The 45,118-nt window shown below is 71.5% G+C and carries 38 protein-coding genes; 25 read left to right on the top strand and 13 right to left on the bottom strand.

The annotated features are described in order from the left end of the window. A partial coding sequence (locus tag ACXJKF_RS19200; protein WP_456789326.1) for a LacI family DNA-binding transcriptional regulator occupies nt 1-936 on the top strand: 936 nt, incomplete at its 5' end. Between the two features lie 1,075 nt (nt 937-2,011). Here the strand turns inward: ACXJKF_RS19200 and ACXJKF_RS19195 are convergent. From ACXJKF_RS19195 to ACXJKF_RS19185, 3 genes are all read right to left on the bottom strand, one after another. Continuing rightward, the gene (locus ACXJKF_RS19195; RefSeq protein ID WP_456789325.1) at nt 2,012-3,322 is read right to left on the bottom strand and encodes a wax ester/triacylglycerol synthase domain-containing protein; all 1,311 of its coding nucleotides are present in this window, start codon (nt 3,320-3,322) and stop codon (nt 2,012-2,014) included. Nucleotides 3,323-4,022: 700 nt separating this feature from the next. Then, nucleotides 4,023-5,747, bottom strand: a complete 1,725-nt coding sequence (locus ACXJKF_RS19190; protein WP_456789324.1) for a SulP family inorganic anion transporter — start codon at nt 5,745-5,747, stop codon at nt 4,023-4,025. Between the two features lie 118 nt (nt 5,748-5,865). Then, entirely contained in the window at nt 5,866-6,933 is a 1,068-nt protein-coding gene (locus ACXJKF_RS19185; RefSeq protein WP_456789323.1) for an alpha/beta hydrolase, read from the bottom strand. Nucleotides 6,934-7,265: 332 nt separating this feature from the next. Between ACXJKF_RS19185 and ACXJKF_RS19180 the strand changes: the two genes are divergently transcribed. From ACXJKF_RS19180 to ACXJKF_RS19160, 5 genes are all read left to right on the top strand, one after another. Further along, nucleotides 7,266-7,631: a hypothetical protein gene (locus ACXJKF_RS19180; protein WP_456789322.1), complete on the top strand. Its 366-nt coding sequence runs from the start codon at nt 7,266-7,268 to the stop codon at nt 7,629-7,631. A 568-nt stretch (nt 7,632-8,199) separates the two neighbouring features. Then, nucleotides 8,200-8,664, top strand: coding sequence for a hypothetical protein (locus ACXJKF_RS19175; RefSeq protein WP_456789321.1), 465 nt, complete (start codon nt 8,200-8,202; stop codon nt 8,662-8,664). Then, nucleotides 8,654-9,382, top strand: a complete 729-nt coding sequence (locus ACXJKF_RS19170) for a VIT1/CCC1 transporter family protein (protein WP_456789320.1) — start codon at nt 8,654-8,656, stop codon at nt 9,380-9,382. The genes ACXJKF_RS19175 and ACXJKF_RS19170 overlap by 11 nt, the downstream gene beginning before the upstream one ends. A 217-nt stretch (nt 9,383-9,599) precedes the next feature. Beyond that, on the top strand, nt 9,600-10,436 hold the full coding sequence (locus ACXJKF_RS19165; RefSeq protein ID WP_456789319.1) for a universal stress protein: 837 nt from the start codon (nt 9,600-9,602) through the stop codon (nt 10,434-10,436). 179 nt (nt 10,437-10,615) lie between these two features. Then, the gene (locus tag ACXJKF_RS19160; protein WP_456789318.1) at nt 10,616-10,939 is read left to right on the top strand and encodes a cation-translocating P-type ATPase C-terminal domain-containing protein; all 324 of its coding nucleotides are present in this window, start codon (nt 10,616-10,618) and stop codon (nt 10,937-10,939) included. Nucleotides 10,940-11,123: 184 nt separating this feature from the next. Here ACXJKF_RS19160 and ACXJKF_RS19155 read toward each other — a convergent pair whose 3' ends face one another. Next, a complete protein-coding gene (locus ACXJKF_RS19155) occupies nt 11,124-12,071 on the bottom strand; it encodes a universal stress protein (RefSeq protein WP_456789317.1) in 948 nt (315 codons plus the stop codon). Between the two features lie 122 nt (nt 12,072-12,193). Between ACXJKF_RS19155 and ACXJKF_RS19150 the strand changes: the two genes are divergently transcribed. Further along, nucleotides 12,194-12,475, top strand: a complete 282-nt coding sequence (locus tag ACXJKF_RS19150) for a DUF2188 domain-containing protein (protein WP_456789316.1) — start codon at nt 12,194-12,196, stop codon at nt 12,473-12,475. Between the two features lie 123 nt (nt 12,476-12,598). Next, complete coding sequence (locus tag ACXJKF_RS19145) at nt 12,599-13,459, top strand: universal stress protein (protein ID WP_456789315.1); 861 nt, start codon at nt 12,599-12,601, stop codon at nt 13,457-13,459. Between the two features lie 919 nt (nt 13,460-14,378). On the opposite strand, the gene ACXJKF_RS19140 is transcribed toward ACXJKF_RS19145, so the two are convergent. Together ACXJKF_RS19140 and ACXJKF_RS19135 are read right to left on the bottom strand one after the other, a co-directional pair. Then, the gene (locus ACXJKF_RS19140; RefSeq protein ID WP_456789314.1) at nt 14,379-14,675 is read right to left on the bottom strand and encodes a DUF1918 domain-containing protein; all 297 of its coding nucleotides are present in this window, start codon (nt 14,673-14,675) and stop codon (nt 14,379-14,381) included. Next, the gene (locus ACXJKF_RS19135) at nt 14,660-16,099 is read right to left on the bottom strand and encodes an MBL fold metallo-hydrolase (protein WP_456789313.1); all 1,440 of its coding nucleotides are present in this window, start codon (nt 16,097-16,099) and stop codon (nt 14,660-14,662) included. The genes ACXJKF_RS19140 and ACXJKF_RS19135 overlap by 16 nt, the downstream gene beginning before the upstream one ends. Before the next feature lie 190 nt (nt 16,100-16,289). On the opposite strand from ACXJKF_RS19135, the gene ACXJKF_RS19130 reads away from it, so the two are divergent. The 6 genes from ACXJKF_RS19130 (at nt 16,290) to ACXJKF_RS19105 (ending at nt 20,424) form a co-directional block, all read left to right on the top strand. Beyond that, nucleotides 16,290-17,234 (top strand): CPBP family intramembrane glutamic endopeptidase, encoded by a 945-nt coding sequence (locus ACXJKF_RS19130; RefSeq protein WP_456789312.1) that lies wholly within the window; start codon nt 16,290-16,292, stop codon nt 17,232-17,234. Nucleotides 17,235-17,362: 128 nt separating this feature from the next. After that, on the top strand, nt 17,363-17,644 hold the full coding sequence (locus tag ACXJKF_RS19125) for a dsRBD fold-containing protein (protein WP_456789311.1): 282 nt from the start codon (nt 17,363-17,365) through the stop codon (nt 17,642-17,644). Nucleotides 17,645-17,649: 5 nt separating this feature from the next. Next, entirely contained in the window at nt 17,650-18,885 is a 1,236-nt protein-coding gene (gene sqr / locus ACXJKF_RS19120; protein WP_456789310.1) for a type III sulfide quinone reductase, selenoprotein subtype, read from the top strand. 12 nt (nt 18,886-18,897) lie between these two features. Then, a complete protein-coding gene (locus ACXJKF_RS19115) occupies nt 18,898-19,212 on the top strand; it encodes a TusE/DsrC/DsvC family sulfur relay protein (protein ID WP_456789309.1) in 315 nt (104 codons plus the stop codon). A 1-nt stretch (nt 19,213) separates the two neighbouring features. Then, on the top strand, nt 19,214-19,729 hold the full coding sequence (locus ACXJKF_RS19110) for a DsrE/DsrF/DrsH-like family protein (protein WP_456789308.1): 516 nt from the start codon (nt 19,214-19,216) through the stop codon (nt 19,727-19,729). A 26-nt stretch (nt 19,730-19,755) separates the two neighbouring features. Then, nucleotides 19,756-20,424 carry a response regulator gene (locus ACXJKF_RS19105; RefSeq protein ID WP_456789307.1) on the top strand — a complete coding sequence of 223 codons (669 nt, stop codon included), beginning with the start codon at nt 19,756-19,758 and terminating at the stop codon, nt 20,422-20,424. Here ACXJKF_RS19105 and ACXJKF_RS19100 read toward each other — a convergent pair. Continuing rightward, a complete protein-coding gene (locus ACXJKF_RS19100; RefSeq protein WP_456789306.1) occupies nt 20,416-20,970 on the bottom strand; it encodes a flavodoxin family protein in 555 nt (184 codons plus the stop codon). The two genes, ACXJKF_RS19105 and ACXJKF_RS19100, sit on opposite strands and share 9 nt — an antisense overlap. 104 nt (nt 20,971-21,074) lie before the next feature. On the opposite strand from ACXJKF_RS19100, the gene ACXJKF_RS19095 reads away from it, so the two are divergent. Beyond that, on the top strand, nt 21,075-22,622 hold the full coding sequence (locus ACXJKF_RS19095) for a GAF domain-containing sensor histidine kinase (RefSeq protein WP_456789305.1): 1,548 nt from the start codon (nt 21,075-21,077) through the stop codon (nt 22,620-22,622). A 69-nt stretch (nt 22,623-22,691) separates the two neighbouring features. On the opposite strand, the gene ACXJKF_RS19090 is transcribed toward ACXJKF_RS19095, so the two are convergent. Further along, the gene (locus tag ACXJKF_RS19090; protein WP_456789304.1) at nt 22,692-23,228 is read right to left on the bottom strand and encodes a DoxX family protein; all 537 of its coding nucleotides are present in this window, start codon (nt 23,226-23,228) and stop codon (nt 22,692-22,694) included. Nucleotides 23,229-23,515: 287 nt separating this feature from the next. On the opposite strand from ACXJKF_RS19090, the gene ACXJKF_RS19085 reads away from it, so the two are divergent. After that, on the top strand, nt 23,516-24,391 hold the full coding sequence (locus ACXJKF_RS19085) for a universal stress protein (protein ID WP_456789303.1): 876 nt from the start codon (nt 23,516-23,518) through the stop codon (nt 24,389-24,391). A 148-nt stretch (nt 24,392-24,539) separates the two neighbouring features. Here ACXJKF_RS19085 and ACXJKF_RS19080 read toward each other — a convergent pair whose 3' ends face one another. Continuing rightward, on the bottom strand, nt 24,540-25,595 hold the full coding sequence (locus ACXJKF_RS19080; protein ID WP_456789302.1) for a zinc-dependent alcohol dehydrogenase family protein: 1,056 nt from the start codon (nt 25,593-25,595) through the stop codon (nt 24,540-24,542). A 250-nt stretch (nt 25,596-25,845) separates the two neighbouring features. Here ACXJKF_RS19080 and ACXJKF_RS19075 point away from each other — a divergent pair, with 250 nt between their 5' ends. Both ACXJKF_RS19075 and ACXJKF_RS19070 read left to right on the top strand, forming a co-directional pair. Continuing rightward, nucleotides 25,846-26,136 (top strand): dsRBD fold-containing protein, encoded by a 291-nt coding sequence (locus ACXJKF_RS19075; protein WP_456789301.1) that lies wholly within the window; start codon nt 25,846-25,848, stop codon nt 26,134-26,136. A 110-nt stretch (nt 26,137-26,246) separates the two neighbouring features. After that, nucleotides 26,247-26,945 carry a hypothetical protein gene (locus tag ACXJKF_RS19070; protein ID WP_456789300.1) on the top strand — a complete coding sequence of 233 codons (699 nt, stop codon included), beginning with the start codon at nt 26,247-26,249 and terminating at the stop codon, nt 26,943-26,945. On the opposite strand, the gene ACXJKF_RS19065 is transcribed toward ACXJKF_RS19070, so the two are convergent. The 3 genes from ACXJKF_RS19065 to ACXJKF_RS19055 all read right to left on the bottom strand — a co-directional run bounded on the left by ACXJKF_RS19065 (nt 26,888) and on the right by ACXJKF_RS19055 (nt 31,183). After that, nucleotides 26,888-28,195 (bottom strand): nucleotide disphospho-sugar-binding domain-containing protein, encoded by a 1,308-nt coding sequence (locus tag ACXJKF_RS19065; RefSeq protein ID WP_456789299.1) that lies wholly within the window; start codon nt 28,193-28,195, stop codon nt 26,888-26,890. The genes ACXJKF_RS19070 and ACXJKF_RS19065 overlap by 58 nt on opposite strands. Beyond that, nucleotides 28,192-30,351 carry a glycosyltransferase gene (locus ACXJKF_RS19060; protein WP_456789298.1) on the bottom strand — a complete coding sequence of 720 codons (2,160 nt, stop codon included), beginning with the start codon at nt 30,349-30,351 and terminating at the stop codon, nt 28,192-28,194. The genes ACXJKF_RS19065 and ACXJKF_RS19060 overlap by 4 nt, the downstream gene beginning before the upstream one ends. Nucleotides 30,352-30,685: 334 nt before the next feature. Continuing rightward, nucleotides 30,686-31,183, bottom strand: coding sequence for a hypothetical protein (locus ACXJKF_RS19055; RefSeq protein ID WP_456789297.1), 498 nt, complete (start codon nt 31,181-31,183; stop codon nt 30,686-30,688). A 270-nt stretch (nt 31,184-31,453) separates the two neighbouring features. On the opposite strand from ACXJKF_RS19055, the gene ACXJKF_RS19050 reads away from it, so the two are divergent. Next, the gene (locus tag ACXJKF_RS19050; protein WP_456789296.1) at nt 31,454-32,236 is read left to right on the top strand and encodes a DUF899 family protein; all 783 of its coding nucleotides are present in this window, start codon (nt 31,454-31,456) and stop codon (nt 32,234-32,236) included. Between the two features lie 243 nt (nt 32,237-32,479). Further along, on the top strand, nt 32,480-33,856 hold the full coding sequence (locus ACXJKF_RS19045) for a S1 family peptidase (protein WP_456789295.1): 1,377 nt from the start codon (nt 32,480-32,482) through the stop codon (nt 33,854-33,856). A 173-nt stretch (nt 33,857-34,029) separates the two neighbouring features. Here the strand turns inward: ACXJKF_RS19045 and ppk2 are convergent, their stop codons facing one another. Next, the gene (gene ppk2 / locus ACXJKF_RS19040) at nt 34,030-34,959 is read right to left on the bottom strand and encodes a polyphosphate kinase 2 (protein ID WP_456789294.1); all 930 of its coding nucleotides are present in this window, start codon (nt 34,957-34,959) and stop codon (nt 34,030-34,032) included. Between the two features lie 174 nt (nt 34,960-35,133). Between ppk2 and ACXJKF_RS19035 the strand changes: the two genes are divergently transcribed. The 5 genes from ACXJKF_RS19035 to ACXJKF_RS19015 form a co-directional block, all read left to right on the top strand. Then, the gene (locus tag ACXJKF_RS19035) at nt 35,134-36,093 is read left to right on the top strand and encodes a GGDEF domain-containing protein (protein ID WP_456789293.1); all 960 of its coding nucleotides are present in this window, start codon (nt 35,134-35,136) and stop codon (nt 36,091-36,093) included. Between the two features lie 128 nt (nt 36,094-36,221). Beyond that, entirely contained in the window at nt 36,222-36,923 is a 702-nt protein-coding gene (locus ACXJKF_RS19030) for a VOC family protein (RefSeq protein ID WP_456789292.1), read from the top strand. A 72-nt stretch (nt 36,924-36,995) separates the two neighbouring features. Beyond that, a complete protein-coding gene (locus ACXJKF_RS19025) occupies nt 36,996-40,136 on the top strand; it encodes a hypothetical protein (protein ID WP_456789291.1) in 3,141 nt (1,046 codons plus the stop codon). Then, entirely contained in the window at nt 40,136-43,657 is a 3,522-nt protein-coding gene (locus ACXJKF_RS19020; protein WP_456789290.1) for a DUF6603 domain-containing protein, read from the top strand. The genes ACXJKF_RS19025 and ACXJKF_RS19020 overlap by 1 nt, the downstream gene beginning before the upstream one ends. Next, nucleotides 43,654-45,118: hypothetical protein (locus ACXJKF_RS19015; RefSeq protein WP_456789289.1), on the top strand; the 1,465-nt coding region annotated here is incomplete at its 3' end. The genes ACXJKF_RS19020 and ACXJKF_RS19015, both read left to right, overlap by 4 nt.

The following is a 45,118-nucleotide window of genomic DNA, read 5'->3' as shown; positions in this document are numbered from 1 at the left end:
CGCGTCGTCCGAGCGATGGAGATGTTGAGCTACGTCCCCAACGGTCTGGCCAGATCACTCGCGGCCGGGTCGAGCTCGACGATCGGGCTGGTGGTCACCGACCTCAGCAACTCCCTCTTCATCGACATCGCGCGCGGCGCCGAGCGTGCCGCGGAGCTCGCCGGAGTCGACCTCATGCTCGCCAACAGCGACGGCCGGCTGGATCGGGAGGAGCGCTACCTCGGGCTCTTCGCCGAGTCGAGGTTCGCCGGGATCCTCATGACCTTGAACGACGAGCACCACTTCGCGTCGATCGCCTCACGGGCGACAGGGCGCACACCCCTGGTGATGCTCAACTTCAATGCTCCTGAGTCCCGGTTCTGCAGCGCCTCGGTGGACAACGAGCTCGGCGGATACCTGGCAGCCCAGCACCTGCTCGAGCTCGGGCGCCGCCGGCTGGTGTTCGTCGGCGGGCCTGACGAGCTCAAGCCTGTGCATGACCGGGGGCGCGGCTATCGCCGGGCCTTGCGTGAGCACGGACTCGGGAGCGTCAGGGAGATCATGCCCGAACGCATCAACCGTGCCGACGGGTGGGAGATCGGGCTGGTGGTGGCCGATCTCGTCGMCCGCGGCGAGGTCGACGGGATCTTCGCCTCCTCCGACCTCCTGGCAGCCGGGATCGTCCAGGCTCTCGCCGGAACCGTCRGGATCTCGATCCCGGAGGACGTCGCCATCGTCGGCTTCGACAACAACCAGGCGGCCTGGGACAGCCCGATCCCGATCACGACCGTGAGCCAGCCAGGCGAGACGGTCGGGCGGATCGGTGCGGAGCTGGTGCAGGCCGAGGCGGCCGCGCGCTCCGGTCCGCACACGCATCGTTCCGTGGTCCTGGCGCCTGAGCTCGTCGTGCGCCGTTCGACCTCGGCGGCACCGGCGCTCCACCCTGCGGCGATGTGACGGAGCGCCATCCGCCGCGGTGAGTCCACGCATCGGCGACCTGGCCTTCCGCGTCGTGCGAAGCGCGGTGTGACCGGCGCCAATCGCCCCAACGGTGGGTGGTCCCCCGCCCTCCGCCGCGCCCTCTGAATAGCTCGGGTGGTCGGGTCAGCATCGCGTGTTGGGGCTGCCTTCGCACACCTGCCCGTGACGGCGAACCTCGGGAGGACGCATGACGGACCACATCGAACTTGATGCTGCGGCAACAGCCAGCCCAGAGCAGGTCGCCGCTCTGCTAGGCACCTCAGGTTGGTGTGTCCGCGAGCAGGTGCGACTTGGTCGCTTCGAACACCTGCGCGTCGGCGGTCGACGCGTCCGGTTCACCGCGCGGCGGGTCGAGCGGCTGGTGGAGCTCGCGACGGTGACGTCAGAATCCCCTTCACCCCGAATCGCGATCGAAGACGACGTCACCGCGGTGCTCGGTGCGTCACGTCGATCGCGATCAGCGGCAGTCCGATCCCCAGACGGCTGGCGCCGAGTGGGCCAGAGTCATCTGTCCCCCGAGGGGACAACGACAACCAATCGAGAGCAACGAAGAGCAACACGGACGGACGAAGCCGCAGGTCACGGCCGCGGCGCGGTCGCCCTCGTGTCCGATTCGGCCGTCTGGTGGGGTTCGAATCCCACTCGGGGCACCAGACAGACACCTTCTGACCTGCAGGTCCATCGGTGCGCAGGTCTACTCGGCGGTCTGTGCGCACGTGTGCTCACGGAGCGCTCCGAGGGCGCAGCGGACCGCTCGGCTCCCGCTCGGCCGACATGGCCGGTCTGGGCACGGCGCGGGTCGAGCGTGCGGGATGCACGGTTCACCGCGATGTCCGCTCCGGCCGCAGGATCACGCCGACGATCGCGTGCACGGCAGCATTGACGACGAATCCGACGACCGCTCCGAGCTGCTGCTCGACGACCTCGAGAATGAGCCCTGCCCGCCCCGTCCGTGGATGCGTACCTGGAACATGCTGGCCACCAGCCCATCGCCTTCCTCCACGAAACGCCTGATCCCCCAGCCGGAGGGCCGAACGTCCCGTCTCGCGGGTCACGGACCCGCCAGGCCGGCCATCGCCGTCAGCTCGGCCCCCACGCGCGACGCGAGCTCGTCGGTCTCGGGTGCGACGTCGGGATCGGTGATCACGGAGACGACGAGCCGTCCGGCGGCCGAGAGTGCGGCGAAGGCGACGCCGACGTTGCCGGCTGTCGCCGCGATCGGCACGAGCTCGAGCACGGGTGTGCCCGCGATGGCGAGCGGCCCCGCTGGACCGCGCACGTTCGAGACGAAGGTGTTGAGCAGGCGCTGCCGATCGGTGACCCAGCGGAAGGCTCCCGCGCGCCCAGCGATCCGGAAGGCGGGGACCATCAGGGAGCTGGACGACCCCCGCGCCGCGACCTTGCGGGCCCGGGTGGACCGGGCCACTGCCGCCACCCGGTCGCGCGTCGCACCGGTGAGGGGAACCGGGATGAGCATGGCTCCGACGCTGTTGCCGGGCTCGTCGACGCGAGCTGCGGGGTGGCCCGACACCGGGACGGAGGCGACGAGGCGATCCGGGTGCTCGCCCCGCGCGGCCAGCACCTGCGCCATCGCACTCGTCGTCGCCACGAGCAGGAGGTCGTTGAACGAGCAACCATGACGATGCGCGGCCGCCAGCAGCGGCGCCAGGGCGACGTCGACGGCGGCGACGCGGCGCCGCGGACCGGTCGGCCTGTTCAGCGAGGTCCGCGGCGCGCCTGTGCCGAACCACGGTCCCGGGCCCAGCTCGAGTCCGCCCTGCCACAGCCGTGCGAGCGTCCGAGGCAACCCGGCGATCCGGCGCCGGAGCGCGGCTCCGTTCTCGAGGAGCAGGTCCGGCGCGCGCGGCGGCAGCAGCGCGTCGGCGGGCAGCAGGTCGGCGGGCCCAGCTCCGTCGAGCAGCCGCTGCAGCACCCACAGGCCGGCGACGCCGTCGGTTACCGCGTGATGTGCGACCAGCACCAGCGCGGCGGGTCGGCCGTCGGGTGTGCTGACCACATGCACCCGCCACAGCGGCCGGGTGCGTGGCAGCGGCTCCGTCAGGGCTGTCGCGGCCACGTCGAGCACCGCGGCGGTGTCGCCCGCTGCGCACACCTGGTGACGGAGATGGGCCTGCGGGTCGAACGTCTCGTCATCCACCCAGTACGGACGGCCCAGCACGACGGGCGGCGTCACCAGTCGTTGTCGCAGCCGCGGCACACGGCCGAGGCGGTCGACGAGGGCGAGCACGAGCTCGTCGCTCGTCGCGCCCGCTCCGAGGAGCAGGACGACGCCGACGTTCAGCGGCACGGGGCCGACGTCGGAGACGAGCTCGGCCAGGTCGCCATGGTCGATCCGGTCCACCGACCGGCGCCCCCGAGCTCGGTGCGACAGGCCCCCAGCAGGCGAGGTGGTACGTGTTCCGACCATGGCCCGGCCTCCCGTCCAGAGCCCCTGGTCCGAGGCAAGCAGCTCGTGCCGGACGGTTCCAGGGCCGAAGGACCCGAGATTGGTCCCGGAGCGGCCCGGCATGGGAATCCTGCTCKAGCGGTTCGTGGTTGCCAGCACGGACCTGACGGGCGCGCGGTACGGGGCCATCCACATCGTCGACGAGACCGGCACGTCGACGACGTTCGTGCAGAGCAGGGTCGACGCCGGCACCGCCGCCCCAGCGGGGGCACCGACCGGGCTCTCGCCCGCTTCGGCTCGGGGATGTTCGCGCCGATGGGCGCCGCCGGCCAGGCGTCGGCGTCCTGGTCCTCCTCCGCCGGGTCGGAGCCGAACCGTTCACGTACGCCGACCTCGCACTCTCGCGGACGTTCGCGTCCCAGGCCGCGCTGGCGTTCGCGCCGGCCGAGTCACGGCAGGTCCAGGGGTTGGCCGTGCTGGACGACGAGCGCACCCGCATCGCCCGGGACCTCCACGACCTGGCCATCCGGCAGCTGCTCACGCGCGCAGCTCCTTGGGCTTCACCCCGCACCTACCTGTCCGCACGGCTGGACGGCCTGCGGAAGATCCGTGAGCTGTCAGCACGAGGCGAGCGCCTCAGCGCGCATCGGAGCCGTCAGCCCTCGGCGGGCAAGCCCGCCGACCCCTCCGAACCGCTTCGCTCGGCCCGGTAGGCCCGCACGGCACTGTGCACGGTGGGGTAGAAGTGGTCGGGTCCGAACCGGCTGCCGACACCGAAGCGCACGAGGCGGTCCTTGACCGGGCCCTTCATCTCCGCGAACACCAGGTCGACCCCGAGGGCGGCGAGGTGGTCGTCCAGCTTGACGAGCGCGTCGAGAGCGGTCGTGTCGAGGCCCGTGATCGGTTCTGACGCGATGATCACTCGATGCACCGGTGCGGGAGCGTCCTCGACGAGGCCCCGGACCCACGTGTCGAACACGTCGCCGTTGGCGAAGAAGAGGGGTGCGTCGAACCGCGCGATCACCAGGCCCGGGACCCGCTCTCCCTCGGGGTGCCGGCTGAGGTCGTGGAACCCGGGAATGCCGTCCACGCTGACCAGCTCGGCACGGTACGGCTCCCACGCCCGGCGCACGAACACCGCGAGCGACAACGCGACGGCGACGGCGATGCCTTGCAGCACGCCGACGAACGCCACACCGAGGAACGCCGCGACCAACAGAGCCGCGTCGCTCCGGCTCATCCGCACGAGGCGGACGAGCGTGCGCACGTCGACGAAGGAGGACGCGGCCGCGATGACGACCGCGGCCAGGGTCGCCGACGGCAGGTACTCGGGCAGGCCGGGTGCGACCAGCATGAAGACGACGAGCAGCACCGCGGCAACGACGCCCGTCAGCTGCGTGTGCGCGCCCGCCTGGACCGCGACCGGCGTGCGCGATGCACTTCCCGAGACGGGAAAGCCACCGAGCAGCCCGGTCGCGAGGTTCGAGACACCCAGCGCCCCCATCTCCTGGCTGCCGTCGACGGCCTTCTCCMGGCTGCCGCTGAGCGCGCGCGAGAGCACCGTCGTGTCGGCGAACGTGATGAGCGCGATGCCCGCCGCCGGGCCTACGAGCGCGAGCACGTCTCCGGGTTCCAGGCCCGCGAGGGCCGGCGCGGGCAGGCCGGACGGCAGGGCGCCGACCACGGGGATCTGGTCGGCGAGCCCGAGCGCAGCGGTCAAGACGCTCGCCCCGACGACCGCGAGCACGATGCCCTTCGCGGTGCCGCCCAGCGCACGCGCCGCGACGATGACCGCGAGGGATCCGACGCCGATCGCGGCCGCCGCGCCGTTGACCTGACCGTCGGCGACCGCGGTGACCGTCCGACCGAGGTGCTCCCAGAACGAGCCGGGAGGAACCGCGATGCCGAGGAGCTTGGGCAGCTGGCCGGCGATGACGACCAGCGCGATCCCGTTCATGTACCCGACGCGGATCGGCATCGACAGCAGTCCGGTCAGGAACCCCAGCCGCAGCACCCGTCCGCCGACCAGCATGAGACCCATCAGCACCGCCAGCATGCCGGCCAGCGCGACGGCACGGTCAGCGTCGCCCAGCGCGAGCGGCAGCACCGCGGCGCCGATCATCGGCGCGAGCGACGAGTCCGGCCCGAGCACGAGCACCCGCGACGGACCGACGAGCGCGTAGACGAGAAGGGGGACGATCGTCGCGTACAGGCCCGTGACCGGCGGCAGCCCTGCGGCCGAGGCATACGCCATCCCCGCGGGTATCGCGACCGCGACAAGGGTGGCTCCGGCGACCAGGTCCCGCCGCAGCCACACGCGCTCGTAGCTCCGGGCCGCACCGACGCCGGGGAGCAGCCCTACGACCCACCCGCGGTCCATCTCTCGAGCCTAGGACCGGCTGTGATGGAGAACTCGGGCCGGACGTCCCTGAGACCCGGAGCTTCGAGCGTCCACCAGCCAGGAGTTGTCACCCGTCAACCGTCGGTCCGAGCACTCGTCACCGGGATGCGTCGGCGTCGACCAACGCCGTGTCCAGGAAGCCGACGACCAGCAACTCCCAAGCCTCCGGAGCGGTCCCCAGGGCACCCATGTGATCCGCTCCGGGGACCACCCAGACCTGGACGGAGTCGGGTGCCGCCGCCCGTAGGGMGGCGGCCGCATGCTGCTCGTCGGGTACCTGACCAGCTGCGACCAGCAAGACCGGCCTCGGGGCGATACCGCGCACCGCCTCCTCGAGCGGCGGGGGCCGGGGCGGCTCCGACAGTACGTCCGCGAGCGACGTCTGGGCCGCATGGACTGCTCTGGTCAGGGTGCCGCGCCAGCCGTACGCGCTCGACAGCCAGCACAGGTCGTCCGCGCTTCGCCCGGTGACACCCTCCGCCACGACCGCGCGGATGTCGTTCGTCCGGGCCGCCGCGCCGATGGCCTMCTCGCCACCCATCGACAGACCCACCACGGCGATACGGGCCGGATCCACATCCGGCCGGGAGGCGAGGTAGGCAGCGGCACGTGGCACGTCGACGTCGCCGTACCAGCCCCAGCGCATCGCCCGTCCCGAGCTGGCACCGTGTCCGCGGGCGTCGAGCGCCAGGACGCCGTACCCGTGATGCGCCATGACCTTGGTGTGCTGGAGGACACTCGCCCGGCTGGACCCCGACCCGTGCAGGACGATCACCGCTGCGCCGTTGATGGAGGGCGTGTACCAACCCGCGAGTAGGTTGCCGCCGTTCGTTGCGATCGCCACGTCTTCGTACGCCAACCCGACGTCGGACGGCGTCATCGTGCCGGGCGGCGGAGTCGGCGCGGTCGTCACCATGACGGGGACGGCGATGATGTAGACGCCCAGTGCGACCACGATCACCGTCAGGGGCACGGCCACGAACCGCCACCAGCGGGGTACCGCCCGGGTCAGCTGAGCAGAGCCCATGATCACGAGCACCACGCCGAGCACGAGCGCGCCGAGCCCGAGGAGCGCGGCGACGCCGGCATCGCCGGTCTGGAATCTGGGCGGACCTACTCCGGTTCCGACGCCGACAGCCACCGTCCCGAGCGCGACGGCAAGCACTCCCCGCGATGCGAGCCTCCGGCGGCCACTCATCACCCCACCCCAGCGCGTCCCGGAGGCCCGGGACAGGGCAGAACGGCCCGGTTGCGGCTACCTCCCGTCAGCTACGGAGAGGACCAAGACTCCGGCCGACGGGCGGAGCGCGCGCAACGCGGCCCGAGGTCGCGCTCACAGAGACCTTCGGCCCTGACCCTTCTCGGTCGACGGGGCAACGCTGGTGCTCGGAGACGCCTCCACGAGAGGAGAGTCCGGTGAGCAGCCTGAGCACCGCGCCACCGACCACGCGCCCCCCGCGGGGCGCCCGGAGATCCGGCTACCTCGTCGGGTCGCTCGTGAACGTCGCCCTCCTCTGGCTGATCAATGTGCAGCCCGGCTGGGAGGCGCTGCCGTTCCTGACGGCTTCGTTCGCGCAGGTGCTGCCCTTCGTGAACGTGGCGATCCTTGTGGGAATCATCGCCAACGCGATCTACCTGGTGATCGACCCACCGTGGCTGAGGGCGCTCGGCGATGTCGTCGTCACCACGGTCGCAGTGGTGTCGATCGTGGCGCTGTGGCGAACGTTCCCGTTCTCCTTCGCCGGTCAGGCGCTGGACTGGGAGCTGGTCGTACGGATCCTGCTCGGCCTCGGCTTCGTCGGCAGCATCATCGGCATCTGCGTGGCGATCGTGGGGTTGCTCACGCGTCGGTGGAGGGCGTGAGTTCCTACGACGATCGGAGCGACGGCCATGGTGATCGGGACGAGTGCCCACAACCTGCCTGCTCGCAGGTCGTAGGCAGCCACCAGCTCCCGCAGCGGGACCCGCCGCAGCAGACCGAGCCCCACCTCGAATGTCATCGTCGATCCGACCCACCCGCTGGCGACGGTCAGCGCCGAGGCACGGTCGGGCAGCGGCCGCGCCCGGCCGAGCCCGGCGGCCACCGTCCAGATCACGGCGACCAGTGCGCCGGTCGAGATCTGCTGTGCGCGCACCTCGCCAAAGCGCGGCACTAGATACCGCTCGCGCACGGCTCCGTTGGCGACAGCAGCGCCGGCGATGGCGACCCAGGCACCCATCCAGGCTCGGCCCGGTCGGCTCCCGTGAGTCGGGAGCCCCCCGGAGCCGGTGTCCTCGGAACGAACCGAGCGGCATGCCATGGAACGACCTCCTGGACCTCGGGCCAAGTTGCGGGTACGGCACCTGGCCCAACGATTGCGCATCGGCCGCTGCGCTGTCGTGGGACGTTGTGCCCTGGTCCCGGCGTGGAAGCCCGGGACAGGCTCGGTTCATGATCGAGCGGAGGGTCCTCCCCCGTCCCGCGAGCCCCGTGGCCCGACGGTGGTCGATCGCGCTCGAGGGTCTGACCACCGTAGGTGCCCTCGCGGGTGTGCAGGGTTTCCTCTCCGGCCAGTTCGATCCTCTGGTCGACCGGCTCACCTTCATCGACGGCCCAGCCGTGCCCGCCCTGGCCCTCGGCGTGTGCGTCGCGGTGCCGCAGGGTGTCGCACTGGTGCTCGGCCTACGGCGGCACGCCCTCGCGCCTCAGGCCGCGCTTGGCGCCGGAGTAGTACTCACCGGCTGGGTGCTCGCTCAGCTGCCCATGATCGGTTGGGAGTCGCCGGTGCAGTGGGCGTTCTTCGCGGTGGGGCTGGCTGAGACGGCTCTTGCTGCGCGGTGGATGGTTGGGCGAGCTGACCGGCCGTCGACGGAGCCGCGCCCGCGACAGCCTGAGCGTCGGATCCATGCCCGATAGCGGTGCAACACACGCACGCCCGGTCGTCGATGCCGGCCGGGGGCGAGAAGCGTCCCGCCTGAACTGGCTGCGCGCGGGCGTGCTCGGCGCCAACGACGGCATCATCTCGACGGCAGGGCTGGTCGTCGGCGTCGCCGGCGCTACGGCGGCACTAGGTCCGATCCTCGTTGCGGGGGTCGCCGGGCTCGTTGCCGGGGCCGTCTCCATGGCGCTCGGGGAGTACGTGTCGGTGAGCAGCCAGCGCGACGCTGAGCGAGCGCTCATCGAGCACGAACGCCGCGAGGTCGAGAGCGATCCTGAAGGGGAGCTCGAGGAGCTGACCCGAATCTTCGAGTCGAAGGGCCTGTCGGCTGCGACTGCTCGATCCGTGGCGTCGGAGCTCAGTGCTCGCGACCCGGTGGCTGCCCACCTGGATGTGGAGCTCGGCCTGGATCCGAACGGGCTGACCAACCCGGTGCATGCTGCCATCTCGTCTGGCCTGTCGTTCACGGCCGGAGCGGTGCTACCCCTGGTCGCCATCGGCGTTGCACCTGCCGGTGTTCGCGTCGCCGTGACTTTCGTCGCCGTCCTCCTGGCGCTCGCCATCACGGGTGGGATCAGTGCGCGCCTTGGGCACGCACGTCGTGTGCGGGCGATGGCGCGCCTCGTCGTTGGCGGCGCGCTGGCGATGGTCGTCACCTATGCCGTGGGTCGCCTTCTGGGCGTGTCCGCTCTCTAGCGACCTGTGCAACGCGACCTGGAGCGACTCGGATCCCTCCTCGTCCCTCGGTCACTGGCGCTGCCCGCAGTCCTTCGGCACAGAACGGACCCGGATCGTCTGCTCCGGAGTCAGGGGTGATGGCTTCGGGACCAACGGCCCTGGGGTCGGCACGGTGTCTGGGCAAACCTGGAACGAGCAGAGGACTGCCGCAGCCGACGCGCGCTGGAGGTGCAGCATGAGCGGGCAGATCGTGGTGGGGTACGACGGCTCTGCGGAGGCGCAGCAGGCGCTGGGATGGGCCGCCGACGAGGCACGGCGGGAGCGCCGTCCCCTGCACATCGTCCATGTCGGACTCGGACAGGGCGGCTCCCGTTCACTGACCGACGGCGTGGAACGTGCACGAGCTGAGGCCCCGGACGTCGAGGTCACGTCATCGCTCGAGCTGCGCGACAGCGTTCCCGGCACTCTCGTCGAGGTGAGCATGGACGCACGCATGCTCGTGGTCGGAGCGCGCGGCCTGGGCGGAYTCGCAGGGCTGCTGCTCGGCTCCGTGAGCACGGCGGTCGCGGCGCACGCCCACTGCCCGGTGGTGGTGGTTCGGCGCCGTCCGGGCAGATCCGCGGTTCCGCTCACACGGCCCGTCGTGGTCGGTGTGGACGGCTCGCGCACGAGCGTCCGCGCCGTCGACCTCGCGTTCGACCAGGCGTCACGCCTCGAGGCTCCGTTGTCGGCGGTGCACGCGTGGGAGATGCCCGCGCTGCTCGGTCCGACGCCGCCCTGGACACCAGACGAGATCGCGGATCGGCTCGTCACAGAGAAGGCTCTCCTGGCGGAGAGCCTCGCCGGTCACTGCGATCGGTACCCCGACGTCGACGTGCGGTCGACGGTGAGCCTGGGCGGAGCCGCCGAGGTCGTGCTGGCGGCATCGGGTGACGCCCAGCTGGTGGTCCTGGGCTCCAGGGGGCGCGGCGGCTTTGCGGGTCTCCTGCTCGGGTCGGTGAGTCACGCCGTCGTGCACCACGCCACCTGCCCGGTCGCCATCGTGCACCCGCCGCACGAGCTCGTCGTCTGACGAGCAGGCCGGGCCGTGTCCCGCTCTGGTCCAGACTGCTCGTCCGCCGCTGGTCCCCGGCCAGCTGGTCTTGGCGTGGATCGCGGGGATGCCGGCGCTCGCCGTCGCGATCGCGACCGTCGTCGTCGTGAACGGGCTCTTCTCGTTCGCTCAGGAGCACGCCGCGGACCGTCCTCAAGGTGCTGGCACTCGACATCGGCACCGATCTTCTGCCGGTCCTCGCTCTCGGGGCGGAGCCGCCGAACCGGCGCACCATGGAGGGTCGCCGTGCACAGGCTCTGGTCGACCATGTCGTCCTGCGCCGAGCTTTCGCGGTGCTCGGGCCGGCGGAGGCCGTCGCGTCGATCGGCGCCTTCCTCGTCGTCCTCGTCATGGGCGGCTGGTCGCTCGGGGAGGTGCCCTCCGCTGCTCTCCCCGCTGCCGCGTCGGGTGTCGCGTTCAGCGGGATCGTCCTGGGCCAGCTGGCCAACGCGTACGCCTGCCGTAGCGAATGCCGAACCTGAACGGCTGGATACGCGCGGCTACGGCCGTGCGGGCGGTGCTAGTCGCTGACACTGTCGACAAGGCTCTTCGAGCCCGTCGAAGCGGGCGCGCACACGCGCCGGCCGTTTCCTCCGGGGCTTCGGCCCAACGACACCCTCAGAGAAGGGCACGGCGGGCAGGGAGGTTCCGTCGACGCGTCCGAGCTCATGTGTCGACTCGCGACGCACGCAGGGCGTCGGAACGTCCCAGAGGGGGTCGAAGCCTCCGGATCTCGTGAGGGACGACCGCGACCGGGCAGGCCGCATGGTGCAGCGTCGCGTGGCTCACCGATCCGAGCAGAAGTCCTTCGAATCCGCCGCGCCCCCGGGAACCCACGACGACGAGGCTCGCGTGCTCGCTCTCGCGGATGAGTACGCGGCGAGCATCCCCACGTCGCACCTCACGCTCGACGTCGACCGCCGGGTAGGCGCGTCGGCGCACCTCGGCCAGTGCGAACACCGCAGGGACGGCCGAGGCGTCGGGCGCCCACCGCCGGCCGCGCTCGCCAGCAGGGTCAGCGCGGCGCGACGGAGCCTCCGGCGCAGCGTGGACGGCCCGGAGGGTCAGCCGGTTCGCCGCCGCCCACGACAGAGCAAGGTCGGCGACCGTGTCCCCGGAGGCACTGCCGTCCACCCCCAACACCACCGGACCGGAGGGCTCGGGTCGTCCACGGACGACCAGGACCGGGCACTGCGCATAGGAGGCCAGCTCGACCGCGACCGAGCCGAGCAGGAGGCCCGTGAACCCACCGAGACCGCGATCCCCGACCATCACCAGCGCGGCGTGGACGCTCGCGCGCATCAGGACCGGTTCGGGTGCGCCTGTGATCACCGCTCCACTGACAGCGACGCCGGGCGCCATCTCCTGCGCCCGCCGGACCGCTTCGTCCACGATGCGCTCAGCCGGCATCCTCAGGCCCGCACCGGGCAGGTCCGGGAGTGTCGGGATCGCCGGCCCATGGAGCTCGGGCCAGATGAACGCGTGAACCACCTCGAGCGGGCACCCGAGCAGCCGCGCCTGGACGGCAGCCGTGTCGACGGCTCGGAGTGCCGACTCCGAACCGTCGACGCCGACGACGATCGGGCCGGATTCGACAGTGCCGGACGAGCTCATGGCGGTCCTTTCCGTGACTCACCTTCCCAAGTTCAGCGAACCGCGCGTGGAGGCGGCGCACCACGGCCGTTGGTCCCCCCGTCTGGGGGATGTAGGGCGGACGGGACCTTCGCCTCTCCCCGGTGGGGACTGTGCCCGCAACAGTGGTGAAGGTCAGAAGGTCCGTCGACAAGGAGGTGGGGAACGTGTCCACGACACGCATCGTGACGTTTCGCGACCCGGTCTCGGGTCGTTGGATCAGCCGCATCGCAGGTGGCGCTGCACGGTTCGGAGCAGCCGACCTGAAGTCCGATGCCATCGCGGCCGGCCGGGAGCATGCGATCGAGCTCGGCGCTGAGCACGTCGTCGAGAACGAGGACGGCAGCGTCGCGCGACGCACGACGTATCCCCGCCGCACGGCGTGACATCGCGTCGGTCGTCAAGGGCGAAGCTCGGGACCTCGGACTCTACGAACGAACACCGCCGTGATCGCACGATCGAGGTATCCGAACGAACGGATGAGACAAGGAAGTCTTCGGAGGTGCGAGATGAACCGAGAGATCGTGGTGGGCTACGACGGCTCCACCCACGCGGACGGGGCGCTGGCATGGGCTGCGAGAGTGGCTCGACGCGAGCACGTTCCGCTCCGGATCGTGCATGTCGCGCGGACGTTCCTCGACGGCTACATCGTCGCTGACCGCCCTTCGGACCTGACATCCCAGATCGGTGGTCAGGTTCTCGCGGGCGGGGTCGAGCGTCTGCGGGCCATCGACCCCGACCTCGAGGTCACGACGCAGCTCGAGCCTGAGGACAGCGTGGCAGCCGTCCTTGCCGAGGCATCCAAGGGTGCCCGYCTGCTCGTGGTGGGATCCCGTGGCCGCGGCGGCTTCGCTGGTCTGCTCCTCGGGTCGGTCAGTGTGACTGTCGCTGCACACGCGCACTGCCCGGTCGTCGTGGTCCGCACKCCGCCCCCGGCCGCGGAGCCCTCCACGCGACCGGTCGTGGTGGGTGTGGACGGCTCCCCGACGAGCGGCAGCGCCGTCGACTACGCGTTCGACCAGGCGTCCCGCCTGGGGCTCCCCCTCGTCGCGGTGCACGCATGGGAGATGCCGAATCTGTTCGGACCAGTACCGCCGTGGATGCCCGAAGAGATCGAAGAGATCCGGATGGCAGAGAAGGCAGTGCTGTCCGAGGGCCTCGCGGGCCACATGGAGCGCTACCCCGACGTGAGCGTGACGTCCATGGTGCACCGCGGTGGACCCGCGCACGTCCTCCTCGCCGCCTCCGAGGACGCCGAGCTCCTGGTGGTCGGGTCTCGCGGCCTGGGTGGTTTCCGCGGCCTGTTGCTCGGGTCGGTGAGCCAGGCGATCCTGCACCACGCTACGTGTCCGGTGGCGGTCGTGCGTTAGAGGTGCAGGTCAGAGGATGGAAGGGTGCCGGCGAAACTGATTCACCGGCACCTTCCGACCACGCATGAGTGCCGCCGGCCGACTGGCAAGGTCTGCCCAGGCGACCAGGGCGAGACCGGTCTGCACCGCACTGAGTGCGATGACCTCCGCCGCGTTGGGAAGCAGAGAGGTACGGCGATGATCGACACACGGCACACCCCGTCGGAGCTTCACGCCGGTGGAGCCACCGTGAAGTTGCAGTGCGACGGTCTCGCCTGCCGCCTCGAGGTCCACAGCGGGGACGGGACGACGGCTGCTCGATCGGCGGCACTCCTGGTCCGGCAGGCAGTCCTCGACTCTGCTCGCACGGGCACGCGGTCCATGGCGATGACTCTCGACGTCTCGTCGCCGGCATGCGGGGCAGTCCTCGCCCAGCTGCACGACCTCGCCGGCGCGGGTGCGTGCACCCTCCAGCTGCGACGGGCCGGTGCGACCGTGCTCGTGGACGTCGACCTCAGATCGACGCCGACCAACGCCGGACCTCTCCCGACCGCCCTTGCCACGCAGCGGACGACTGCTCGGCCGGACGAGGAATGCCAGGTGGCGGGCACACCGACTGCACTCCGCGGCCACCATCCCGCTCCGACGCTGGGCACTGCCCGTCGCGCCCAGCGACGCCTTCGTTCCCAGCTGGTCGGACGGTCTGGCGTCTGTGGTGTCGGGCTCGCTCGGAAGGACGAGGGCTACGCGCTCCGGGTGAACGTCGTCGATGCGAACGTCGACGTCCCTGCCGAGGTGGATGGTCTACCTGTCGATGTGTGCGTCACCGGCCCGGTGAACGCGCTGCCCGGCCGCTCCTGACGCCCTCGGCGCGGCGGATCCATCGAGGAGTGGCCGCAGCATGGGGCATCTCCCGTCCAGTCGAGGCTGGCCGGCCCGGTCAGCCGAGGGCTGCCGTTCCAGGCCGAGCCGACGTCCGGAACGTGGAGAGCGGAGGTTTGGCGTCGGTCGCACGGCGGCGCACGTCTGAACGCCACGGGTGAGCGGCGGCGATCACGGCGTCCGGCCCTGGGAAGACCAGACCGAGGTGACCGGAGTCCGACCACCGCACGAGGAAAGGCGGTCCGTCGTCGTCTCCGCGGACCTCCACGACCTCGGCATCGCGACCGGTGTCGCCGAGGTGCGCCCCGGCGACGACGAGCCGGTCGCCAGCCCTGGCCCTCACGATGCGCTCCATGACGACGAGCCCACCGCAGAAGACGGGACGCTCCCGGTGGGGTCGTCGACGAGGACCTTCTCGCCACGTTCCGGGACGCTGACGGCACAGGCGAGGCTGTCGCGGACGCGGTGCGCCAGTGCCAGTGCCGAGCGCTCCTCGCCGTGCACCACGTAGACAGCTGCCGGCGGTCGATCCATCTGCCCCAGCCACTCGACGAGCTCGTCTGCGTCGGCATGCACGGAGAACTCTTCGTCATGGACGACCTCCGCACGCACGGGCACGTACCGTCCCACGAGCTTGACCTCACGGGCTCCGTCGACGAGCTCTCGGCCCCGCGTGCCCAGCGCCTGGAAGCCGGTCAGGATCACGCAGTTGTMGCGATCGGGCAGCCAGGAGCGCAGGTGATGGACGATGCGCCCTCCGGACGCCATCCCGGATGCGGACAGGACGATGCACGGCGAGCTGGGCCGGTTGAGCGCCATCGACTCGTCCGGCGTCGGAGCGAGCCGCAGGGTCGGCAGCTCGACGAGGTCGGGGCCCATCCCGGTCTGGAGCTCACCGTTCCGGGCGGCGTCGCGGTACACCTCCAGAGCGGCGAGCGCCATGGGGCTGTCGACGATGACCGGGACCTCGGGGATGGCTCCGTCTCGCATGAGTGCGGAGAGCGCCTCGAGCACCAGGACCGTTCGGTCGATGGCGAACGCGGCGATGAGAACCGACCCTCCGCGTCTGATCGTCCGGCGGATCGCCGCCGCCATGCGGAAATGCTCCGTCCTGGCGACGTCGTGGCTTCGGTCACCGTAGGTCGACTCGATGATGACCGTCTCCGCGTCGGGAGGACACCCCCGAGGCGGCAGGACCGGGTGACTGGGGCGCCCCAGGTCGCCCGAGAACAGCACTCGGGCTCCCCCCGCCCTGACGAGGACGCTGGCCGAGCCGAGCACATGGCCTGCGGGCGACAGTGTGAAGCTGAACTCGTCACCGAGCGGCACCGCGTCGCCGTACGCGACGTCGCGGAAGTGCGTGATGGCCTGCTCGGCCTGCTCCACCGTGTAGAGCGGCAGCGGGGGGTCATGGCGGGAGTACCCGCTCGCGCGGGCGTACTGGGCGTCGCGCTCGTTGAGGCGTCCGCTGTCCCGCAAGACGATCGCCGCCAGCTCGTTCGACCGCAGGGTGCCCCAGATCGGACCGGCGAACCCGTCACGAACCAGCACGGGCAGGTAGCCGCAGTGATCCAGGTGGGCGTGCGTCACGACGACCGCATCGATAGTTGCGGGCGGTACGGCGAAGGGCTCCCAGTTCAGACGCCGCCAGTGTCGTTCCCCCTGATAGAGGCCGCAGTCGACGAGGAGTCGACGACCACCGTGCTCCAGGAGGAAGGCGCTTCCTGTGACTGTCCCGGCTCCGCCCAGAAACGTGAGGGCCGTCTGTTCGCCGTTCATCTCGAACCTCCCACCAGCGAGGACTCACGTCGTCGTGCCTCTTCCGCCAGCCTGCGCACGTGCACGGGTAGGGACTAGGGCCGGAGGTCCCGGAGCCGGGGTGCACCCGTGGAGACGGGACCAATGCCCCTACGCGACCTCCGGGCCGGCGAAGACGGTGGTCGTCAGGACGTAGTCACGGGAGGTCGTGATGACGCGCGCGGACTCGGACTCAGGGACCGGCCGCACTCGCTCGCGGGCGGCGGTGCTGGCACAGGACCGTCCACGTCCCGACCTGACAGTCATCGCCTGGGCGACCCTCGTCGTCGTCAGCGCGGTCCCGGAGATCCTCTGGATCGAGCTGGCAGGTGCTGTCCCGACGTGGTGGCGTGCGGTGATCGGCGTGGGGCTCGTCGGTCTCGTGATCGCGACGCTCGCGGCGCCACGCCTGCGCCCTCTTCGCGACTTCGCGGTCGTCATGGCCACGTTCGTGGTGCTGATGACGCTCTCGCCCCGGATCCACGATGCCCTGGCGCAGCTCGATCCGGTGCTCGGCGGATCGATGCTGGACACGCGCATGCGAGCCGAGCAGCTCGGCAAGCTCGCGGTGACCCTCACGATGATGGGCGTGCTCGTGGCGCTGGGCTATCGACGCCAGGAGCTCTACCTCGCCCGCGGGGACCTGCACGCTCCGATCACGCCGGTCCGGGCGCTCGGCTTCCCCCACGCCGTCCCCTGGTCCCGGTTCGCCCTGCAGTGGAGCGTGTACATCGCCGTGGTGGTCGCGCTCGGCCAGTGGCTGGTGCTGCGACCGGACGGGGACACGATGCTGGCGGTGGCCTCGATGGCGCCGTCGATCCTGGTGTATGCCGCGGTCAACGCCGTGACCGAGGAGCTGACCTACCGGGCTCCCCTGCTCGCCACCCTGGGCCCAGTCGTCGGCGGTCGTGCCGCGCTGTGGCAGAGCGCGGTGTTCTTCGGTGTGGCGCACTACTTCGGCACGCCGGGCGGCCTGGGGGGCGCGGCGATCACCGTGTTCCTCGGGTGGCTGCTGGCCAAGGCGATGCTGGAGACGCGCGGGCTGTTCTGGGCGTGGTGGATCCATTTCCTGTCCGACGTCGCCATCTTCACGTTCCTGACGGCGGCCCTCGTGTGACGCGCTGGGCGCTGCGCGTGTGTCAGGACCTTCTGCTCTATGTCGAACACCTGGGTCGAAGAAGCCTGGGTGCTGAGGACGAACCGCCGTCGTGGCGGTCGGCCCCGCCAGGCGGAAGGAGCAGTGCGATGACGCACACCTGGAAAGTCGTGATCCATCTCTTCGATGCGGACGACCTGCGGGCCGACGGCGACCTGACGAAGGCACACGCCGTGCTCACCACGTCAGCCGGCACCCACCTCGACGGCTACGGCCGAGCGCGACGCGCACCACAGGACGTCGACGTCCCCGAGATCGGCGAGGAGCTGGCGGCCGCCCGCGCGCTGCGCGACCTGGCGGACCGCCTCCTGCGAGCAACCTCCGACGACATCTCCGCGATCGAGCACGGCGACGTGCAGATCGCGCACTGAGTGCCATGACCAGGCACGTCACGGTGCTCGGCGCCGGGACCGCCGGGACGATGGTGGCCAACAAGCTCCGGCGCAAGCTGGACGACACCTGGGCGATCACCGTCGTCGACCGCGACGACGCTCACCCTTACCAGCCGGGGTTCCTGTTCGTCCCGTTCGGCGGCCCGACAGACGAGCTCGTCCGCTCCCGCCATGCGTTCGTGCACGACGGCGTGGAGCTGGTGCTCGAGTCTGTCGACCGCGTCGACACCGCCGCGCGGGAGGTGCTCCTCCTGGACGGTCGGCTGCTCCCGTACGACTACCTCGTGATCGCGTCCGGCACGTCACCGCGCCCGGACCAGACGCCCGGGATGCTCGGAGCACAGTGGCGGCGGAGCATCTTCGACTTCTACACGCTGGACGGTGCGAAGGCGCTGGCCGATGCGCTGAGCAGGTTCCGCGGCGGCCGTCTCGTGGTCCACATCACCGACATGCCGATCAAGTGTCCCGTCGCGCCGCTGGAGTTCACCTTCCTGGTGGACGCCTGGCTGCGCGAGCACGGGCTGCGCTCCGCCACCGACCTAGTGTTCGTGACGCCGCTGGACGGCGCGTTCACCAAGCCCATCGCAGCCGAGCAGCTCGGGTCGATGCTCGTCGACCGCGGCGTGACCGTGGAGCCCGACTTCCTGGTCGAGCACATCGAGGACACGACGCTGGTGTCCTACGACGGCCGCGAGGTGCCCTTCGACCTGCTCGTGACGATCCCGCTGAACATGGGCGCTGACTTCGTCACCCGTTCCGGCCTGGGCAACGAGCTGGGCTTCGTCCCGGTCGACAAGCACACGCTGCAGTCCCTCGCCGACCCGCGGATCTTCGCAGTCGGCGACGCCTCCGACATCCCCACCTCCAAGGCGGGATCCGTCGCGCACTTCTCGGCGGACATCCTGGTCGGCAACCTCGTCGAGCACGCCGCCGGCAGGCCCATGACCCACTCGTTCGACGGCCACGCCAACTGCTTCGTCGAGTCCGGCGACGGTAAGGCCCTGCTGCTCGACTTCAACTACGAGACCCAGCCCCTGACCGGCATGTACCCGGCGCCCTACGTCGGACCCATGAGCCTGCTCAGGGAGACCCGGGCCAACCACATGGGAAAGCTCGCCTTCCGCTGGATCTACTGGAACGTCCTCCTGCCCGGGCGCCCCATGCCGATGGCGTCGGCCATGTCCATGGTCGGCAAGCAGACCCCAGTCACCACGTCCTGAGAGAGGTGCGCCATGCCAGTCACGACCCTCGGCGGTCATCAGATCCACGTCAACGAGGAGGGGTTCCTCACCGACCCCGCCGAGTGGGACGACGACCTCGCGGCGGTCCTCGCGTCGCACATCGGCCTGGAGCTGACCGGCGAGCACCGCACCGTGCTCACGTTCCTGCGCGACGACTTCGCGCAGCGCGGCGAGACCGCAACCCTCCGGCGGGCGTCGGCCGGGAGCGGCGTGCCAGTCAAGGACCTGTTCCGCCTCTTCCCGCAGAAGCCGGCCAAGAAGATGGCCTACGTCGCCGGCCTGCCCAAGCCCGTTGGATGTGTCTGACATGACCACGACCGAGGCCGCACCCGCGGTCATCCCGCAGTTCGACTCCGACGACGCGACAGGCCGCACCCTCGCCATCATCTGCTCCAAGGGCAACCTCGACATGGCTTATCCCGGCCTCATCCTGGCCAACGCCGCCCTCGGAGAGGGTGTCGAGACGCACCTCTTCTTCACGTTCTGGGGCCTCGACATCATCACCAAGGCAACGATGGACGACCTGAAGTTCACGATGCTCGGCAACACCGCGACGCACATGCCCCAGGGGCTCGGCGGCCTGCCGGGGATGACGCACATGGCCACCTCGAAGCTGAAGAAGGCGATCGCCGACCTCGACGTCCCCGATGTGCCCGAGTTCCTCGAGCAGATCGTGGCGTCCGGCGGCCACCTCTGGGCGTGCCGCCTGTCCGCCGACATGAACCACCTGACAGCGGCCGACCTGGACGAGGACGTCGAGGGAATCATCAGCGCCAGTGATTTCATCGAGAAGACCACCGGCGCCCAGCTGCTGTTCATCTAGGCCGAGCCGACCGAGGGTGGGACACCGTGGATCAGATCCGCGTGTTCCTGGTGGACGACAACGACCTCGTCCGGCGAAGCCTGCTGCGGCTGGTCGATACCGCGTCCGATCTGGCTGTCGTCGGGGAGGCCGCGAACGCCTGGGAGGCGTTGGCGCGTGTGCCAGTTGCCGACGTCGACGTCGCGGTCGTGGACGTCCGGCTGCCCGACAGCAGCGGCGTGGAGGTCTGCCGCGAGCTTGGTGACCTGGCACCGAGGGTTCGGTGCCTCATGCTCACCTCCTCGGAAGAGGACCAGGCCCTGCTCGCGTGCGTGATGGCCGGTGCAGCGGGCTACCTCGTGAAAGACCTGCATGGGCGCAACCTCCTCGAGTCGATCAGGCTCATCGCCACAGGGCAGCCGATGCTGTCGCCGACGATGAGGTCTCGGGCGCTCGAGAACGTCGTGCTCGCCCCCCAGCACGACGCACGCCTCGACCTACTGACCGCGCGGGAACGGGCCGTTCTGCACCTCATCGGCGAAGGATTGACGAACCCCGAGATCGCACGCCAGATGGTCCTCGATGAGCTGGCCGTCAAGAGTGACGTCAGGACACTGCTGGCGATCTTCGGGAGCGGCGATCCCGCACGAACCATCCCCGTGATCGCGACTCGGCACCGCCCGACGGCTGTCTCCGCAGCCGAGTCGTCACCGTGACGGCAGAGGGTGCGGTCCGGAGTCGTATCGGTGCCCACCCAGCAGGAGACTCGTCAGACCAACGCCCCACGAGTACGCGCGCTCCAGCTCTCCGTCGCGCAACGGTCCCTTCGTGCCGAGGACCCAGAAGCTCTCGGCCTCGGCAGCGACGTCGAAGCCTGCGCGCCGCAGTGCGCGCCACGCCCCGACTGCAGCGGAGCCGGGCACGTGAGGGCTGTGGATGCGTGTGTCGAACGTCGCCGCACGGACGGGGCGTTCTGGCGGCTCGAGCGCGGCGAGCCACTCCCGCACGCCCGTCKAGGGTCCCGCGTCGGTCGTCCCGCCCTGCGCCTGAGCGTCCGCCCGCGTCGCAGGTCGGCTCATGCCGAAGACCTGTGTCGGCCCACCGACGACCAACAGCTCGACGTCGTGCGGTAGGTGAGCCGGGGCCGCACCGACCTCGAGCAGGGCGACGTCCGGCAGACAGCTGAACATGCCCTCCCAGACCGCCCGCGCAATGTGCGCGGTGTTCCCGAACGACGACTCGTACACGACCAGCGCCCTCATCGCGCTCACCTTCCTTGCATCCCTTCTCCCCAGCGTGTGGCGTCGTCGAGCTCATCTCTAGGGCCGAACGGCCCATCCCGGGCTCGGAGTTCTATGCTGCGAAGGTGGGTGCAGGCGGTTCGGCCGCCGAGCCCGATCGTGGGCTTGACGCGCTGATGAGTGCGATCGTGTCGATGTCGGCGGAGCTCGACACGGCTACGGTGCTCGACCGCCTTGTTCGTGCGGGGTGCACTCTCACCGGCGCCACCTACGGCGCCTCGGGCGTCCTCGGACCGCACGGGGACCTTGAGAAGTTCGTCCACGGCGGCCTGACCGAAGACTCAGCCGACCTCATCGGTGCTCTGCCCCAGGGCCGCGGCGTCCTCGGCCACCTGCTGTCCAGTCCGAAGGCACTGAGGATGCACGACGTGGCCGAGCATCCTTCGTCCGTCGGGTTTCCCGCGCGCCATCCGCTGATGCACACCTTCCTCGGGGTCCCGGTGCGCGCGCGGAGTGCGGTGATCGGCAGTCTCTACCTGACCAACAAGGCGGGCGGCGAGGACTTCACCGCCCGCGACGAGCAGCTCGCCGTGGCACTTGCCGCATCCGCCGGCATTGCCATCGACCATGCCCGTACCTACCGGCGGGTACGCGAGCACGAGCTGTGGCTCGAGACGGCGGCCGCGTGCACCAGCGCGGTGACGAGCGGACAGCTCTACGCCGACGCGATCGCGGAGGTCGTGGAACGGGTGYGTCGACGCACAGGGGCGGCGCGCGTGCTCCTTCACGAAAGTCCTGAGCTGCAGCCCGCTCTCGCAACCGACGACCTCGTGAGCTGGGCCCCGACCATGTCCAGGATGTCCGACGGGGTCGAGATCGGCCTGGCTGGCGACGTCTGGGCACTCCTCGTCCCACTGCGCACCGGCCACCGGTGGGTGGGCGGACTCGTGGCGTGCTGGCCCGCCGACCACCAGCAGGAGTATCCAGATCCTGACCTCCTGAGCGTGGCCGGGTTCGGAGAGCAGCTCGCTCTCGCACTGGACGTGAGGAGGGCCCAGGTCGACCGCTCTCGGCTGGCCGTGCTGGAGGAGAGTGATCGAATCGCTCGTGACCTGCAGGACATGGTGATCCAACGGTTGTTCGCGATCGGCCTCCATCTCCAGAGCGCCGCCCAGGACGCGGTTCCGCCCGACGTGGCGAGGCGGCTCGAGACTGCGATCGACGACCTGGACGGAACCATCAAGGACGTCCGCACCACCATCTTCAGGCTCAGCGTCCGACACCGCGGGGCCCGTGTCGGACTTCTGCCTCGCATCGATGCCGAGATCGGTGCGGCGCGGCGGATCCTGGGCTTCCTGCCGAGGCTGCTGACGGATGGCATCAACGCAACGGTGCCCGACGGCATCATCGACGACGCCGTCGCCGTGATCCGGGAAGCCCTCGCCAACGTGGCGCGCCATGCTGGTGCGCACGACGTCGTCGTCCGCATCGCGCTCGCGGCCGACCTGAGGATCGAGGTGCAGGACAACGGTGTCGGCATGCCCGCCACGGCCGATCATCGCAGCGGCCTCGCCAACCTGGCACATCGCGCGGCAGCTCGCGGAGGCACGATGACCGCGGAAGGGGTGCTCAAGGGTGGCAGTGTCCTGCGCTGGTCGGTGCCGGTGGCGTGAACCGGCTGCCGACAGCATCCGCCCGCGGTCGTCGCGCGAGACGCGCGGCGACCGCGGATGGTCTTCGGGCTAGCGCAGCCAGGCGAATCGCTGGACCGCGCGGATGCGAGCCCAGCGACGTCCGAGGCCCCAGGTGTCGCCGGCGAGCAGGACCGCGCACACGACGAGGACGAGGGCGTAGATGACGTGGTAATCGATCAGCGGGTTGGTCGAGCCCTGCTCGAGCGGCCACTCAGCCACCCACATCAGCGCCATCATGATGGATCCGGCGACGGCCGAGATGCGCATCCCCACGCCGAGCATGACCGCGACACCGATGCCGAGCAGGCCGAGCATGAACAGCCAGTCCGTCCACGTGCTCGCCATCGAGGCGAACGTGTCTGCGAACGGGCCGGTGGTCCCGTACTGCAGGAATCCCTGGCTGGGCGTGCCGCCGTCGATCCAGGCGAGTGTCGGGTCACCCTCGGCTACTGCGGCGCCCGTGGAGTAGTGCAGACCGAAGGTCTTGTCGAGGAACGCCCACAGGAAGATGAACCCCGTGGCGAGCCTGGTGACGGCGAGCCAGCGTCGGCCCGTCGCGGAGGTGACGACGTCGTCCTCGACCATGACAGCCGGGTGTGTCGACGTCCTRGCCTCAGGATGAATGGTGGCCATGATGCCTTTCCCTTCTTCCACGGCCCCGTCGTCGGGACCGGGTTGTCGTCAACTCTGACGAGCCCACGGTGCTCCGTGCCGCGGACGACGACACAGGGTCGAAGGTCCTCTCTGATCCGGACATCCGGGACTCAAGTCCCGGGACGCCGCAGGTCACGCKGGCGGAAGGTGGAGGGAGCGCGGGCGGTGCGGCCGGCCAGATGGTCGGCGTCGTCCGACGCGGACGAAGGAGGCTGCTCATGCGCGCCGACGGACCGGTGGTCGTCGCCCTCGACGGAACAGCGCACAGCGCACAGACGCTCAGGTGGGCCGTCGACGAGGCCGTCAGGCGACGGGCAGAGCTTCTGCTCGTCCGGGTGGTCGAGGACTCCTGGCAGGAGACTGCGTGGAGCTGGTACCCGATCATCGGGCCCGGCGACATCGGCACCGAGGCCAAGGAGTTCCTGGCGGACGAGGTGGCCATGCTCGAGGAGCATCACCCGGGTCTCCACGTCGAGACGCGCGTGCTGCACGGTCAGGTGGTGCCGTGCCTGCGTGAGCTCAGCTTCGGCGCCCAGCTGCTCGTGCTCGGCGCACACGCGCGCGTGGGGCGTTCGCGCACCGGGTCGACCGGTGTGCACGTCGCGGCACACGCCCGCTGCCCAGTCGTGGTCGTTCGCTCCGATCCTGACCGGCCGGCGACGACGGGTGCGGCGGTCCTGGTCGGCGTCGACGGGTCGTCGGCGTCCCTGGCGGCGGCGAACGTTGCAGCCAGAGAGGCGTGGATGCGCGGGCGGCCCCTGCTCGTCGTGCACGCTCGACCGACGATCCCCGACCCCTTCGGGCGCGGGAGCATCCCGCCGCTGGAGACCGCCGACGAGAACGACCCGACTCATCGGGCGGCGCACGCCGTGGCCGCGAAGCTCCGGGGTGAGAACGACGGGCTCACCGTCGAGCTCGCGCTCGTCGACGACGACCCGGCCGACGCCCTCGTCAACCTCGGCGCCGCTGCTGCGCTTCTMGTGGTGGGCTCGCGCGGACTGGGCAGCTTCCGCGGCATGCTGCTCGGCTCGGTCAGCCACGCCGTCCTGCGCGAGGCGACGATCCCGGTGATCGTCGTGCACGACAACGGATGACAGTTCTGGGGCAGGGCGCCACCGGTGCGATGCAGGTGGTCACCCGCCCCGCGCGGCGATCACAGACCCAGAGCGATCGGCAGGGTCGGAGACCGCAGGCGCAGGAGGGCCCGGCTCGTCACGGAGCCGGGCCCTTTGCCGACGCGTCTCACCGGGACAGGAGCACCTTGAGCGCCTGGGTCTGCGCCGCACGTCCGAACGTGTCGTAGGCCGCGACGATGTCTGCCAGGGCGAACCGGTGGGTGACGAACGCCTCCACCGGCAGCTTTCCGGCAGCGACCAGGCGCAGCAGCATCGGCAGCGTGGTGGTGTTGACCAGGCCGGTGGTGATCGTGATGTTCTGGATCCACAGGTCCTGCAGCGCCAGCTCGACCGGCGTGCCGTGCACCCCGACGTTTGCCACGTGCCCGCCGGGCCGGACCACCTCCGTGCACATGGTGAACGTCTGCGGGATGCCGACGCACTCGATGGCCACGTCGACCCCGGCGCCCTCGGTGACCGCCAGCACCTGCGCCTTCCAGTCGGATGCCGAGGCGTCGACCGTGACCGTCGCGCCCAGCGTCTTCGCGACGTCGAGCCGATGGCTGTCAGTGTCGATGGCGATGATCTGTGCGGCGCCGTAGAGCCCTGCGGTGGCGACCGCGGMGAGGCCGACGGGTCCGGCTCCGACGACGGCGACGGTGTCACCGGGCTGGACGTGCCCGTACCGCACACCGATCTCGAAGCCCGTCGGCAGGATGTCGGAGAGCAGCACAGCCAGGTCGTCGGGCACGTTCGGCGGGAGGCGGTGCAGAGAGCTGTCCGCGAACGGTACGCGAACGAGCTCTGCCTGGGTCCCGTCGATGAGGTGGCCGAGCACCCAGCCGATGCCGGGCATCCCCTCGGGCGCCAGACAGTGCGAGGGGTTCTGGCTCCGGCAGTAGGTGCACACGCCGCACCCGCTGATGCACGAGATGATCACGCGCTCGCCGACAGCATGGCTACCCACGCCGTCGCCGACCGCGACGATCGTCCCGACGCCTTCGTGCCCGAGCACCCGTCCGTCGGTGACTGCGGGGACGTCGCCGTGCAGGATGTGCAGGTCGGTGCCGCAGATGGTGGTGGTGTCGACCTGGACCACGGCGTCGGTCGGTTCGAGCAGACGCGCGTCCGGGACCTCCTCCCACGCGATGGTGTTCGGACCGTGGAAAACGAGCGCCTTCATGGTGACTCCTCACCTCGACCGCGTCGGGCACCGTTGCCCGCGCATCTCCAGCGATACTCCGCAGCGCATGAGGTGGGCAGGGCCGATGGTCCTGTCAGAACGAGAGCGTCCTGGCCGCGTCGTGGATGTGCCACGTCTGAAAGGGGACGTTCTGCTCTGTCCGTGCCTCTGGGCCACGCGAACGCTGAGAGGTAGGGAGCCGCTCGTCACCGTGGCGAGAGACCCCGCCGGACGGACGGGAGACAGTGCCATGACAAGCACCTGGAAGGTCACGATCTACCTGTTCGACGTCGACGACGCGAGGCACGACGCGGGTGTGACGAAGGCGCACGCGGTGCTCTGCACCTCGAGCGGCACCACTCTCGACGGCTACGGGCGGGCCCGCCGTGCACCCCGGGACGACAATGACCCCGAGATCGGCGAGGAGCTCGCGGCAGCGCGGGCGCTGCGCAACCTGGCGGACCGCCTGCTGTCGGCGACCTCCGACGACATCGAGGCGATCGAGCACGACAACGCGCACCTCACCCTCCTGCGGTCATGACCATGAACGTGGACACGCGCCGGTCGTGATGATGACCGCCGTCGTCGCCATCGTCGGATGGACGTACGTACCCGGGTGCGGGCGCGAGATTGTCGATCTAGCGTGTGCCGGTGAGCAACGTCGTGGTCGTGGTGCCCTGGCGGCCCAAGCCGTCCCGGCTTGACGCATTCGACCGGGTGGTCAGCTGGTACCAGCGGCATCTACCGGACGTGGAGCTGCGCACGATCGATACCGACGACCAGACCTTCAATGTCGCGCGCTGCCGCAACCAGGCGGTCGGCGCGTGGCCCGACGACGGCGTCGTGGTGCTGAACGACGCCGACACGCTCCCGGAGCGAGACGCGCTCCTACGGGCGATCGAGGGGGCGAGGGCTGCCCAGGCGGTCCACCTGCCGTACACGGAGTACCGCTGGCTCGGTGCGATCGGCAGCGCGCAGTACGGCGCGGGGGCGCCCGCTGCGCACTGCGACTTCGAGCTGGTGCGTGGCGCATGCTCGGGGGTCACAGTGACGACGCCCCGCACGTGGTTCGCCCACGGCGGCCAGGACGAGCGGTTCCGCGGCTGGGGCTTCGAGGACGCCGCATGGAACCTCGCGCACGAGACGATGCTCGAGCGGCCGCCCGTGCGGACCGACGGGCGCGTGTACGCGCTGCATCATGTCCCCGCAGAGCGCCACGGCACCCAGTACGAGGCAAACGCTCGCCTCATGGCGCGCTACGAGGCCGCTGCCGGCGACCGCACCGCGATGGCTCAGCTGATCGCCGAGGCGCCGACCGCGCGGAACGCTCTGGCAGGCCCCGGGTCCTGAGCGAGGGAACCGGCCGCGGCCGCGAGGAGCTCCGCGCCCTCGCCCTCGAGGGCCATCAGCCGCAGGAGCGCGTCGCGCACCTCGCCGACCGAGGCCCGGTTGGGGTCGAGAACCTCGCCGACACCGACACGCTCGATAGCCGCGGCACCGGCGAACTGGTCGGTCGAGAACGGCAGGACGAGCATCGGCGTCGCGGTGCCGACGGCCTCGGTGACCGAGTTGTTGCCGCCGTGCGTGACCAGCACGGCCGCCGTCCGCAGCAGACGCACCTGCGGGAGGTACTCGCGCACCAGCCATCCGGCGGGTAGCTCGCCCAGCTCGCGGACGGGGGTCGCACCACTGGCGATCGCGGCCCGCACTCCCGCCTCGCGGAGCGCCGAGACCACCGTGCGCAGCACGTCTGAGCGGACGGACAGAAAGCTGCCGAAGCTGACGTAGACGAACGGCTCCGCGCCGCCGAGCCACGCGTCGACCTCGGGGTCGGCAGGCTCGGCACGCAAGCTCCCACCCAGGTACCGGTGCGGCGGGAGCTGCACTGCGCGCTCGGGCGCTGCCAACGCCTCGGGGTAGTGGAAGAGCACGAGAGGACCGTGCAGGGCGAATGCGTCGTCGACGGGCGTCTTCCCCGGCTCGAGCTCGGAGCCGGCGCTGTTCCACTCCCTCGTGAAACCGGCGGCCACCCGTCGGCACAGCACGTCCAGCTCGGCGAGCCCGGCCGGGTCGGGGTGGAACGCTCGCGGCCACTGTGGGGGCTTGCCGTAGACCTCGTCGCCCACCGGCAGGGCCGTCGGGTGCCCGAGGACGACGTCGGCGTAGGGGACGTCACCGGCCCACAGGCCGAGGCGCGCACCGTACGCGAGGTGGTCGACCAGGATGGCGTCGGGGCGTACGGTCTCGACGACGTCGAGGGTGGCTCGCGCCTTCTCGACCGGCCTCCACATGAGGTCGACCAGCCGCTCCCGCGCCTGGTACGCGAGGGTCGGCACCATCCCGTGCCGTGTGGCGTCGAAGAACCCCCGCAGCGAGTCCGCCTCGTCGTCCGGCTGCTTCTCAGCCCGGATCACCCCCGGGTTGGACCCGCGGCCCAGCTGCAGGAACGCCGTCTCGTAGCCGAACGAGGCCGCGATGCCCGCGGTGGCCTCGCCGCTGGCGACGACCACGCGCTCCCCCGCGTCCCGCCACGCCGTGCCCAGAGCTGCCAGCGGAATCAGGTGCGAGGCGTAGTCCGGGCTGATGATCAACAGCGTCATCCGGGGMCGACCAGGGCCAACCGGTCTGCGATCTCGTCCGCCGCGACCCGTCGGTAGAGGTCTCCGAGCGTGTCTGCCATGCGCTGGATGGTGAAGCTCTGGGCGACTGTCGAGCGGGACCGACCCGCACGCCGACCGTCCGTCTCGGCGAGCGAGGCGTCGAGCGCGGACCCGATCGCCGCGCCGAGACGGTCGGCGTGCCACGTGGCGGTGAGGAAGCCGGTGTCGCCCTCGTCCACGTAGGTCGCCGGGCCGCCGCCGTCGGGCGCCACGACGACGAGTCCGGACGCCATCGCCTCGAGCAGCGCGATGCCGAACTCCTCCTTGAGGCTCGCGCACACGTAGATCCCCTGCGGCGCGCTGCGCCCGGGAAGCCCTGTGCGCGCGGCCGCGACCCAGCGAGCCACGACGTCGTTGGGTCGATGGCCGGGGAGCAGCAGGCCGGCGTCTGCCCGCTCGGTGGCGGGCACGACCGCATCGATGAGGTCCAGCTGCTCGCGCTCGTCGGCTGACGGGTGCTCCAGGTCCCCACCGACGACGAGCAGGTTGGCCCGGTCGCGCAGTCCCCCGCTCGCCCACGCCTGCACGAGCGTKGCAACGCCCTTGACCCGGTGCAGGCGCCCGACGCTCACGATCAGCGGCAGCGACCGGCGCTCGATCGGCAGCGCGTCGACCAGCGCGCGCAGCTCGGCCAGCGCGGCCGTCGGTTCACCGCCCGCGGCATACGCCTGAGCCTCCGCCACGGCGCGGTCGACCACGACGAGATCCACGCCCTCCGGCACGATCGTGTGCCGCTCCGGGTGCGCCATGACGTCGATCCCGACCAGCTCGCGCATGTCACGTCGCAACGCCGGACGAGGGAACAGCACCGTGTGCGCGGCGTTGGCGGCGAGCCGCTGCACGAGCCGCGCGCGGAACCAGAAGTGCTCTGCTGCGTCGACCTCCCCGAAGTTGTGCCGGGTCAGGCGACCGGCCAGGTCGAGCGACTGGATGACGGCGTGCGGGTCGGGCGCGACCGTGAACACGGTGGGGATGTCCAGCTCGCTCGCGACGTCGGCTGCGGCCAGGCTGCCGACGTCGGCCATCCGCAGGTGGACCAGGTCGACTCCGCCCGCAGCGCGCAGGACGCGCCGGATGCCCCGACGCGCTGACACGCGCAGCGACCAGGCCGCGGCCATCGGAACCGGCTCACGACGAAGCGGGACCCGACCGTAGTGGTGACCGCTGCCGTCCAGCGCGCGCAGGTCGGCGACGGCMTCGGGGACCGAGCCCCGCGAGATGGTGATCACGCTGTCCACCGCCCGCGTCCGGGGGTTCGCGGCGACGAGCGCATCGCCGAGCCGCACGAGCAGCGTCGCGATGCCGCCGTTGTCGCCCGCCCCGGCGGCGGTCAGGCCGGCGTCGACGTCGGCGTGAAGGAACAGCTGAGCGACCCTCAGCCCCTGGCGCGCGGGCTCCCGCCGCCACGACGCGGCCGCGTCGATGTCGACGAGCGAGAGCCGGGCCACGTCCGCCAGCTCGTCATGCCCGGCGGCCAAGCCGTCGAGGAGCCCGACGACGGCGCCGTCACCCGGGCGCTGACCGAGCGCGGCGACGGCGGCACCTCGCACCAGCTGGTCCTCGCCGATGTCATCGGCGAGCTCCAGGAGCGGCCGGACGGCGACGGCGTGGCKCACGAGCCCGAGGGTCTCCACCACGCGGGCCCGCGGCTCCGGCTCCGTCACCCCGAGCAGCGCTGCCTCGAGACCGACGGCCACCTGCTCGGGGGCGCCGACCGACCACTGCTCCAACGTCCGCTGGGCGAGCATCCCGCCGAACCCGCCGCCCTCGATCATGCCGATGAGGCGCGCGACCGCGTCCGCGCGTGGCAGCCCCGAGCCGAGCACCCACGCGGCGTGCTCACGCACGAACGGCCGGTCGTCGGACAGCAGCCGGGCCACCGCGCGCGAGGCCTCGTCGTCGCCGATCTTCCCCAGCGCGTGCACCGCGGCGATCGCCACCAGCTGGTCGGCGTCGAGCAGCGCGCCCCGGAGCACCCGGATCGTCCGGACACCAGGGTCGCGCGTGCTCTCGAAGGCGAGCTCGTCGGCGAGCCGCATGCCGTCGACGATGCGCGTCGCCGCACGTAGCTCGTCGAGCGAGGTCTGGATGCCCACGGGGCTCCTCTGCGTTGTGGTGCTGGACCGGCGAGACCCGTCGGTCCAGCACGGCCGATGCTAGGTCGGCTGCCGACGACCGGCCCGTCGAGTTCCTGGCAAAGCTCTCAGCATCTGGCCACGAGCGACCTGTGTGCTCGTTGCGGCCGGGGACGACAGGTGGAGTCGGGGTGCGCGCGACATCCAGGCACGGACAGTTGCGGCCCTCGCAACGCACGTGCGCGCCAGACCGTCGTGGCGGGCGACCGGGAAGAGCCTCCGAGCAGGGCACGCAGCTCGCCGATCGCCTGGCCGCGTCTGCCCGTGCGGACTCGATCGCCGACGAGCCTTCCCGCTAGTCGCTCCGACCCGGGAACACGTCCACGGTGAGCAGGTAGGCCTCAAGGAGGTTCCGTGCGCCGCCGTACCGCGCGACATCAGGGTCGGACTCGGGACGCCACACTGCGATCACCTGAGAGTCCTGGAAGTTCCCGCCAAAGAGGAAGGCAGCCGTTCCCTGGTCGAACGTCACCAGCACGGCCGGGTGGCAGTCCCGGTTCTCGATGCACATGGCCACGGCGCGATCCGCAACTCCCGTGCACGGCGAGAGACTYGCCGCTCGGCAGTAGTCCTCCGCCCAGGCAACGATCGACTCCGGTGAATCCGCAGCCGGCAGAAGTCCGTACACATCGGTGTCTGTCGTGACGAGCTCGGACCCTTCCATCGTCGGGGAGGGCGATGAATCCCGCTCCACCGCGGGGATCGCGGGCGTCGACTCCGCGTCAGAGGGAGGGGATGCCGTGCACCCCGCGGCAAGGAGAGCTACCACCAGAACCGCTGCGGCCCGTCGCATGCTGACCATCGGATCGCCTCCGCGCTCAACCTAGTGACGGCGAAACACCGCCACAAGGAGATTGAGAGCCCACCGATCCCTGATCAGACGTGCGGCGAGTGCCCCGGCTGGAGTTGCGCGGCGGAGGATTCGGTCGGGTACGGACCGTCGCATGCGCACGTCCTGGAAGACGTTCCGGCAGGGTGTCGATGTGGCGTGCCCTCGCGCGTCGTCCGGGTAGACGTCGMCGTACGCAGAGCGACGCCACCGCGATGAAGGACGGAGAACACGATGACGACCAACCCCGATGACCCGACGAGCACCCTGCCCGGTGATGCCGAGGTGACCGACCTCGCCACCTGGCAGGTGGCCCGTGACGAGCTTCTGGTCCAGGAGAAGGCGCACACCCGCGCGGGTGACCGGCTCGCGGCAGCGCGGCGCAGGCTGCCGAGGGTCGAGATCGACGGCACGGTCGAGATCGTCGGGCCGGACGGGCCGGTCCCGTTCGTCGACCTGTTCGAGGGACGCGACGAGCTCGTGGTCTACAAGCACATGTGGCACGACGGCGCACCCCATCAGGGGCAGTGCGAGGGCTGCACGTTCACCGCCTGGCAGCTGAAGGACGCCCTCTACCTGAACGCACGGGGCGTCTCTTTCGCCATCCTGACCACCGGAATCTGGGAGGAGGTCGCGCCGTTCCTCGCCTTCATGGGCTACACCCAGCCGTGGTACTCGGTGCGCGACGTCGAACCCCCCGTCGGCGACGACATGGGCTCCTTCACCTCCTTCCTGCGCGACGGCGACCGRGTCTTCCTGGCCTACTCCACGACCGGTCGCGGCGTCGAGTCGGCCGTCGGCTCCTTCGGCCTGCTCGACATGACGCCCTACGGGCGCGGCGAGGCCTGGGAGGACAACCCCGACGATCGGCCGGAGGGGCGCGAGCCGTGCTGGTACTGGCGGACCGACGCGGACGGCAGACCCGGGTGGGCGCAGTCGACTCGACCCGTGCCTCAGTGGACCCGCCCTGGTGCGACTCCCGTGGAGACACTCGGCCGCCACGCCCACCACCACTGAGGAGGGACCTGTGAACGTCTGACGAGGGGTCGCTGCGATCGATGGGCTTGACGGGACGGGCTCCGAGGCAGGCACACTGCCCTGGTGCGCCGAAATGTCCGGTTTCGCACGTCGGCGCTCCTGATCGTCGCCGTCGCGACTCTGAGCGCCTGCACCGTCAACTTTCCGCAGGACGAGCCGGAGAGCCCGTTACCTCGAGCTTCCACGGGGCAGCCCGCAGAGCCGACCCCGACGCCCACGGCCGTGTCGGCGGATGCGCTCGCGAAGGCCGTCGTCCAGGTGGTCCACCTGGACGAGGATGGCGAGCCCGGGTGCTCGTTCGGGTCGGGCACGATCCTCGATCCCCACGGGACCGTCCTGACGAACTTTCACGTCGTGGAGTACGAGCCGGACTGCACCGGCAAGCATCTCGGGATCGCGGTCACGTCGTCGACCGACCAGCCGCCGGAGCTTCTCTACCTCGCCGACGTCGTGGCCGTCGACAGCATCCTCGACCTCGCGGTGCTCCGGATCGTCTCGACGACGGACGGTGATCCGGTCGACGCGTCCTTCCCGTTTGTCGCCATGGGGGACTCCGACTCGGTCGAGCTGAGCGATGCGCTGAAGATCCTGGGGTACCCGGCCATCGGCGGGAACACGATCACCTACACCGAGGGCGAGGTGTCCGGGTTCCGCACCGATGCCGGGACCGAGGGGCGTGCGTGGATCAAGACGGACGGAACCATCGCCGGCGGGAACTCGGGTGGCCTCGCTGCCGACGCCGACGGCCGGATCGTGGCGATCCCGACGCTGGCGTCGGCGAACGGCGGTCAGGGCGACCCGACCGACTGCCGGATCCTGCAGGACACCAACGGTGACGGGTCGGTCGACGACGACGACTCGTGCATCCCGATCGGCGGGTTCCTCAACTCGTTGCGGCCGGTCAATCTCGCTGCCGCGCTCATCGCAGCCGCTCCGCAAGCCGATGCGATCCCTCTCGACGAGCTCGTCCAGGGCTACGACGCCAGCACGGAGCAGGTGGGGACATTCACGTCCGTGCGGTTCGCCGAGGACGTCGCCAACGACCAGCCTGTCGGCGAGGGCGTGACCCTCCCGTCCGGGATCGACCAGCTGTGCGCGTTCGTGACGTACGAGGGCATGGCCGCCGGCACACCGTGGAGCGCGATCTGGACCCACGACGCGGTCGTCGACCACGTCGGCAGCACCTCCGGCAGCGAGTGGGATCTCGATCGGTCCGGGGAGACATGGCTGTGCAACGGCCACCCTGGCGAGCCCATGGCCGACGGGACCTGGGGCGTGACGTTCTTCGTCGGGGACTMCACCGACGGGGTCCTGACGGGCATCGTCGCTGTCGGTGACGGGGGCTCCTCCGACGTGAGCATCACCTTCACCAACGCCACGTCGGTGGCTGTCTGCTTCCTGTACGTGGTCCCGAGCGGATCGACGGAGGAGCCTGAGGACCGGCTCGGGCACGAGCAGATCCTGGCACCGGGCGAGAGCGTCGGTGTCTTGCTCGCTCCGGCCAGGTACGGGGTCCTGGCCCGGGACTGCGACTACGAGCCGGTGAGCTTGCTGGACGACGAGCTGCTCGACCGCGACATGTCGGTGGCGCTGGAGTAGCGCCGCGCACACGACGCGTCCGGGWCCCGGACGCGTCGTGTGCGGGCGGTGACGGGGTCAGCGGTTGGAGAAGTTGACCTGGTCAACGTGTCTGGCGGGGAAGGAGCGGTGTGCGCTGGAGGAACAGGACGAGCCCGCCGAAATCGGCGGGCCGCGCCCGACCGAAATGAGAGTCAGTCGCCGACGGTCTCGCTGCCTCGCTGGACGATGAGCGGGTCGACCTCTCCGATGACGTCCTCGTCCTTGCCCTCGTAGGAGAACTGGCTGAGGAAGTACCGCATCGCGTTGAGCCGGGCACGCTTCTTGTCGTTGCTGCGGACGCTGACCCACGGCACGTGGTCGGTGTCCGTGCCGGCGAACATCGCCTCCTTGGCGGCGGAGTACTGCTCCCAGCGGTCGAGCGACTCCAGGTCCATCGGCGAGAGCTTCCAGCGGCGGACGGGATCGATCTGACGGATCGCGAAGCGGGTGCGCTGCTCGCGGCGGGTCACCGAGAACCAGAACTTGGTCAGGTGGGTGCCGTCGTCGACGATCAACCGCTCGAACTCGGGAGCCTGGCGCATGAATGCCGCGTACTCGTCGTCCGAGCAGAAGCCCATCACGCGTTCGACGCCCGCGCGGTTGTACCAGGACCGGTCGAACAGCACGATCTCCCCGGCCGTCGGGAAGTGCTCGACGTAGCGCTGGAAGTACCACTGGCCCTGCTCCGTGGTCGTCGGCTTGGTCAGCGCCACGACGCGTGCGGCGCGCGGGTTCAGGTGCTCCATGAACCGCTTGATCGTCCCGCCCTTGCCTGCCGCGTCCCGGCCCTCGAACACGATGATGTGGCGCTCACCGTTGTCCTCCGCCCAGTACTGCAGCTTCAGCAGCTCGATCTGGAGGCGGTACTTGGCCTCCTCGTACTCGTCGCGGTCCATCAGCGCGTCGTAGGGGTACTCCTCGCGCCAGGTCTCGACCGCCTTGCCGMCCGGGTCGATGAGCACGGGATCGGCGCCCTCGCCGCCGGAGACGCTGTAGCCCTCGGCCACGAGGCGGTCGATGTACTCGCGCAGGTTGTCCTCGGCCTCAGGACGGTAGCCGTCGAGATCACGCGTCGAGTCCATCGCATCCTCCCTGGGTGCCGCCGTAAGCGACTGTATCGACGCGTCCGTCGGAACCACCATCGTCAGGGGTGTCCCGGGGTCCACGGTCCTCCCCCGGTGACGCACGGGTGAACGTTGGCCGGCCACTCGCCCAACACCCTCCCGGCCTGCAGGTTCAGCCACGACGCTCTGACGGTGCCCGATGTCCAGACCCTCCTGCGAGACCTGCGCTCCGGCGCCGTCCCGTCCTCCGCGCTCGTCGCGACGCTCGCCGTCCCCCTGAACGTGGTCGATGCCGACATGCCGGTGCACGAGATCGAGCCACTCTTCTTCGACCCGGCGCTCGTCCGGATCGGCGTCGTCGACCGGCTCGCGGCGGGCCGGATCGGCCTCATCACACGATCGCGGTTCAACGCGGGCATGGCCGGCCGCCTCGGATACGGCCGAGCAGTCCTGACGCGTCGGCCCGCACGCGCCGTGGCCGACTGGGACCCGCTGGTCGTCGACCCCGCGTCGTCCGTCGTGGAGGCGGCCCTGCTCGCGATGGCCCGTCCGCCCGAGTCCCGCTTCGAGGACGTGGTGGTCCGCGCGGAGATCTGGTCGGCGACAGGGACCGCGGAGCTCGTGCACTCGCTCGCCGCCGCGCTCGCCGAGCAGGGCGTGCGGGACCGCACCACCGGCCTCGTCAACCGCCACATGCTCGAGCACACGCTCGACTCATGGGCGCGAGAGATCCAGGGCTCCCGTCGACGCCTGGCTGTCACGCTGATCGACGTCGCGGGCTTCGGCCTGCTCAACGCGATCCATGGACTCCCCCACGGCGACCGCGTGCTCACCACCATGGCGCAGGCGTTGGCGAAGGCCTTCCCGGCAGGCTGCGTGCTCGGTCGGCTCGGGGACGACGAGATCGTCATCGCCGCGGTGCTGCCCGCCGTCCCCGACCAGCGCGCCCGTGAGGTGACCGAGGAGCTGCGTCAGATCGCCCTCCGGGCGCTCGCGACGCGTCCCCCCGGCTTCGCCGACGGCGAGTGGCCGTCGGTCCGTGCCGTCGCCGTCGTGAGCCTGCAGGCATGGGCCGACGGGCCTCTGCTGCTGCAGGAGCTGCACCGGGACATGCGCCGGGAGAAGACATACCGGGCTTCGACGCCGACGTAGGCGCGCGGCGTGGCTCGGTGCACGCGCCGCCGCGACGCGCCCGGCAGACCTGGATCGCCGGCCTGTTCTCGCGCACGAGCGACGGAAAGCGCGTGCACAGGGGCGCAGCACGCACCTAGCGTGTGGCGATGCCGATCGAGCTGACCGCCCTGACGGTCGACGCGCAGGACCCCGCCCGGCTGGCCGACTTCTGGTCCGGGGTTCTCGGGCGCACGCCCGTCGAGGACGGTGACGGGGTGCTGCTGCCCGGGTCACCGGGTCAGCTGGGTCTGCGGTTCAGTCCCAGCCCGGTGCCGAAGGTGGGGCGCAACCGGATGCACCTGCACCTGACCAGCACCAGCCTCGACGACCAGCAGCAGACGGTCGCCGACGCGCTCCGGCTCGGTGCGGGCCACCTCGACGTCGGGCAGCGTCCCGAGGAGGGCCACGTGGTGCTGGCCGACCCGGAGGGCAACGAGCTCTGTGTCATCGAGCCCGACACCTCGTTCCTTGCCGGGTGCGGCTTCCTCGGGGAGCTGAACGGCGTCGGGAGCAGGCAGGTCGGTCTCTTCTGGGCCTCGGCCCTGGGCTGGTCCGTGGTCTGGGACCAGGACGAGKAGACCGCCGTGCAGGCCCCGCGCGGCGGCACCAAGCTCTCGTGGGACGGTCCGCCGGTCCCACCGAAGCGCGGGCGGAACCGCCAGCGGCTCGACCTGCGTCTGGTCGACGGCGACCTGCTGGTCGAGGTGGACCGGATGGTCGCGTTGGGCGCCGCCCGCCTGGGCGACCTCGGGGACGGTGGCATCGAGCTGGCCGACCCCGACGGGAACGAGTTCCGCCTCCGCCGCTGAGGTGGGCGCCCCGGGGTCCGCGGAGGGCGGAGTACGGTGTTCGACGGACGATTCGATCGATCCGGAGGCGCCATGCCGCCGCAACCGAACGAGGGGGCACCGTCCCCTGACGTCACGCCTGACTACGGTCGCGCGGCGGCGCTGCCGTTCGGGACGGGCCCGGCCGCCCTCGGCGCAGACGCCCTGGGCACGTGGCTCGCACTGCTCGGTGCTGACGCCGCCTGGCTCACGTACCGCCATCCTGACGAGCAGCCGTTCGACCCGGGCTACCGCGGCCACTACTTCCGGCAGGACGCAGGCACCGCCGACCCGGACGGTCGCGGCGGGGTGTTCCACCCGGACTTCCGCGGCGGTCGGCTGGCCCGCGCACTGACGATCAGCGGGACCGGCGACGCGCTCCTCGTCCCTCGGCACTGGTCCCACCCGGACGGCGACGGCGCCGTAGGCACGACGAGCGACCTCGACCCGGTGACCGACGCCCAGCTCGCCGGGATCATCGCCGATCCGGAGGACCCCGAGCCCGCGAGGACGGTCTGGGACGGCGAGCACGCGGCGGCGGCGGACCTGCCGATCCCCCAGCACGCCGACGAGAGCCTCCTGATCACCTGGGACGCGACCGGACCGCGGTCACCGCGACCGTTGCTGGACGCGCCGCTCCCGGGGGTCTTCGCGGAGCCGTACGATCCGGCGACGCCGCTGCTCGCGACGTCCACCGCCGCGAACGGCGAGCTCGACGGCGAGCTCGACCGCCTGCTGCTGCGGGCGCCGGTCGCCGGGTCGGTCCGCTTCCAGCGGTACGAGCACGTCGTCCGGCGGCCCGACGGAGGGCTGGCGCTGCGCCGGCCGAGCACGACGGGTCGGCTCGTCCTGCGGACCCGCCCGTTGCCCGACCTGACCGAGTCGCCCCTGCGCCTCCCGCAGCGGTTCGTCGTGGAGAACGTCGACGCCGCATCCCTCGGCACGTGCCTCGCGCCGCTCGTCCTCGACCAGTTCCGCCGGTACGCCGTCCTGGCCGCCGACGGCACCATGCCGCCCGACCTGCCCGGCCAGCTCGGGTGGGTGCTGCGCCTGTGGCTGGCGGTCGCGGACCTCGCACCCTCCGTCGCCACCGTCCCGGGGGCGCTCCTCGGCGCGCTGTCCACGGAGATCACGCCGGGGGCCAGGCCGTCGAAGGGTCGGGTGACCGCGGCCGTCGGTGCGATCGGTGCGCACGACGGGTGGGCCGCGCTGTCCGACTTCGTCGCCCGCGTGTACGGACCGGTCGTGGGGGGCGCGGCCTGGGGCGGCCTCGATCCCGCGCTGGACCTCGACGCGGACACGCCGCTGTCCCCCGCCCAGCTCACCTCGGCGACCGGCGACGTCGTCATGTTCCAGCGGGAGGCGGCCGGGTGGGTGTCGTGCTTCGCCGGCGCGCCGCTCGGCCGGCCGGCCGCGGTCTGGCTGACTGGCGAGGACCGCCAGGAGCCGCTGGATGCGGTGCGCACCCACGCCGTCGGGCTCACGACGTTCCAGGTCGAGGCGCTGTACCAGGCGTCGAGCGCCGCCGCGGGTGGGGACCCGATCCGTGCCACGGGCTCCGCGCGCGCCGCCGGGCCGCTCACCGAGTCGACCCTGCGCGCCTACGCCCGCCCGGCGCACGACCTCGAACCCGCAGGGTTCCTGGCCGTGGTCCGCATCGCCGAGCCGTCGCTGCCCAAGCGCGAGTACACGATGCCGGACTGGCTCACGGAGGTCGTCGTCGGCACCGCCCGACGGGTCTTCCAGCCCCCGCTGCTGGACGCGGGCGAGTACACGAGCCGGGACGACGTCGCGCACGTCGACCACCCCCTCGCGGCGCTGGCCGACTGGCACGGGGTGTGCGACGCCTGGGTGGTCCGAGACCGGCTGAACGCCCTGAACGACGACGGCATGGGCGCACGCTCGCTCGCGTGGTGGGCCGCGCACACTCGGCTCGCCGACCCGAGCGGGCTCTGGCCGKGGTCTCACCTCAAGGGCGAGCGGCTGGACCGCACCGCCCCGACCCCGAAGTCCCCGTACTCCCCCGCGTCGAGCGGGACAGGGGTACGGACGGCGACGCACTCGCGGCACGGCAACGACCTCGGCAACAAGGGGGTCACGGAGGAGGACCGGACCACCGTGCGCGACGGGTGGGACGACGCCGACCTCGCCTCCGTCGTGGTCGCGTCGCAGGCCGTGCGGGACGCCCGCACCAGCTCGCCCGTCCATCCCGCCGTCGTCATGGCGGTGGCGGACACGGAGGGCTACCTGGTGTTCACCTCCGACAACCGGAACCCGCAGAGCTGGGTCGAGCACTTCAGCTCCATGCCGGACAAGAACGCGGCCTTCACCGTCGCCGGCTCACRCTGGCAGCTGTCGTTCATGAACATGATCTCGCGGTGGTCGTGGACTGGCTGGCCGTACGGTCTCGACCTCCTGACGAAGCGCCGGGACTGGGACATCTTCCAGCGCCTGGCGTCGACCGGCGCGCTCCAGGACATGTCCGACCAGTTCCGCTGGGTGATCGACCAGCTCCGGCCCGCCGACCGTGACCCCGCGACGTGGCTGCTCGACCCGGCGTTCGTGCCCGCCGGGAACATCGAGCGCTTCGCGGTCGACCGCCTGGCGGTGCGCTGGTCCACCGACCGCCCGAAGGGGTGGGGTGCCGACCGGCCCCAGCACCGCCGCCTCACCCGTCGGCTCGAACCGGTGGGCCTGGCTCTGCAGGCAGCGATCTTCCAGTGGGTGCACCAGCAGGTGCACACCGGCGTGGGGTACCTGCCCGGCGACGTCTACCACCCGCTGCCCGAGTTCACCGATCCGGGCTCACCCCCGCCGGGCCCCGGCGTCGACTCCCTCGACCCGGAGCGGCGCGACTTCGTCGCCTACTGGGCGCTGGTCTACCTCGCGTTCAACACGACGCCCTCGATGTGGAGCATGTGGGCACGGACGGCCGAGCAKGACCGGACGCGCAGCCCGGCCACCCGGGCCAGCACGCACCTGCTCTTCGGGGTCGACAACCGGCACACCGACATCTCCGCCGACCTCGACACCGCCAACCGGATGCGCATCCTCGGCAACATGTCCCGGTTCGCGGCCGCGCTCGACGCCTACCTGCGGGTCGACTTCTCCGTCGACCGGTTCGACCCGGACGGCCACCTGACCGGGTTCGACACCGTCGACCCGGCGCAGCGGCAGTGGCCGGGGGTGCCCTGATGGCCCAGGGAACCCTTGCTGCCGCGCTGGCCGCGATGGCCTCCGCCGTCGAGTCGCTCGCGGACGACCTCGCCAGCACCGAGGGGACCCGCGCGCTGCTCGCCGACCTCGGCGTCGTCGCGGACTCCGTCCCCGCCGCTCTGCTCGACCTCGGCCCGCTCCTGGCCGACGTCACCGAGCGGGCATCCGACCTGCGGGGCGCGACCGGCGTGGCCGAGCTGGTCGCAGCCGTCGAGCTGTCGACGGCACTGGCGGCACTGAGCCGCGCACTGGTCGGGCTGGGTCCGGCGCTGTCCGCGCAGCTGCCCGTGCAACCGGACGGGACCGACACCGACGAGATCGGCAGGGCCCTGCTCGACCGGCTCACGCTCGAGCACCTCGCGCGCCACGCCGGAGCGCTGCACGAGCTGCTCCGTGCCGTCGGCGGCGTCTCGGACGGGCTGGAACCCGTCGACGGTCTCCCCGACCCGGACGCCCGGCAGGACGACGACCCCCTCGGACCGGAGACCGACCACTTCGACGGGCGGGAGGCCGCCGTCGACGAGCCGACGCCGAACCCGCCGGTCACGCGCCGGCGCCGCCTGGAGCTCKACCGGCTCACCGGCCTCGCCGACGATGTCGCCGGGGCGCTGACCGCGGCGTTCGCCTGGGGTACCGCCGACTTCGACGGCGACGCGGCCCTGGAGCGGCTGGCGGCGCTGGTGCGTGCGCTCGGGATCGACGCAGCCGTGCAGAGTCAGCCTCGGCCACCGGGCGACGTCGACGACGCCGGGACGGTCCGGCGGGCTCTGCACGTCCGCCTCGCGGCGCTCGCGACTCGCACGGGCTTCGACGAGGTCGGTGTCGACCTCGTGGCGCTGCCGCCGACCACCCCGGGCGGTGGCGACGCCGGGCTCGGGATCCGTCCGCCGCGCACCGCGGGCATGTCCGCGGTGCCGGTGTCGGACGAGGTGTCGCTGACCGTCGACGGCACGGGCACGTGGGACGACAGGCTGCTGAGCGTGCGCCCGCCGCTGTCCTTCGCCGTGACCGACGACGACGGACGGCCGGCCACGGCCGCGGGGTTCTCGGTCACTGTGCACCTGCGGCCGTCGGCAGGCGTGACCCTGCTGCGCGAGTCGGGACTCGTGACGCTCGCCGCCGACGGCGTCGACGTGACCACGGGAGTCGTCCTGGCCGGCGGCGAGCCGACCATGACGGTGTCCGCGGCCCTCACCGGCGGCACGCTGGAGCTCGGCACAGGGTCCGCCGACACGTTCCTGCGCCACGTCCTGCCCGCCGACGGGATCGTCGTCCCCTTCGACGTCGGGCTCGCCTGGAGCCGGCAGGGCGGGATCACGCTGATCGGCACGACCGGCCTCGTCATCACCCGCACGCTCACGGTCCGGATCGGCCCGATCACGGTCGACGAGCTGCGCGTGGTCCTGGTCGCAGGACCGACCGGCGACGGGATCCTCACCCTCGACGTCAGCGCGAGCCTGGCCATCGGCCCGTTCGCCGCGACCGTGGAGCACGTCGGGCTCGTCGCCGCCGTGCGGATCACCATGGACGGCGGGAACCTCGGCCTGCTCGACGTCGATCCGCCGGCCTTCCTGCCCCCGGAGCGGGTGACCTTCCGGCTGGACACCGAGGGCGTCTCCGGCGGTGGGTTCGTCGGGTACGACCGCGACCTCGGGCGCTACTCGGGTGGTCTGGTGCTCGACGTCTTCGGGCTGGGCATCAGCGCCGTCGTCGTCGTCGACACCCGGCTGCCGCGCGACCCGGACGGCTGGGCGCTCTTCGCCAGCCTCGGTGCCACCTTCCCCAGCCCGGTACCGCTCGGGTTCGGGTTCACGCTCCTCGGCGTCGGCGGGCTGCTCGCGCTGAACCGGACCATCGACGTCGACGAGCTCGCCGGGGCGCTGCGCACCGGAGCCGCGGACGCGCTGCTGTTCCCGGACGACATCCTCGACGACCCCGACGCGCTGCTCGACAGCCTCGACCACTGGTTCCCGCTGCGCGACGGCACCACGGTCGTCGGGCCGGTCCTGGCGATCGGCTGGGGCAGCCCGACCATCATCACGATCCAGCTCGGCGTGATCGTCGCGATCCCGGACCTGGTCGTCACGCTCCTGGGCAGCCTGGAGCTGTTCCTGCCGACCCCCGACGACGCGGTCCTGACCCTGCACATGGACGTCCTCGGCGCCGTCGACGTCCCCGCGGGCACGATCACGGTCGCCGCCTCGCTCTACGACTCGAACCTGCTCGGGCTCCAGCTCTCGGGCGACATGGGGTTCTACGCGCGCCTCACCGGCCAGCCGCTGTTCGTCCTGTCGGTCGGCGGCTACCACCCCCAGTTCGACCCACCGGGCGCGATCCCGGCCTGGCTGCTCGACCTGCGCGTCATGCGCGCCGCGATCGACCTCGGCGACGGCATCGAGATCGTCTGCGAGTCCTACGTCGCCGTCACCTCGAACACGTTCCAGTTCGGCGGCCGCGTCGAGGTGACCGCCAGCGTGAAGGTGCTGGTCACCACCTACACGGCGCAGGGCTGGTTCGGCGTGAACGTGCTGCTCACGCTCACCCCGTTCGCGATCGTCGCCGACGTGAGCGCCGGGGTCGCCGTGTCGGCCGGCACGAAGGAGCTGTTCGGGGTCGACCTGTACGTGCACCTGGAGGGGCCGCGGCCGTGGTACGCCATGGGCCGGGCGACGTTCCGGTTCTTCGGGCTGAACGTGGACCTGCTGTTCGACGTCGGCTCCACCCCGGGCGGGGCCGTCCGGGGTGTGCACCCCGTCGCCGACGACGTCGTCGCCGCCCTCGCCGACCCGCGTGCCTGGCAGGCCGTCGACGGTGCCGGCGCGTGGACGAGCGGTGTCACCCTCAGCMCMGAGCTGCCGGCCGGGCTCTGGGTCCGACCCGACCAGGCGGTCGAGGTGCGGCAGTCCGTCGCGCCCCTGAACCGCACGATCACGGCGTTCGGTGAGTACGTCCCCGCGGAGCCGACCATCGACGTCACGGACGTGACGCTGGGCGGGGAGCCGGTCGAGGAGCCGCAGTGGGCGCAGGACTGGTTCGCCCCCGCGCAGTTCGACCGGCTCGACGCGGGCGCCCGGCTCTCGATGCCGTCGTACGAGCTCATGACCGCCGGGGTCCGGTTCGGCGACGACGAGGTCGACGTCGGCTCGGACCCGGCTCGCCTGTGCACGTCGGTCAGCCGGGAGCCCGAGCAGTCGGTCTTCGGCGACCGCCGACCCACCCACGCGAGCTACGTGAGCCCGGTCCACGTCGCCGCCGCGGCACCGGTGCGGCGGACGGTCACCGGCTCGACGTTCGCCGTCCGCAATACGGCCTACACGCTGGTGCAGACCGCCACGGGTGAGCGGGCGGGGGCAGCGCTCGCCGACGCGGGCCGGTCGATGCGCCTCACCTACGCCGACGCCGTCACCGTCCTCACGGCACGGGTCGCGGCCGACACCTCCGAGCGCGGGCGACTGCGCGTCGCACCCGCCCACGCCGCGCTCGCGGAGGTGGTGCCGTGAGCGACGACCTGCACTTCMTGCCGTACCTGCGGCGGGGACTCGTGCGCCACGCGCCCACCGCCGACCCGGGGTCGGGCGCCGTGGACCCGGGAGCGATCACGCTCGGGCTGGAGGTGGCGGGCAGCCCGGTCGCCGGCGACGCGCACCTGCTCGGCCCGCACCACGTCGCGGCGCTGGCGCCCTCCGAGATCGTGCGCCGCTCCCCCGCGCCCGGTGCGACCGACGTCGAGACGAACATCTTCCCGCTGGTCGAGCTCATGGAGCCGGACCTCCCCTGGCGCTACCTGCCCGTCGGTCCCGGGACGGACGGGCGCCTGCGGCCCTGGCTCGCGCTCGTGGTCGTCGACACCGCCGTCGAGTACGTCGGCGGCGACGGTGTCCCCGCCTCGCTCGTCGTGCCGCCCGACGCGCTCGACCAGCTGCCCCCGCACGACGACCTGTGGGGGTGGGCGCACGTGCAGTCGGGCGTCCCCGCGGAGGAGGTGCCGGCCGCCCTGACGGCAACCCCCGGTCTGCTGCGGTCCCGGATCGTCTGCCCGCGCCGGATGGACCCCGGTCGCACCTACCGGGCGGCCCTCGTGAACGCCTTCACGATCGGCGCCGACGGCGTCCGCATCGAGCCGGCGTGGGACACCGACGGCACCGACCCGGTCACGCTGACCGTGTACGACACCTGGACCTTCGAGACCGCCGCCGAGGCCGGCGACTTCGAGTCCCTGTGCGACCTGCTGCTGCCCGCCGACGAGGTGCGGCGCCTCGGCGTCCGGGACGTCGACGTGACCGACCCGGGCATCGACGTCGCCTGGACCGTGCAGACGCCCGTGGTCGTCGGGCTGATCGGTGCGCTGGCCGACCCCACCCTGATCGACCAGCGCCCACCGCGTGGGAATGCCGCGTTCGCCGCCGCGGTCGAACCGCTGCTCGAGTCGACGGTCACCCGGGCGCCGGAGCCGCCCGACCGGGCACGGTACGACCCGCTGGTGGACGACCCCGTCGTCGGGCTCCCGTTCCACGGGAGCTGGCCCGCGACCGCGGCGGGTGATCGCGCGCAGTGGGCGACCGAGGTCAACACCCGGAGCGACCGTCGTGCCGCTGCAGGTCTCGGTGCCCGGCTCGTCCGTCGCGCGCAGGAGGAGCTCGTCGCGGCGGCGTGGGACCAGGCGGGCAGCCTGCGCGAGGCGACCGACGAGCTGAACCGTGCGCGGCTCTCCGCCGAGGTGGGACGCACCTGGCTCGCCCGCGTCGCGGAGGTGCCCGGCGGAGACCGGATCGCGCTCGCCGCCCCGCTGCTCACGTACCTGCGGGTGGACGGTGAACCCGCGCGGCGTCGCCTCGCCTCGAGCGACGCGCCCGCGGCCGTCGTGGAGCGCGCGTGGCTGCGCCGGGGGCCGCGCGCCCGCGCCTCCTCCGCAGCGCAGGCCTACCTGGCCGCGACGGCGGGCGGGGCGACCGTCGCGCAGC

This window comes from Cellulomonas sp. P5_C5 (assembly GCF_054049655.1).
Note: the sequence above shows the minus strand (reverse complement) of the source record. Positions and strands in the feature narration are given on the sequence as shown.

What these genes read in the sequence shown, in the direction of transcription:
- ACXJKF_RS19115 (WP_456789309.1), top strand. Translation starts at nt 18,898, where the DNA reads ATGCCAGTCACGACCCTCGGCGGTCATCAGATCCACGTCAACGAGGAG.
- ACXJKF_RS19175 (WP_456789321.1), top strand. Translation starts at nt 8,200, where the DNA reads ATGATCGAGCGGAGGGTCCTCCCCCGTCCCGCGAGCCCCGTGGCCCGA.
- sqr (WP_456789310.1), top strand. Translation starts at nt 17,650, where the DNA reads ATGACCAGGCACGTCACGGTGCTCGGCGCCGGGACCGCCGGGACGATG.
- ACXJKF_RS19110 (WP_456789308.1), top strand. Translation starts at nt 19,214, where the DNA reads ATGACCACGACCGAGGCCGCACCCGCGGTCATCCCGCAGTTCGACTCC.
- ACXJKF_RS19140 (WP_456789314.1), bottom strand. Translation starts at nt 14,675, where the DNA reads ATGGAGCGCATCGTGAGGGCCAGGGCTGGCGACCGGCTCGTCGTCGCC.
- ACXJKF_RS19065 (WP_456789299.1), bottom strand. Translation starts at nt 28,195, where the DNA reads ATGACGCTGTTGATCATCAGCCCGGACTACGCCTCGCACCTGATTCCG.
- ACXJKF_RS19125 (WP_456789311.1), top strand. Translation starts at nt 17,363, where the DNA reads ATGACGCACACCTGGAAAGTCGTGATCCATCTCTTCGATGCGGACGAC.
- ACXJKF_RS19130 (WP_456789312.1), top strand. Translation starts at nt 16,290, where the DNA reads ATGACGCGCGCGGACTCGGACTCAGGGACCGGCCGCACTCGCTCGCGG.
- ACXJKF_RS19155 (WP_456789317.1), bottom strand. Translation starts at nt 12,071, where the DNA reads ATGAGCTCGTCCGGCACTGTCGAATCCGGCCCGATCGTCGTCGGCGTC.
- ACXJKF_RS19075 (WP_456789301.1), top strand. Translation starts at nt 25,846, where the DNA reads ATGACAAGCACCTGGAAGGTCACGATCTACCTGTTCGACGTCGACGAC.
- ACXJKF_RS19090 (WP_456789304.1), bottom strand. Translation starts at nt 23,228, where the DNA reads ATGGTCGAGGACGACGTCGTCACCTCCGCGACGGGCCGACGCTGGCTC.
- ACXJKF_RS19170 (WP_456789320.1), top strand. Translation starts at nt 8,654, where the DNA reads ATGCCCGATAGCGGTGCAACACACGCACGCCCGGTCGTCGATGCCGGC.